The organism is Lapillicoccus sp. (assembly GCF_046595215.1).
Taxonomy (GTDB): Bacteria; Actinomycetota; Actinomycetes; order Actinomycetales; family Dermatophilaceae; genus Lapillicoccus.
Genome location: NZ_JBKJPP010000140.1, coordinates 1 through 56223 on the forward strand (window position 1 = coordinate 1; position 56223 = coordinate 56223).

53 protein-coding genes and 1 pseudogene are annotated in these 56223 nt (G+C 71.3%); 34 read left to right on the top strand and 20 right to left on the bottom strand.

What is annotated here, in order from left to right; all coding sequences use genetic code 11:
- Positions 1–115: 115 nt before the first annotated feature.
- Both ACLL9L_RS12485 and ACLL9L_RS12490 read right to left on the bottom strand, forming a co-directional pair.
- Complete coding sequence (locus ACLL9L_RS12485) at positions 116–280, bottom strand: AbrB/MazE/SpoVT family DNA-binding domain-containing protein (RefSeq protein ID WP_411284983.1); 165 nt, start codon at positions 278–280, stop codon at positions 116–118.
- 160 nt (positions 281–440) lie between these two features.
- Positions 441–1286: an IclR family transcriptional regulator gene (locus tag ACLL9L_RS12490; RefSeq protein ID WP_411284984.1), complete on the bottom strand. Its 846-nt coding sequence runs from the start codon at positions 1284–1286 to the stop codon at positions 441–443.
- Between the two features lie 87 nt (positions 1287–1373).
- On the opposite strand from ACLL9L_RS12490, the gene ACLL9L_RS12495 reads away from it, so the two are divergent.
- The 5 genes from ACLL9L_RS12495 (at position 1374) to ACLL9L_RS12515 (ending at position 7832) form a co-directional block, all read left to right on the top strand.
- The gene (locus ACLL9L_RS12495; protein WP_411284985.1) at positions 1374–2642 is read left to right on the top strand and encodes a DUF6986 family protein; all 1269 of its coding nucleotides are present in this window, start codon (positions 1374–1376) and stop codon (positions 2640–2642) included.
- A 124-nt stretch (positions 2643–2766) separates the two neighbouring features.
- Positions 2767–3906 (top strand): glycerate kinase, encoded by a 1140-nt coding sequence (locus ACLL9L_RS12500; RefSeq protein WP_411284986.1) that lies wholly within the window; start codon positions 2767–2769, stop codon positions 3904–3906.
- Positions 3903–5240 (top strand): allantoinase AllB, encoded by a 1338-nt coding sequence (allB, locus tag ACLL9L_RS12505; RefSeq protein WP_411284987.1) that lies wholly within the window; start codon positions 3903–3905, stop codon positions 5238–5240. The genes ACLL9L_RS12500 and allB overlap by 4 nt, the downstream gene beginning before the upstream one ends.
- Entirely contained in the window at positions 5237–6478 is a 1242-nt protein-coding gene (gene alc / locus ACLL9L_RS12510; protein ID WP_411284988.1) for an allantoicase, read from the top strand. The genes allB and alc overlap by 4 nt, the downstream gene beginning before the upstream one ends.
- A gap of 10 nt (positions 6479–6488) precedes the next feature.
- A complete protein-coding gene (locus ACLL9L_RS12515) occupies positions 6489–7832 on the top strand; it encodes a M20/M25/M40 family metallo-hydrolase (protein ID WP_411284989.1) in 1344 nt (447 codons plus the stop codon).
- 36 nt (positions 7833–7868) lie between these two features.
- Here the strand turns inward: ACLL9L_RS12515 and ACLL9L_RS12520 are convergent, their stop codons facing one another.
- Positions 7869–8054, bottom strand: a complete 186-nt coding sequence (locus ACLL9L_RS12520; protein WP_411284990.1) for a DUF5703 family protein — start codon at positions 8052–8054, stop codon at positions 7869–7871.
- A 40-nt stretch (positions 8055–8094) separates the two neighbouring features.
- Here ACLL9L_RS12520 and ACLL9L_RS12525 point away from each other — a divergent pair, with 40 nt between their 5' ends.
- Positions 8095–8457: a hypothetical protein gene (locus tag ACLL9L_RS12525; RefSeq protein WP_411284991.1), complete on the top strand. Its 363-nt coding sequence runs from the start codon at positions 8095–8097 to the stop codon at positions 8455–8457.
- Positions 8458–8482: 25 nt separating this feature from the next.
- On the opposite strand, the gene ACLL9L_RS12530 is transcribed toward ACLL9L_RS12525, so the two are convergent.
- On the bottom strand, positions 8483–9421 hold the full coding sequence (locus ACLL9L_RS12530; RefSeq protein ID WP_411284992.1) for an aldo/keto reductase: 939 nt from the start codon (positions 9419–9421) through the stop codon (positions 8483–8485).
- A gap of 65 nt (positions 9422–9486) precedes the next feature.
- Here ACLL9L_RS12530 and ACLL9L_RS12535 point away from each other — a divergent pair, with 65 nt between their 5' ends.
- Together ACLL9L_RS12535 and ACLL9L_RS12540 are read left to right on the top strand one after the other, a co-directional pair.
- Positions 9487–10548 carry an LLM class F420-dependent oxidoreductase gene (locus tag ACLL9L_RS12535; RefSeq protein ID WP_411284993.1) on the top strand — a complete coding sequence of 354 codons (1062 nt, stop codon included), beginning with the start codon at positions 9487–9489 and terminating at the stop codon, positions 10546–10548.
- 73 nt (positions 10549–10621) lie between these two features.
- Positions 10622–11476 (top strand): undecaprenyl-diphosphate phosphatase, encoded by an 855-nt coding sequence (locus tag ACLL9L_RS12540; RefSeq protein ID WP_411284994.1) that lies wholly within the window; start codon positions 10622–10624, stop codon positions 11474–11476.
- Positions 11477–11492: 16 nt separating this feature from the next.
- Here ACLL9L_RS12540 and ACLL9L_RS12545 read toward each other — a convergent pair whose 3' ends face one another.
- Positions 11493–12503 carry a magnesium and cobalt transport protein CorA gene (locus ACLL9L_RS12545; protein WP_411284995.1) on the bottom strand — a complete coding sequence of 337 codons (1011 nt, stop codon included), beginning with the start codon at positions 12501–12503 and terminating at the stop codon, positions 11493–11495.
- Between the two features lie 755 nt (positions 12504–13258).
- On the opposite strand from ACLL9L_RS12545, the gene ACLL9L_RS12550 reads away from it, so the two are divergent.
- Positions 13259–13951, top strand: coding sequence for an N-acyl homoserine lactonase family protein (locus ACLL9L_RS12550; RefSeq protein ID WP_411284996.1), 693 nt, complete (start codon positions 13259–13261; stop codon positions 13949–13951).
- 747 nt (positions 13952–14698) lie between these two features.
- Here ACLL9L_RS12550 and ACLL9L_RS12555 read toward each other — a convergent pair.
- A complete protein-coding gene (locus ACLL9L_RS12555) occupies positions 14699–14986 on the bottom strand; it encodes a Dabb family protein (RefSeq protein WP_411284997.1) in 288 nt (95 codons plus the stop codon).
- A 114-nt stretch (positions 14987–15100) separates the two neighbouring features.
- Positions 15101–15796 carry a haloacid dehalogenase type II gene (locus ACLL9L_RS12560; protein ID WP_411284998.1) on the bottom strand — a complete coding sequence of 232 codons (696 nt, stop codon included), beginning with the start codon at positions 15794–15796 and terminating at the stop codon, positions 15101–15103.
- 56 nt (positions 15797–15852) lie between these two features.
- On the opposite strand from ACLL9L_RS12560, the gene ACLL9L_RS12565 reads away from it, so the two are divergent.
- The 4 genes from ACLL9L_RS12565 (at position 15853) to mshC (ending at position 19388) form a co-directional block, all read left to right on the top strand.
- On the top strand, positions 15853–16614 hold the full coding sequence (locus ACLL9L_RS12565) for a histidine phosphatase family protein (protein ID WP_411284999.1): 762 nt from the start codon (positions 15853–15855) through the stop codon (positions 16612–16614).
- 9 nt (positions 16615–16623) lie between these two features.
- Positions 16624–17178 carry a DUF3090 domain-containing protein gene (locus tag ACLL9L_RS12570; protein ID WP_411285000.1) on the top strand — a complete coding sequence of 185 codons (555 nt, stop codon included), beginning with the start codon at positions 16624–16626 and terminating at the stop codon, positions 17176–17178.
- 3 nt (positions 17179–17181) lie between these two features.
- Complete coding sequence (locus tag ACLL9L_RS12575; protein ID WP_411285001.1) at positions 17182–18033, top strand: SCO1664 family protein; 852 nt, start codon at positions 17182–17184, stop codon at positions 18031–18033.
- A 107-nt stretch (positions 18034–18140) separates the two neighbouring features.
- On the top strand, positions 18141–19388 hold the full coding sequence (gene mshC / locus ACLL9L_RS12580; RefSeq protein WP_411285002.1) for a cysteine--1-D-myo-inosityl 2-amino-2-deoxy-alpha-D-glucopyranoside ligase: 1248 nt from the start codon (positions 18141–18143) through the stop codon (positions 19386–19388).
- A gap of 77 nt (positions 19389–19465) precedes the next feature.
- Here mshC and ACLL9L_RS12585 read toward each other — a convergent pair whose 3' ends face one another.
- Entirely contained in the window at positions 19466–20323 is an 858-nt protein-coding gene (locus tag ACLL9L_RS12585) for a PAC2 family protein (RefSeq protein WP_411285003.1), read from the bottom strand.
- A gap of 153 nt (positions 20324–20476) precedes the next feature.
- Between ACLL9L_RS12585 and ACLL9L_RS12590 the strand changes: the two genes are divergently transcribed.
- On the top strand, positions 20477–21157 hold the full coding sequence (locus tag ACLL9L_RS12590) for an HAD family hydrolase (protein ID WP_411285004.1): 681 nt from the start codon (positions 20477–20479) through the stop codon (positions 21155–21157).
- 81 nt (positions 21158–21238) lie between these two features.
- Here the strand turns inward: ACLL9L_RS12590 and ACLL9L_RS12595 are convergent.
- From ACLL9L_RS12595 to metH, 3 genes and pseudogenes are all read right to left on the bottom strand, one after another.
- Positions 21239–22960: pseudogene (locus ACLL9L_RS12595) on the bottom strand (long-chain-fatty-acid--CoA ligase); the annotation flags it as partial.
- A gap of 42 nt (positions 22961–23002) precedes the next feature.
- Entirely contained in the window at positions 23003–23908 is a 906-nt protein-coding gene (locus ACLL9L_RS12600; protein WP_411285005.1) for a RecB family exonuclease, read from the bottom strand.
- A gap of 117 nt (positions 23909–24025) precedes the next feature.
- Positions 24026–27820, bottom strand: a complete 3795-nt coding sequence (metH, locus tag ACLL9L_RS12605) for a methionine synthase (protein ID WP_411285006.1) — start codon at positions 27818–27820, stop codon at positions 24026–24028.
- A gap of 100 nt (positions 27821–27920) precedes the next feature.
- Here metH and ACLL9L_RS12610 point away from each other — a divergent pair, with 100 nt between their 5' ends.
- Positions 27921–29135, top strand: a complete 1215-nt coding sequence (locus ACLL9L_RS12610) for a site-2 protease family protein (protein WP_411285007.1) — start codon at positions 27921–27923, stop codon at positions 29133–29135.
- 184 nt (positions 29136–29319) lie between these two features.
- The gene (locus ACLL9L_RS12615; protein ID WP_411285008.1) at positions 29320–29808 is read left to right on the top strand and encodes a single-stranded DNA-binding protein; all 489 of its coding nucleotides are present in this window, start codon (positions 29320–29322) and stop codon (positions 29806–29808) included.
- On the opposite strand, the gene ACLL9L_RS12620 is transcribed toward ACLL9L_RS12615, so the two are convergent.
- Together ACLL9L_RS12620 and ACLL9L_RS12625 are read right to left on the bottom strand one after the other, a co-directional pair.
- Positions 29786–30730 carry an ABC transporter permease subunit gene (locus tag ACLL9L_RS12620; protein WP_411285009.1) on the bottom strand — a complete coding sequence of 315 codons (945 nt, stop codon included), beginning with the start codon at positions 30728–30730 and terminating at the stop codon, positions 29786–29788. The genes ACLL9L_RS12615 and ACLL9L_RS12620 overlap by 23 nt on opposite strands.
- Positions 30727–31683 carry an ABC transporter ATP-binding protein gene (locus ACLL9L_RS12625; RefSeq protein WP_411285010.1) on the bottom strand — a complete coding sequence of 319 codons (957 nt, stop codon included), beginning with the start codon at positions 31681–31683 and terminating at the stop codon, positions 30727–30729. The genes ACLL9L_RS12620 and ACLL9L_RS12625 overlap by 4 nt, the downstream gene beginning before the upstream one ends.
- A 264-nt stretch (positions 31684–31947) precedes the next feature.
- Between ACLL9L_RS12625 and ACLL9L_RS12630 the strand changes: the two genes are divergently transcribed.
- The 5 genes from ACLL9L_RS12630 (at position 31948) to arc (ending at position 36736) form a co-directional block, all read left to right on the top strand.
- A complete protein-coding gene (locus ACLL9L_RS12630; RefSeq protein WP_411285011.1) occupies positions 31948–32127 on the top strand; it encodes a hypothetical protein in 180 nt (59 codons plus the stop codon).
- Positions 32124–32816: a cytochrome b N-terminal domain-containing protein gene (locus tag ACLL9L_RS12635; RefSeq protein ID WP_411285012.1), complete on the top strand. Its 693-nt coding sequence runs from the start codon at positions 32124–32126 to the stop codon at positions 32814–32816. Before ACLL9L_RS12630 ends, ACLL9L_RS12635 begins: the two co-directional genes overlap by 4 nt.
- 5 nt (positions 32817–32821) lie before the next feature.
- Positions 32822–33796 (top strand): hypothetical protein, encoded by a 975-nt coding sequence (locus tag ACLL9L_RS12640; protein WP_411285013.1) that lies wholly within the window; start codon positions 32822–32824, stop codon positions 33794–33796.
- 56 nt (positions 33797–33852) lie between these two features.
- On the top strand, positions 33853–34881 hold the full coding sequence (locus tag ACLL9L_RS12645; protein WP_411285014.1) for a tRNA (adenine-N1)-methyltransferase: 1029 nt from the start codon (positions 33853–33855) through the stop codon (positions 34879–34881).
- Positions 34882–34951: 70 nt separating this feature from the next.
- Positions 34952–36736 carry a proteasome ATPase gene (arc, locus tag ACLL9L_RS12650; protein WP_411285036.1) on the top strand — a complete coding sequence of 595 codons (1785 nt, stop codon included), beginning with the start codon at positions 34952–34954 and terminating at the stop codon, positions 36734–36736.
- Between the two features lie 265 nt (positions 36737–37001).
- On the opposite strand, the gene ACLL9L_RS12655 is transcribed toward arc, so the two are convergent.
- From ACLL9L_RS12655 to ACLL9L_RS12665, 3 genes are read right to left on the bottom strand one after another with little or no spacing between them, the layout of a single operon-like run.
- On the bottom strand, positions 37002–37385 hold the full coding sequence (locus ACLL9L_RS12655; RefSeq protein ID WP_411285015.1) for a DUF3054 domain-containing protein: 384 nt from the start codon (positions 37383–37385) through the stop codon (positions 37002–37004).
- Positions 37385–38362, bottom strand: coding sequence for a ribose-phosphate diphosphokinase (locus ACLL9L_RS12660; RefSeq protein WP_411285016.1), 978 nt, complete (start codon positions 38360–38362; stop codon positions 37385–37387). The genes ACLL9L_RS12655 and ACLL9L_RS12660 overlap by 1 nt, the downstream gene beginning before the upstream one ends.
- A gap of 58 nt (positions 38363–38420) precedes the next feature.
- Positions 38421–39431 (bottom strand): alpha/beta hydrolase, encoded by a 1011-nt coding sequence (locus tag ACLL9L_RS12665; RefSeq protein WP_411285017.1) that lies wholly within the window; start codon positions 39429–39431, stop codon positions 38421–38423.
- A 50-nt stretch (positions 39432–39481) separates the two neighbouring features.
- Here ACLL9L_RS12665 and dop point away from each other — a divergent pair, with 50 nt between their 5' ends.
- From dop to prcA, 4 genes are all read left to right on the top strand, one after another.
- Positions 39482–41008 (top strand): depupylase/deamidase Dop, encoded by a 1527-nt coding sequence (gene dop, locus ACLL9L_RS12670; RefSeq protein WP_411285018.1) that lies wholly within the window; start codon positions 39482–39484, stop codon positions 41006–41008.
- Between the two features lie 65 nt (positions 41009–41073).
- A complete protein-coding gene (locus tag ACLL9L_RS12675) occupies positions 41074–41280 on the top strand; it encodes a ubiquitin-like protein Pup (RefSeq protein WP_411285037.1) in 207 nt (68 codons plus the stop codon).
- Positions 41277–42104, top strand: a complete 828-nt coding sequence (prcB, locus tag ACLL9L_RS12680; RefSeq protein ID WP_411285019.1) for a proteasome subunit beta — start codon at positions 41277–41279, stop codon at positions 42102–42104. The genes ACLL9L_RS12675 and prcB overlap by 4 nt, the downstream gene beginning before the upstream one ends.
- A complete protein-coding gene (prcA, locus tag ACLL9L_RS12685; RefSeq protein ID WP_411285020.1) occupies positions 42101–42937 on the top strand; it encodes a proteasome subunit alpha in 837 nt (278 codons plus the stop codon). The genes prcB and prcA overlap by 4 nt, the downstream gene beginning before the upstream one ends.
- Positions 42938–42957: 20 nt before the next feature.
- Here the strand turns inward: prcA and ACLL9L_RS12690 are convergent, their stop codons facing one another.
- The 3 genes from ACLL9L_RS12690 to ACLL9L_RS12700 all read right to left on the bottom strand — a co-directional run bounded on the left by ACLL9L_RS12690 (position 42958) and on the right by ACLL9L_RS12700 (position 47079).
- Positions 42958–44064 (bottom strand): DivIVA domain-containing protein, encoded by a 1107-nt coding sequence (locus ACLL9L_RS12690; protein WP_411285021.1) that lies wholly within the window; start codon positions 44062–44064, stop codon positions 42958–42960.
- 37 nt (positions 44065–44101) lie between these two features.
- Positions 44102–45889 carry a hypothetical protein gene (locus ACLL9L_RS12695; protein ID WP_411285022.1) on the bottom strand — a complete coding sequence of 596 codons (1788 nt, stop codon included), beginning with the start codon at positions 45887–45889 and terminating at the stop codon, positions 44102–44104.
- Between the two features lie 146 nt (positions 45890–46035).
- Complete coding sequence (locus tag ACLL9L_RS12700; protein WP_411285023.1) at positions 46036–47079, bottom strand: oxidoreductase; 1044 nt, start codon at positions 47077–47079, stop codon at positions 46036–46038.
- Positions 47080–47182: 103 nt separating this feature from the next.
- Here ACLL9L_RS12700 and pafA point away from each other — a divergent pair, with 103 nt between their 5' ends.
- The 3 genes from pafA (at position 47183) to ACLL9L_RS12715 (ending at position 50106) form a co-directional block, all read left to right on the top strand.
- On the top strand, positions 47183–48544 hold the full coding sequence (gene pafA, locus ACLL9L_RS12705) for a Pup--protein ligase (RefSeq protein ID WP_411285024.1): 1362 nt from the start codon (positions 47183–47185) through the stop codon (positions 48542–48544).
- Between the two features lie 101 nt (positions 48545–48645).
- Complete coding sequence (locus ACLL9L_RS12710) at positions 48646–49680, top strand: FKBP-type peptidyl-prolyl cis-trans isomerase (RefSeq protein ID WP_411285025.1); 1035 nt, start codon at positions 48646–48648, stop codon at positions 49678–49680.
- Positions 49681–49719: 39 nt separating this feature from the next.
- On the top strand, positions 49720–50106 hold the full coding sequence (locus tag ACLL9L_RS12715; protein WP_411285026.1) for an FKBP-type peptidyl-prolyl cis-trans isomerase: 387 nt from the start codon (positions 49720–49722) through the stop codon (positions 50104–50106).
- 45 nt (positions 50107–50151) lie between these two features.
- On the opposite strand, the gene ACLL9L_RS12720 is transcribed toward ACLL9L_RS12715, so the two are convergent.
- On the bottom strand, positions 50152–51246 hold the full coding sequence (locus tag ACLL9L_RS12720; protein ID WP_411285027.1) for a DUF3866 family protein: 1095 nt from the start codon (positions 51244–51246) through the stop codon (positions 50152–50154).
- A 46-nt stretch (positions 51247–51292) separates the two neighbouring features.
- On the opposite strand from ACLL9L_RS12720, the gene ACLL9L_RS12725 reads away from it, so the two are divergent.
- The 6 genes from ACLL9L_RS12725 to ACLL9L_RS12750 are packed head-to-tail and all read left to right on the top strand — an operon-like array spanning position 51293 to position 55794.
- On the top strand, positions 51293–52297 hold the full coding sequence (locus tag ACLL9L_RS12725; RefSeq protein WP_411285028.1) for a helix-turn-helix transcriptional regulator: 1005 nt from the start codon (positions 51293–51295) through the stop codon (positions 52295–52297).
- Positions 52294–53322, top strand: a complete 1029-nt coding sequence (locus ACLL9L_RS12730; protein WP_411285029.1) for a helix-turn-helix transcriptional regulator — start codon at positions 52294–52296, stop codon at positions 53320–53322. Before ACLL9L_RS12725 ends, ACLL9L_RS12730 begins: the two co-directional genes overlap by 4 nt.
- A 12-nt stretch (positions 53323–53334) precedes the next feature.
- On the top strand, positions 53335–53658 hold the full coding sequence (locus ACLL9L_RS12735; protein ID WP_411285030.1) for a hypothetical protein: 324 nt from the start codon (positions 53335–53337) through the stop codon (positions 53656–53658).
- Between the two features lie 27 nt (positions 53659–53685).
- Positions 53686–54018, top strand: coding sequence for a Sec-independent protein translocase subunit TatA (gene tatA / locus ACLL9L_RS12740; protein ID WP_411285031.1), 333 nt, complete (start codon positions 53686–53688; stop codon positions 54016–54018).
- A gap of 26 nt (positions 54019–54044) precedes the next feature.
- Complete coding sequence (gene tatC / locus ACLL9L_RS12745) at positions 54045–54878, top strand: twin-arginine translocase subunit TatC (protein ID WP_411285032.1); 834 nt, start codon at positions 54045–54047, stop codon at positions 54876–54878.
- Between the two features lie 19 nt (positions 54879–54897).
- Positions 54898–55794 (top strand): diacylglycerol kinase family protein, encoded by an 897-nt coding sequence (locus ACLL9L_RS12750; RefSeq protein ID WP_411285033.1) that lies wholly within the window; start codon positions 54898–54900, stop codon positions 55792–55794.
- The last annotated feature ends 429 nt before the right edge of the window (positions 55795–56223 follow it).

The window sequence follows — 56223 nt, forward strand, 5'->3', positions numbered from 1 at the left end:
CGGTGAAATGGCGAAGCACGACGTCGGCGTCCAGGGCTTTGCTCATCAGTCCGATGGATCGTGACGCTCGGCCTACGCCGACCACGCCGCTACGCGAAGGCTCGGCCAGTCTGCGTCAGCCCACTCGTCGGGGACGAAGACCGACCCCCGCCATTGCCATGAAATCGGCCGCCTTGCGGACCTGGGCATGCGAGGCACCCGGACCAGGCTCCATCTCGAAGATCACCGTCTCGCCCATGGCGAGGTCCAACGCCCTGCGGACGGCGGCGGGAATGGTCACCTGGCCCTTGCCGTGATGCTGGCAGCCATTCTCAGGCTTCGTACCTCAAAGGCACATGGGGCGGGCCTCTGAGATAAAGGCAGCTTCTCCTGCTTCGGTCGTGCGCCGGCGATCCCCTGCCAGACGATCTGCACTCCGGCCCGCATCGCACGCCCGCCGCTCACCCGGCATACCCCCTGTTGGGCCTGACGCTCCCGCTCGAGCCGGAGGCGAGGTCCACGGACAACCGGGCGGCGGCCTCGCACAGCAACGGCGCCGCGGTTGCCACGAACTCCGCGGTCATCCGCTCCATCGGCCCGGAGACCGACATACCGATCGGCGTCGGCGCGTGGGGGACCGCGACCGCCACGCAGCGCACGCCGATCTCCTGCTCGCCGTCGTCCACGGCATACCCCTTCTGCCGCACCCGGGCGAGCTGGTCCACGAACGCGTCGGGGTCGGTGATGGTGTGCACGGTGTGCGCCACCAGCCCGGTGCGTGCCAGCAGCTCGCGCACGGCCGCGTCGCTCTCGACGGCGAGAAGGGCCTTGCCGACCGCGGTGCAGTGCGGTGAGACCCGGCGCCCGACCTCGGTGAACATCCGCATCGAGTGGCTCGACGGCACCTGCCCGATGTAGACGATCTGGTCGCTGTCGAGCATGGCGAGGTTGGCCGACTCGCCGAGGTCCCGGACCAGCCCGGCGAGGTAGGGCTGGGCCCAGGTGCGAAGCATCCGTGAGCTGGACTCCCCGAGCCGGATCAGCTTGGGCCCCAGGGTGTACTGGCGGGAGCGCTCCTGACGCACGTAGCCGAGGTCGACGAGGGTGCGCACGAGGCGGTGGATCGTCGGCAGCGGAAGCCCCACCTCGGTGGCCAGCTGCGAGAGGCCGACGGTGCCGCCGAGGTCGGCCATCCTCTCGAGGATCTCAAAGGCCCGCCCGAGCGACTGGACGCCGCCGGTACGGCGGCCGCGGGCATCGCTGCTCGGCGACGGGGACGGCGACTGCGTGCTCTGGTCCGACGTCACGCGCCCGATCATAGGACGGCCAGTCGCACGGAACTCTCGCTCTGCGGAAAGTATCATCCGGTGGACGAAGCGATCAGGAGGTCGGTCATGAGCCGTACGGACGATCTGGCGGCACGACTCGACGCGCAGCTGGCGCAGACCGACGCCGACCTCGTGGCGCACTACCCGGGCGAGGACGGGTCCCGCCAACCCGTGCACACGGTCTACGTCCCGGCGGACCGATTCGGCGCGACCCTCGTCCCCGAGTGGGGTGCGCGGGCGCTCGAGGAGTTCACCACGCACCTGGCAGACCCCGACACGTTGGCGCGCATCCTCGATGTGGCGCCGGCGCTCGCCGCCGAGGTGGCACCCCTGGTGGCCGCCAAGCTCGCGGCCGAGCCGATCGAGGACCTGCGGATCGACTTCGAGGACGGCTACGGCTCGCGCGACGACGCGGTCGAGGACGCCGAGGTGGACGTGGCGGTGGCGTCCTGGCGCGCCAGCAGGGACGGCGGCCGGGCGACCGCGTTCAGTGGGATCCGCTTCAAGTCGTTCGAGGCGCCGACCCGCCGCCGCGGGCTCGAGACGCTCAGCCGGTTCGTCGGTGGCGCGGTCACCGAGGCTCGGCTGCCGGACGGGTTCGTCGTCACCCTCCCCAAGGTCACCGCCGTCGCCCAGGTCGAGGCCATGGTCGACGCGTGCACGCACCTGGAGGACGAGCACCAGCTGGCGCCCGGGGCCCTGCGCTTCGAGATCCAGGTCGAGACGCCGCAGGCGGTCCTGCTGGCCGACGGCACCGCCGGGGTGGCGCGGATGATCGCTGCCGCGGGTGGTCGGTGCACCGGGTTGCACTACGGCACCTACGACTACTCCGCGTCCCTGGGCATCTCCGCGGCGCAGCAGAGCATGGACCACCCGGTCGCCGACCACGCCAAAGCCGTCATGCAGGTGGCCGCCGCCGGCACCGGGGTGCGGCTGTCCGACGGGTCGACGAACATCCTCCCCGTCGGGGACATCGAGGCACGGTATGCCGCGTGGCGGCTGCATGCGCGGCTCGTGCGGCGCTCCCTCGACCGGGGCTTCTACCAGGGCTGGGACCTCCACCCGGCGCAGCTGCCGACGCGTCACGCCGCCACGTTCGCGTTCTACCGGCAGGGGTTCGGGGCGGCAGCGACGAGACTGCGTGCCTACGTCTCACGGACGGGGTCCGGGTTCCTCGACGAGCCGGCCACGGCGCGCGCTCTCGCCTGGTTCATCCTCCGGGGGCTGCACTGCGGCGCGATCACCGACGCCGAGTGCCGGGAGCAGGCCGATCTCGACCGGTCGGCGATCGAGCGGCTGGCCCACCCGGGGCGCGGGGAGCACCACCCCCGCTGACGGTGGGTCCACCCCCATCCCTGGTTCGACAACGGGATATGTTCGCCGGAACACCCCTGCCGTCTGCGCCGCTGACCCAGAACGCCGCTGACCCAGAAGCAGACACCGAGAGGAGCCACCCGCCGTGACCCGTGTGCTCCTCGCCCCCGACAAGTTCAAGGGGACCCTCACGGCGGCCGAGGTGGCCCGGTGGGTGGCGGCCGGCATCACCAGCGTCCGTCCCGACGTCGAGATCGTCAGCGTGCCCGTGGCGGACGGGGGTGACGGCACGCTTGCCGTCGCCATCGAAGCCGGTTTCGTGAGGCACGCCGTCACCGCCGGTGGGCCCACGGGGGAGCCGGTGGACACCGCGTTCGGGCGCCGAGGCACCGAGGCGGTCATCGAGCTGGCGGAGATCTCGGGTCTCGCCCAGCTCCCCGGCGGGGTGCCGGCGGCCCTGACCGCCTCGAGCCGGGGGACCGGCGAGCTGCTGCACGCCGCGCTCGACGCCGGCTGCACCCGTCTCGTCCTCGGCATCGGCGGCAGTGCCTGCACCGATGGGGGAGCCGGCCTGGTGCAGGCCCTCGGCGCCAGGATCCTCGATGCCGACGGCGTCGATATCGGCCCAGGGGGTGGAGCACTGGCGGCCGCGCGGACCCTCGACCTGGCCGGCCTCCACCCCGGCCTGACGACGGCCGACGTCGTCGTCGCCTGCGACGTCGACAACCCCCTGTCGGGACCCCGCGGCGCGGCCGCGGTCTACGGCCCGCAGAAGGGCGCCAGCCTCGGCGACGTCGCGCACCTCGATGCCGCGCTCAGTGGATGGGCCGACCTCGTGGCGATGACGACCGGTGCAGACCACCGCGACGACCCCGGGGCGGGCGCCGCCGGGGGAGTGGGCTTCGGGGCCATCGCCGTGCTCGGTGCCACCCTCGCACCCGGCCTCGACCTCGTCCTCGACCTCACCGGTTTCCATGACGCGCTCGCCGGCACCGACCTCGTCATCACCGGCGAGGGCTCCCTCGACGAGCAGACGCTCCACGGCAAGGCGCCCGCTGGCGTGGCCGCCGCAGCCCGCGCCGCCGGCATCCCCGTCGTCGCCGTTGCCGGGCGGTCCCTGCTCACCGACGGTGAGCTGCGAGCGGCCGGGATCGCCGCGGCATACGCGCTGTCCGACGAGACGGACGACGTCGAGGAGTCGTTCGCTCGGCCCGGACCACTGCTCGAGCGGATCGGCGCCCGGATCGCGGCCGAGCACCTGCCCAGCGTCGGAGGCCCGGCATGAGCACGGACGTCGTCCTGCGGTCGCGACGGGCGGTCACCCCCGACGGCGAACGCGCCTGCAGCATCGGGATCACCAACGGGACGATCACCGCCGTCGAGTCCTACGAGGCGGGCCTGACCGGCGACCGGGTCGTCGAGCTGGGCGAAGACGTCGTCCTCCTGCCCGGGCTCGTGGACACCCACGTCCACATCAACGAGCCGGGCCGGACCGACTGGGAGGGCTTCGCGTCGGCCACCCGCGCCGCCGCTGCCGGAGGCGTCACGACGCTCATCGACATGCCCCTCAACAGCATCCCGCCGACAACGACCGTCGCCGCGCTCGACGCCAAGCGCGCTGCCGCCCGCGACCAGAGCTGGGTCGACGTCGGCTTCTGGGGCGGGGCGGTGCCCGGCAACCTCGCCGACCTGCGCGGCCTGCACGACGAGGGGGTCTTCGGGTTCAAGGCCTTCCTGCTGCCCAGCGGTGTCGAGGAGTTCCCGCGCCTGTCGCCGGGCGAGCTCGAGGGCGCGTTGCGCGAGGTCGCCTCCTTCGACGGGTTGATGATCGTGCACGCCGAGGACGCCGACACCATCGACCACGCGCCGGCGCCCCAGGGGACGTCCTATGCCGCGTTCCTCGCCTCGCGTCCGCGAGGAGCGGAAAACCTCGCCGTCGCCCGCGTCATCGAGCTGGCCCGCTGCGCCGGGGCCCGGGTCCACGTCCTGCACCTGTCGAGCTCGGACGCCCTCCCGATGATCCGCTCGGCGAAGCGCGACGGGGTGCGGCTCAGCGTGGAGACGTGCCCGCACTACCTGACCTTCGCGGCCGAGCAGATCCCTGATGGCGCAACGCCGCTCAAGTGCTGCCCGCCGATCCGCGAAGGGGCCAACCGTGAGCTGCTCTGGCAGGGCCTGGCGCAGGGGGACATCGACCTCGTCGTCTCCGACCACTCGCCGTGCACGCCCGACCTCAAGGCCCTCGACAGCGGCGACCTCGGCCAGGCCTGGGGCGGCATCGCCTCGCTCCAGCTTGGTCTGTCAGTGGTCTGGACAGGGGCGCGGTCACGCGGTCACGACCTCACCCACCTGGTCCGCTGGATGGCCGGGGGTCCTGCGGCGCAGGCGGGTCTCGACCGCAAGGGACGCATCGCCGTGGGCGCCGACGCGGACCTGGCGGTCTTCGCGCCGGACGACGCCATGGTTGTCGACGCCCGCGCGTTGCACCACAAGAACCCGGTGTCCGCCTACGACGGGCAGGTCCTGGCCGGCGTGGTCCGTGAGACGTGGCTGCGTGGGCGCCCGATCGACATCGACGCCCCGCCGCGAGGGCGTCTGCTGAGGAGGGAGCGGGGATGACCAGTGGACGGGCGGTTTCCGGCGGTCACACCGAGGGCGGACATGCCGAGGGCGGGGAGACCGGGTTCAGGGGGTGGCCCGATCTCGCGAGCCGGGCGCTGTCGGGCTCGGTCGTCTGGGCGAGTGACGAGCTCTTTGCCCAGCGAGAGAACCTCATCCGGCCGGGGCCGGCGCTGTTCTCGAGCGTGGACTTCGGCCACAAAGGGAAGATCTACGACGGCTGGGAGACCCGCCGTCGACGCGACGGCGGCGAGTTCGACGCGGCCATCGTCCGGCTCGGGGTGCCGGGGATCATCCACGGCGTGGTCATCGACACGGCGTGGTTTACCGGCAACTACCCGCCCTTCGCGTCCGTCGAGGCGACCGGGCTCGAGGGCTACCCATCGCCGGAGGAGCTCGCCGACGCCGAGTGGGTGAGCGTCGTCGAGCGGTCAGTCCTGCGCGGCGACAGCGAGAACCCGTTAGCCGTGGCCGACGGCCGGCGGTTCACGCATGTGCGCCTCACGATCTATCCCGACGGCGGGGTCGCCCGGTTCCGGGTGCACGGCGAGCCGGTGCCCGATCCGCGGTTCCAGTGCGCCAGCCTCGACCTGGCGGCGCTCGAGAACGGCGGCGACGTCGTCGAGTGCTCCGACATGTTCTACTCCTCGCCCCGCCACCTCCTCGCGCCCGGTGCCGCCGGGTCGATGGCGGACGGCTGGGAGAACGCCCGTCGTCGAGACGACGGTCACGACTTCGTCACCGTCCGGCTCGCAGCCCGCGGCACCGTTGATCTCGTCGAGGTCGACACGTCGTACTTCGTCGGCAACGCCCCGGGTGCCGCGTCGCTCTCCGGCGCCGACCTGTCCGAGGTCCAACGCCCGGGCGAGGCGGGCTGGGTGGAGCTCGTCGGGCTGCAGCGCCTCCAACCGGACACCCGTCACCTGTTCCGCGTCACGGCGCACGCCCCGGTGACCCACGTCCGTCTCGACGTCTTCCCGGACGGGGGGGTGGCGCGGCTCCGGGTCACCGGCTCGATCTCCCCCGAGGCACGCCGCGACGCCCTCCGGCGCTGGCTCGACCTCCTGCCCACGCCGCAGGCCATCGCCGTCCTGTCCGGAGCCCTGGTGGGGGGTGGACAACGCCGCGAGGAGGCGGTGACGCGTGCGCAGGACCTCGCCGCCCTTCGTCCGTTCTCGGGCACGCAGACCCTGCCGGACGAGGTGGCTGGGCGCCTCCTGCCCGACGCCGCGAACTAGGGTGGCGACCATGGCCGACACCACGACCCACGACCCGATCATCCTGCCCGAGGACGAGGTGGCCCGCATCTGCGCCGACCTGATCCGCATCGAGTCGACGAACTTCGGCGACGGGTCCGGGCCGGGGGAGCGCAAGGCTGCGGAATACGTCATGGCCGAGCTGACCGAGGTCGGACTCGACCCGGTGCTCCTCGAGAGCGCGCCCGGCCGGGCCAGCGTGATGGTGCGCATCGAGGGCTCGGACCCATCGCGTCCGGGCCTCGCCGTGCACGGTCACCTCGACGTCGTCCCGGCGAATGCTGCTGACTGGCAGGTCGACCCGTTCTCCGCCGAGGAGCGAGACGGGTGCATCTGGGGTCGCGGAGCGGTGGACATGAAGGACATGGACGCGATGATCCTCGCGAACGTGCGCCACCTTGCGCGTTCCGGCACGAGACCGGCCCGCACCACGACCTTCGCTTTCTTCGCCGACGAGGAGGCCGGTGGCAGCTTCGGTGCGCACTGGGTCGTCGCGAACCACCCCGAGTGGTTCGAGGGCGTGACCGAGGCGATCAGCGAGGTGGGGGGCTACAGCGTCACGGTCCCGTCAGTGGAGACCGGCGAGCCCACCCGCGCCTACCTGCTGCAGACCTCCGAGAAGGGCCTGGCCTGGCTGCGGTTGCACGCCCGGGGCCGCGCCGGCCATGGCTCGGTCCCCAACGACGAGAACGCCGTCGTGCGCCTCGCCGAGGCGATCACCCGCATCGACGCCCACGTCTGGCCGCGGGAGTACATCGCGTCAGTGCGCCAGCTCCTCGACGGCTTGAGCCGGCTGACGGGCACGTCGTATGCCGGGGACGACCTGACCCGCCTGCTGGATCACATCGGCGGGGCGGCAGGGTTCGTCAAGGGATCATTGCAGGACACCGCAAACTTCACGATGCTCGACTCCGGCTACAAGCACAACGTCATCCCGCAGTCCGCGTCCGCCTCCCTCGACTGCCGCTTCCTGCCCGGTCACGAGGACGACCTGATGGCCACGATCCGTGAGCTAGCAGGCGAGTTCGTCGAGGTTGAGGTGCTGCACCGGGACATCGCCCTGGACACGCCGTTCAGCGGTGACCTCGTCGACGCCATGAAGCGGTCGCTGCTCACCGAGGACCCCGGCGCCTGCGTGCTGCCCTACTGCCTGTCCGGCGGAACCGACAACAAGGCGCTCAAGACGCTGGGGATCACCGGCTACGGCTTCGCCCCGCTACGGCTGCCCGCCGACCTCGACTTCGCCCCGATGTTCCATGGCATCGACGAGCGGGTGCCGCTCGAGTCGCTCACGTTCGGGGCACGGGTGCTGGGGACGTTCCTCGACCTCGCCTGAGGTCCGAGGGCGGACAGAGTCAGGAACGGCCGCTCGTCAGGCGGTGCGGCGGACCCGGATGATCCTGCGCCGCAGCCAGGCCCGGCGGATGCCACCCATGTAGACGACGCTGCGGCTCAGCTCCCACTGGCCGTACTCCGCGTGTTCGATGAGTGCACGACGGATGTCCGGCCGGGAGACATCGCGGCCGAAGGTGAGGACTCTGTACTCGTACTCGATCATGGTCTGCCCATTCTCACCCACCAACCGCTACCTTCAGGGTATGACCGCCGATCCGCGTGCCGCGCTGGCCATTCTCGTCTCCGCCCTCGAGCGTCACCTGGAGGTGGCGTCATCGCGCCGCGACCCGGATGACTCGCACGTCATCTCCGCCGCCCAGGACCTGGCCGATGCGTTCGACGACTACGACGAGGCGTTGTTCCGCTCGACGGAGGTGGCGACACCACTGGCCGTCTACGACGGGCCGTTCGACGACGAGGACGACGAAGACGACGAGGATTTTGACGACGACGACGACGAGGACGACGAAGACGATGAGGACGAGGACGACGCCGAGGACGACGCCGACGAGGTCAACGGCGCAGACGCCGCGAAGGGCCGGCCGGTGACGGGCCCCGGCAGCTGAGCGTCCGCCCCGGGTCGACGCGGGCTCAGGCTGAGATCTCGTCGAGCGCCTCGACGAGCTGCGGCGGCAGCTCGAGGTCCTCGCTGGCGAGGGCGGTGCGCAGCTGGGCGGTCGTCCGCGCCCCGACGATGGGGGCAACGACCCCCGGACGGTCCCGCAGCCAGGCCAGCGAGACCTCGGTGGGTGAGACTTGCAGCCCGCGGGCCGCCGTGGCGACCGCCTCGACGATGGTGGTGCTGCGCCCGTCCAGGAACCGCTCGACGAAGTTGGGGAAGTCGCGCGACGCCGCCCTCGAGTCGCTCGGGACCCCGTTGCGGTACTTCCCGGACAGCACCCCCCGGGCCAGTGGCGACCACGGCAAAAGGCCGAAGCCGAGCGACTCCGCGGCCGGGGCCAGCTCGCGTTCCGGGTCGCGATGGATCATGGAGTACTCGACCTCGTTGGCCACCAACGGGACTCGCGCCGACTCCAGCAGCGAGAACGCCCGCGCCGACTGCCAGCCGGAGTAGTTCGAGACGCCGACGTAGCGCGCCTTGCCGGACCCCACGGCATACTCCAGCGCGCTCATCGTCTCGGCCAGCGGAGCCTCGTCGCTCCAGGTGTGCACCAGCCAGAGGTCCACGTGGTCGGTCTGCAGTCGTCGCAGCGACGTGTCGAGCTGTCGCAGGAGGGTGCCCCGGGAGGTGTCGACGACGCGCTCGGTGCCGCGGCGCTCGATGCCCGCCTTGGTGGAGATGACCAGGTCCTCGCGAGCCACGACGTCGCCGAGGAAGGACCCGACGAGGCTCTCCGCGGCCCCACCGCCGTAGCCGAAGGCCGTGTCGAGGAGGTTGCCGCCGGCGTCGAGGTAGGTCCGCAGCTGGTCCCGGCAGGCTTCGCCGTCGAGGACGGTGCCCCAGGTCATGGTGCCGAGGGCCATCCGCGAGACGGAGAGCCCTGAGGTGCCGAGACGTCTGTGGCGCATGTCTGCGTACGCTATCGGCCGCGACCCCCGTCCCCCGCGAGCCCCGCCGGGATAGCCTGCGACCCATGGAACTCGGACTCAACCTCGGTTACTGGGGCACGGGCGTCGACCAGGACAACATCGCGCTGGCTCTCGAGGCCGACCGGCTGGGGTATGCCGTGGCCTGGGTCGCCGAGGCCTACGGCTCGGACGTGCCCAGCGTCCTGTCCTGGGTCGGCGCGCTGACCCAGCACATCGACCTCGGTGCGGCCGTGATGCAGATCCCCGCACGCACCCCGGCGATGACCGCGATGACCGCCGCCACGATCGACACCCTCTCCGGTGGGCGCTTCCGCCTCGGCCTCGGGGTGTCCGGACCGCAGGTGAGCGAGGGCTGGCACGGCGTGCCGTTCGCCGCGCCGCTCGGACGGACCCGCGAGTACGTCGACATCGTCCGGATGGCGCTTCGCCGCGAGACGGTGTCGTACGACGGGAAGCACTGGACCCTGCCCCTTCCGGACGGCCCGGGCAAGGCCCTCAAGCTGACGGTCCACCCGGTCCGCGAGACGGTGCCGGTCTACCTCGCCGCGGTCGGGCCGAAGAACCTCGAGCTGGCGGGGGAGATCGCCGACGGTTGGCTGGCCATCTTCTACAGCCCGGAACACAGCCGGGACATGCACGAGTGCCTGGCGACGGGGGCCCGCAGGGCGGGACGCGGGACGGCAGAGAACCCCCTGGCCGGGTTCGACATCGTGCCGACCGTGCCGGTGGTCCTCACCGACGACCTCGTCAAGGGGGCGGCCATGGTGAGTGCCTACTCGGCGCTCTACATCGGCGGCATGGGCTCGCGTGAGAAGAACTTCTACAACCAGCTCGCCGTCCGGATGGGGTTCGAGGAGGCGGCCAAGAAGGTGCAGGACCTCTATCTCGCCCGCCAGCCCCGCGACGCCGCAGCCGCCGTGCCGCAGGAGTTCATCGACTCCACGGCGCTGATCGGGCCCCGGGCGCGGATCAAGGAGCGCATGAGCCGGTATGCCGACGCGGGCGTCACCACCCTGACCATCACGCCGTTCGCCGCGACACTCGAGGAGCGACTGCAGGTGGTCCGCACCATGGCCGAGCTGATGGGGGAGACTGGGCTGCGCTGACGCCCAGCCACCCTTCAGGTGGGTTGGACAGAATCGTCGGCGGCCTGCCCCCCAATCGAAAGCAGTTTGCACCGTGTCGGACCTGACCTATGTCTCCTCGGTGATCCTCGGCGTCGTCGAGGGACTCACCGAGTTCCTCCCCGTCTCCTCCACCGGACACCTCACGATCACCGAGAAGCTGCTCGGGCTGCGGGTCGACGCACCGGAGGTCACGGCATACACGGCCATCATCCAGCTCGGGGCGATCGCCGCCACGCTCCTCTACTTCTTCAAGGACATCGTCCGGCTGCTCGTCGCCTGGTTCCGCGGCCTGACGAACGCCGAGGCCCGTCAGGACCACGACTACGCACTGGCGTGGGCGGTCATCGTCGGGTCGATCCCGGTGGGTGTCGTCGGCTTTGCGCTCAAGAACGTCATCGAGGGCGCACTGCGCAGCCTCTGGGTCGTCGCCATCGCCCTGATCCTCTGGAGCGCCGTGATGTGGGTCGCGGAGACGCGTCACGCGAAGCTGCTCGCGGAGAGTGGCGAACGCGGCGAGGGGACCGTCACAGTCCGGGACGGTCTCGTCATCGGCCTCGTCCAGTGCTTCGCGCTGATCCCGGGCGTCTCCCGGTCGGGCGCGACCATCTCGGCGGGTCTCTTCCGGGGACTCGACCGGGTCACGGCCACCCGCCTGTCGTTCTTCATGGCGATCCCGGCGCTGACGGCGGCGGGGCTCTACGAGGCCGGCAAGACCGACCTGTCCGGGCTCGGCAAGGGCGAGATGGGCGTCGGCATCGTCGTGGCGTTCATCGTGGCCTATGCCTCGATCGCGTGGCTGCTGAAGTTCGTGGCAAGCAACAGTCTCAAGGCGTTCGTCTACTACCGCGTCGCGCTCGGCCTGGTCCTCATCGCGGTCCTCGCGACGAACGTCCTGTCGGCCACCTGAGCCTGATGTCGTTGTCTCACAGCCACTTCGAGTGTTTGAAGGCTCGAAAGAGCGTCCCGCAGGCAGTCAGCATCACGGCCAGCACGACGAAGTAGCCGTAGTAGACCTCCGAGCCCCCCAGGTCGACGCTGGCCTCGAGCTCGGGGATGTTGTGGAAGTTCATCCCGTAGACGCCCGCGATCATCGTCGGCACGGCGGCGATGGCGACCCACGCGGAGATCTGGCGCATGTCGTCGTTCTGCTGCACCGAGATCTGCGCGAGATGGGCGCTGAGGATGTCGGTGAGCAGCCGGTCGTAGGACTCGACGTGGTCGTTGACCTTGAGCAGGTGGTCCTCGACGTCGCGGAGGTAGTTGTGGATGTTGCTGTCCTGCGCCGCGAGCAGGGCCCGCGGCTGCCCGGTGTGCAGCCGGACCATCGAGTCGGCCAGCGGCACCGACGCGCGACGGACCTCGAGGACCTCTCGCTTGAGCCGGTAGATCGCGGTCGCGTCGACGTCCCGCGCCCCGCTGAAGACCTCCTGCTCGATGCGGTCGAGGTCCTCGAAGATCTCGCGGTCGACGAGCACGTAGTTGTCGACGACCGAGTCCATAACGGCGTGGAGGACTGCGGCGGGTCCGAGGCTGAGGTGCTCGGCGTTGTCCTCCAGCCGCTTGCGCACGCCGGCGAGAGGGTTACCCTCACCGCGGCGCACCGTGACCACGAACCGGTCCCCGAGGAAGACCATCACCTCGCCGGTCTCGACGTCCGAGGTCTCCTCGAGGTAGCGCAGGGTCTTGAGCACGACGAGCAGGCTGCCTTCGTAGTGCTCGATCTTGGCGCGCTGGTTGCCCCGGACGGCGTCCTCGACGGCGAGCGGGTGGAGCCGCAGTTCGGCGTTGACGAGCTCGAACTCGGCCTCGGTCGGGTCCTTGAGCCCGATCCACATGAAGCCGTGACCGTCGGAGCGGAGCCGGTCCAGCTCCTCGCTGAGGTCGCCGCACTGCACTCTGATGCCCTCGCGGTAGATGGCTTGATCAACGATCACAGGGCTACTCCACCACGGACGGGCCTCCTCCACCACGAAACCCGGCGAGGGCGGGACGGCCCGGGCACGTCCGGAGGGCCGAAGGCGTGCGAGGTCGGTGTCATGGGACGCGCGCACAAGGTCCCGGGCGACCAGCGAGCCCGCGACCAGGCCGGTGGAGGCTTGTCGTGGCCCAGGCTTGGTGGGAGCCCAAGGGAGAGAGGCGTTGTCCGCCGGAATGGACCGGTGCACGTATCCCGCCAAGCCCACGATGCTCATTCCACTGGTTGCGCAGGTGGTCGAATCGAGATTCGCCGGCCAAGGCCCCTCGGTCAGGGTGGCGTGGCGGTCGCGAACAGCCGCACAGGGAGTCGAACCTGTCCAGGCTTGGCCCCGCGCCACCCGGGCTTCTCGTCCACCACCTCGACGAAGCCGGGCGCAGGCAGGTCCCGCCGGAGGTTCACCGCACGGATACGCGGAGAAACCCTCTGGTCCGACGGGTCGACCGCCTCCCTGCACCGCGTCCGCGCACATCAGCCCGTCCGCGGCGCTCGCCGGCACACCGGTGGCCAGCAGTGTGCCAACCTGGAACCGGACCGACTGGCGGGCAGCTCCTCGGTGACCTCGGCGATGCCCTGTCAGGTGAGGAGACTGGTCGACTGCAGCCCCGTTGCCAACACCATGGTGCGGGCAACGATCGCGTCGCGCGCCGCCGCCTCAGCCGGCTTCCCTGGTCTCATGGCGACATTGTCCTCGTCTCCTGTCACCATGGACCGATGCTCAATCCGGTCGTCCGTCGGCTCGACTTCGGTTACTTCGTGAGGCCCGCGGAGGAGACCAGCACGAACAGCCCTCGCGTCGAGCCCTGCCTGGGCTACACCGTTGAGCACGCCGAGGGGTTACTGCTGATGGACACCGGCATGGGCAGCGACCCCGAGGTCGATGCGCACTACCGCCCGCACCGCCATTCCCTCGCAGCGGCGCTCGCGCACGTCGGCCATCAGCTCTCCGACGTGCGCCTGGTGGTCAACTGTCACCTGCACTTCGATCACTGCGGCGGCAACCCCGATCTGCCCGACCGACCGATCTTCACCCAACGCCAGGAGCTGGCAGCGGCACGCACCGCCGGATACACCCTGCCGGAGCTCATCGACAGACCCGGGCTGCTCTACCAGGAGCTCGACGGCGAAGCTGAGATCATGCCCGGGGTCCTGGTCGTGCCCACGCCCGGCCACACGCCGGGGCACCAGTCCCTCGTCGTGCGCCGGGAGGACGGCACGGTCATCGTTCTGGCCGGGCAGAGCCACGACACGGCCACCGACTACGGCGCCGACGCCCTCGCCTGGCGCGCCGCCCGTGAACGGCACCCACCGCCCCTGCCCGTGACGACGGGGTGGATCGACCGGCTGCAGCAGTTCGACCCCGCCCGCGTCGTCTTCGCCCACGACAACGCGGTCTGGGAGCCCTGAGGTCCCTGACCTCGTCCCGGGTCAGCAGTTCGCTCATGGATCCGTCGGCGCCGGATGGCCGCGTTGACACTGCGAACGGGGCACGGCAGCTCATTCGGCCCAACAGCTACGAGGCCGTATCGACCGCAACGACGGCGAGGGGAGGCGATCCCGGAGAAGTCGTCGACGTTGTGCGTGAAGACGGGAAGCTCGTTCGCCACCGCGCTGGCCGCGATCAGCGCATCGTCGTCACGGGCACGTGGCCTGCGCCTCCGAGGCCGCACCTGAGCTGCGACCCGGCTAAAGGCTCGGGCGGCTCGAGCAACTGGCAACAGTCCTCAGCCCAACCCGTCTCTTGCGTGCCCATTCTGTCGGGACCTGTATGCCTCAGGCGTTTCCGTTGGATCCGAGTGTTGACGCCGTCAAATTTCCGGAGCGATATCGACGGACTAGGGCTGCACCACGAGGAGCTGGACTGCGCGGCGGAGGTGCGGCCCGGAGTCGCGACACGTGCCGCCTGGCCTCGCCGCGGACCAGCGTGACAGACGACTTTAGCTCTTCCGGGTCTTGCGGCATGAAATGGGTGATGGCGGGAGAGCAGGGTCCCCGGAGACGGTGACGACCGACATGACTCAGACGGTGCCCGGTGACGTCCTGAGCGTGCCGGCCCGCCAGCGTCCCGTCGTTCGTCCCCCGTCGCTGACCTGCGTCGAGGCACCGGCAGCGCCCGGGCCACGCGGATGGCCACCGTGTCGACTCGCGGCCCGGTCATGCCTCGAACTGGACCCGGGCGATCTCCTCGCAGAGAGGGCCGAACAGCTCCTGGCGGACGCGGTTGTGCTCGGGGTCCTCGTCGTAGGAGCGGTAGGCCTGCTCGCTCACGAAGTCGGAGGTGATCGCGAAGTCCCAGGACTCGGCTCGCAGCCGCCGGTCGACGCCCACCCGGGCGTCGATCAGACCCTCCGGGCGCAGCGCCACGATGGCCTGCAGCGCTGGCTCGACGGCGGCCAGAGCCACCCCTGGCCTGAGGCGACCGACGACGACATTCCTGATCACGGGGGTGCCTCTCGTGCGCCGGCTCAAAGGTGGTGATCGTGACGCTGATCCGTCGTCATCCTAGACACCTGCGGCGGGGTGGTGTGAAGCCGTCGCTGTCGCCAGCCCCCGTGGTCAACAGCCAAGGTGGTCGGCCAGCTGCTCCAGGTCCTCGGCGACGAGCAGGCCGGGCAGCCCCGTCGGGGGCTCCCCGCCGCCGCCCGGGCCCCACTCCTGCGGCCGGCGGACGAAGATCGGGCGCAGGCCGACCCGCGCCGCCGCGACCAGGTCGTCGGCGTGGGCGGCCACCATGGCCACCTCTCCCGGCTCGCACCCGAGAAGCTCAACGGCGCGCAGGTAGGCCCGCGGGTCGGGCTTGTAGGTGTCGGCGAGCTGCGCCGAGAGGATCGCGTCGACCCTCAGGTCGGCGAAGCGGAACAGGTCGACCAGCAGCGCCACGTGACCGTTGGACAGGGTCGCGGTGCGATGTCTGGAGCGCAGCCGGACCAGCCCCGCCCTGGTGTCCGGCCAGGGCCGCAGGCGACGCCACGCCTGCACGAGCCTCTCCTCGTCCTCGGCCGGCAGCGCGACGGCGTGGCGGCCGAGGACCTCGGCGAGGGTCCCCCGGTGGAGCACGTCCAGATCACGCCACCCCAGGCCGCCGCGGACCCCGTCCAGCGCCGGCTGGTAGGCACGCCGCCAGTCGTCCACGATCGCAGCCCAGTCCGCGTCGACGCCTGAACCCAGGTCGGCGGCTTCGTCAAGAAGGCTGCCACGCCAGTCGACGAGCGTGCCGAAGACGTCGAAGAGCAGGGCGCGCGTCTGCGGCATCCCGTCATGATGGCACCTCCGACCAAGGGCGCGGAGGAGCGTCCTACAGTGAACCCGTGCCCACCGTCCTGCTCGTCCGCCATGGCCGCACCACCGCCAACGCCTCTGGCGTCCTCGCCGGCTGGACCCCCGGTGTCGGCCTCGACGACACCGGCAGGGGCCAGGTCGAGGGCCTCGGTGCCCGCATCTGCGCCGCCAGCCTGAGCATCGCACGCATCGTCTCCTCCCCGCTGCAGCGCTGCCAGGAGAGTGCCGGCGCCCTCACCGAGAAGGCCGCACCCGGTATACCTGTGGAGTCCGACGACCGACTGGGGGAGTGTCGCTACGGCTCCTGGACCGGGCGCAAGCTCTCCGAGCTGAGCAAGGAGGAGCTGTGGCGGGTCGTCCAGGACCAGCCGTCCGCCGCACGCTTTCCGGACGGTGACGAATTCCCCGGCGAGTCGATGGCCGGCATGCAGGCGAGGGCGCTCGAGGTCATCCGTGAGGTCGACGCCCAGGTCGAGGCGGCCCACGGCGCGCACGCCGTCTGGGTGGCGGTCTCGCACGGCGACGTGATCAAGGCGATCCTCGCCGACGCCGCCGGCGCCCACCTCGACCAGTTCCAGCGCATCCAGGTCGATCCGGCCTCCGTCTCCGTGGTCCGCTATACCGCCCGACGTCCGTTCCTCCTGCGCAGCAACGACACCGGGGGAGACCTCTCCTCCCTCCTGCCGCCGCCGCCCGCGGCCGAGGGCGAGCAGGACACCGACGGCGCGCCGGACGACGGGGACGCAGCCGTCGGCGGCGGCGCCGGAGCCGTCGGGGCAGCGGTCGGTTAAGGTCGACGTATGCCGGTGCATGACTTTGATCCGCCCGACCGGTTTGTCGTCGGGACCGTTGGCCCCCCGGGGCAACGGACCTTCTTCCTGCAGGCCAGCGGTGGCCGCCGCCTCATCAGCGTCTCCTGTGAGAAGGAGCAGATCTCGGTGCTGAGCGACCGGGTCAAGGACCTCATCGACCAGTTCGCCCCCGCCGTCGCCCTGGACACCGTCGCGGGGGACACCGCGCCGCTGAGCACCCCGATCGAGGACGAGTTCCGGGTTGCCACGCTCTCCCTCGCGTGGGATCCGGCGCGCTCCGTCGTCGTCATCGAGGCGTTCGATGCCGACGTGCCCGACGCCGGCGCCGAGGACGATGCTGCCGCCGACGTGCCGGACGCCTTCATCGAGTCGATGGAGGCGCGCACCGCGGTCCGGGTGGTCCTCTCACCGGCCCAGGCCCACGGCTTCGTCACGCGCGCCCACGCGCTGCTCTCCGCAGGACGCCCCCCGTGCCCCTTCTGCGGTGGGCCCCTCGACGCCAACGGGCACGTGTGCCCGAGGGCCAACGGCTACAAGCGCTGAGCCGTGGAGGGGCCCCGCACGGCCGACGACGTCGGCGTGGTCGTCGATGCACTCGTCAACGGTGAGCTGAACCTCATTGGCCAGATCACCGAGGCGTCCAACGTCGCCCTCCTGTGTGAGGTCGTCGACGTCGAGGCTGCCGAGGCTGTCACCGGTGGTCCGGTGCGGGTCATCTACAAACCGGTCCGGGGCGAACGACCCCTCTGGGACTTCCCCGACGGCACCCTCGCCGGGCGTGAGGTGGCCGCCTTCACCGTGTCCCGCGTCGGCGGCTGGGGCGTGGTGCCGCCCACGGTCCTGCGCGACGGACCGTTCGGGGAGGGCTCGGTCCAGCTGTGGATCGGTGACCCGTTCGGTGAGACGGCTGACGAGCACCCCGTCGACGTCGTGCCGCCCAGACGGATCCCGACGGGGTGGCTGTCCGTCGTCGACGGCGAGCTGAGCGACGGCGCGACGGCCACCGTCGTCCACCAGAACCGCGACGACGTGCGCGACGTGGCCGTCCTCGACGCGGTCGTGAACAACGGCGACCGCAAGGGCTCGCACCTCGTCCGGGACGGCGCCGGGGCCCTGTGGGGGTTCGACCACGGGGTGACGTTCAGCGCCGACCCCAAGCTGCGGACGGTGCTGTGGGGATGGGCCGGGAAGCCGCTGCGTGACGTCGACACCGAACGGCTCGAACGGCTCCGGGGACTGCTCGACGACGCCGAGTCGGACCTCTCCACGACGCTCGCCGCCCTGCTGCCCCGCGGGGACGTGCGGGCGCTGCAGCGTCGGGTCGTGGGCCTGCTCCGCGTCGGAGTCCACCCCCAGCCGCGAGGTGGCTGGCCGGCGATCCCGTGGCCGGCCCTCTGACCGGCAGGCGGGGGCACAGTGCCGCGGCGCCGGCGGCGCCGGCGGCGCCGGCGGTGGAGGCGGTGCCCGGGTGAGACGGGTCAGCGCCGACGACTAGGCTTCCTGCCGTGATCTCGTGGCCCTCCCCCTTCATCCCCGCAGTCCCCGGCACCGGTCTGCCCGTGCAGGTCTTCGACACCGCGGCGGGGCGCCTGCGGGCACTGACGCCGGGACCGGTGGCCGGGATCTACGTCTGCGGGATCACCCCCTATGACGCCACCCACATGGGTCACGCGGCCACCTACGTCACCTTCGACCTCGTCGGCCGGGTGCTGCGGGACGCCGGCCACGACGTCACCTACGTCCAGAACGTCACCGACGTCGACGAGCCCCTCTTCGAGCGGGCCGAACGGGAGGGCATCGACTGGACCCACCTCGCGCGCGCCCAGACGGCCCTCTTCCGCGAGGACATGACGGCCCTTCAGGTCATCGCCCCGGACCACTTCGTCGGCGCCGTCGAGAGCATCCCGTGGGCCGTCGAGGCGATCGAGAAGCTCGTGGCCGGCGGCACGGCATACCTCGTCGACGTCCCGGACGGTGACGGACAGGACATCTACTTCGACACGGCCTCGCAGCCCCGCTTCGGTCACGTGTCGTCCCTGCCGCGAGACGAGATGCTCGCGCTCTTCGCCGAACGCGGCGGCGACCTCGATCGCGAGGGCAAGCGTGACGCACTCGACCCCCTCCTGTGGCGGGCCCCCCGCCTCGGCGAGCCGTCGTGGCCGGGCGGGTCGCTGGGCCCTGGCCGGCCCGGGTGGCACATCGAGTGCACGACGATCGCCCTCCGACACCTCGGTATGCCGTTCGACCTCCAGGGCGGGGGCACCGACCTGATCTTCCCGCACCACGAGATGAGCGCCGCCCACGCCGAGGCGATCACCGGGACGGCGCCCTTCGCCCGGAACTACGTGCACCAGGCGATGGTGGGACTCGACGGCGCGAAGATGAGCAAGTCCAAGGGCAACCTCGTCCTCGTCTCCTCGCTTCGAGCCGCAGGCGTCGACCCGATGGCGATCAGGCTCGCGCTGCTGGACCACCACTATCGCACCCCTTGGGAGTGGACCGACGAGGTGCTCGCCGCGGCGCAGTCCCGACTGGACACCTGGCGAGAAGGCCTGTCCGGCAACGGTGGTCCGGCGGCGGAGTCGACGGTGGCCCGGGTCCGCGAGTGCCTCGCCAACGACCTCGACTCACCGGGCGCCCTCGACGCCATCGACGCGTGGGCCGCAGACTCCATCGCCCACGGCGGCCCCGAGATCGGCGCCCCGGGCGTTGTCGCGCGGGTGGCTGACGCCCTGCTCGGCGTCCGCGTCTGAGGACGCGGCGTCGTCGGGTCCTGCGCCGGATCCTGTCCCGGGTCCTGCTCGGGCGCCCGGGGGCGATCGACGTCGTCTCAGCCCGTCGGGGGCCTCTCGTCACCCCGGCGGCGCAGATAGCGCTCGAACTCCCGGGCGATGGCGTCGCCGCTGGCCTCCGGGAGGTCGGCGGTGTCCGTCGCCTCCTCGAGGTCGTGGACGTACTCCCGCACCTCGTCGTCGGAGTCGGCGAGCTCGTTGACGCCCCGCTCCCAGGCCCGGGCCGTCTCGGGCAGGTCGGCGAGCGGAATGCTGATGTTGAAGAGCGACTCGAGCTTGCCGAGCAGCCCGAGGGTCGCCTTGGGTGAGGGCGTCCCGCCGGCGTAGTGCGGCACGGCGGCCCAGCAGGACAAGGAGGTGAGCCCCGTGCGGGTGGCGGCGTCGGCGAGGACACCGACGATGCCGGTCGGCCCCTCGTACTTGCTGGCCTCCGCATCGAAGCGGTGCACCACGTCGTCGTCGTCCGACGTCGCGGTCACCGGGATCGGTCGGGTGTGCGGGACGTCGGCGAGCAGGGCGCCGAGGGTGACGAAGGTGGTGACGCCGAGCTGCTCCGCATACTCCAGCAGCTCGATGGTGAACGAGCGCCAGCGGGTGGACGGCTCGATGCCCTCGATGAGGACGACGTCACGATCGAAGGCGGTGTTGCGGGCGAGCAGGATCCGGGTGGTGGGCCAGATGATCCGACGTTGCGAGTCCTCGGTCACGACGCGGGGCCGGTTGACCTGGAAGTCGTAGTACTCCTCCGGGTCGAGCGCCGCGATCGGCTCGGCGTTCCACACGTCGACGAGGTGGGCAATGACCGCGGTGGCCGCCTCGCCGGCGTCGTTCCACCCCTCGAACGCGGCGATGAGGATCGGGTCGCGCAGCTCGGGGACGTCCTCGAGTTCGATCACGAAGCCTCCCGACGGCTGATGGTGGTTGGCGTGGTGCTCTGGCATGGGGCTCGGGGCGTGGTGCCCGCGTCGGGACCGGGAGGACCCGACGGCTCCCACCCTATGTCGTGCCCGGGGGATCTCCCGCGCGGGCCACGCCTACACTTGCCCGTCGTGACAACCATTGCCGCCGGGCTCCCCGCCGCAGTCCTGTGGGACATGGACGGCACCCTGATCGACAGCGAGCCCTACTGGATCGAGGAGGAGCACGCACTCGTCGAGTCGTTCGGTGGCGTCTGGAGCGAGGCGCACGCCCACGCCCTCGTCGGGAACCCGCTCGAGGTCTCGGCGCAGTACATCATCGACCACTCACCCGTCGACCTGGGCGTCACCGAGGTGGTCGAGCGCCTCATGCACGGCGTGATGCGCCGCGTCGAAGCCGAGGTCCCGTGGCGACCGGGGGCCCTGGAGCTGCTCACCGCCCTGCGTGGGGCGGGCGTCAAGAACGCGCTGGTCACGATGTCCTGGCGCCCCTTCACCGACCTGCTCGTGCGACTGCTCCCCGCGGGGTCCTTCGACATCATCGTCCCCGGCGACTCGGTGCAGCACGGCAAACCGCACCCCGAGCCCTATCTCAAGGCCGCCGCTCTGCTCGGGGTCGACGTCGCGGACTGCGTGGCCATCGAGGACTCGCCGTCAGGCGTGAGGTCGGCCGTCGCGGCGGGGGTCCCGACGATCGCAGTGCCCCACGTCGTGGCGGTGCCGAGACTGGCCGGCGCCGTGCAGGTCCCGACGCTGCGCGGGGTCACGCCCGCCGACCTGTTGACCCTGGTCGGCTCCGTCATGGTCCGCTGACGCTGACGCTGACGCTGACGCTGACGCCGACTCCGTGCCCCGGGAGGTCACGGGCACCCGGGCGCTGGCGATGGGGCGTGCTCAGGGGCCGCCGGAGAGGAGGTCGGCGCGCACCTGTCTGCGCAGGACCTTGCCGATCATCGTGCGGGGCAGCTCCTCGACCACGACGACGCGACGCGGCACCTTGTAGGCCGTCAGCCTCTCCTTGCAGGCGGCCCGCACGGCCTGCTCGTCTAACTCCGCACCCGGCTCGAGGACGACGGCCGCGGTCACGTCCTCGCCACCGTGGGCCGACGGCACTCCGACGACGGCGGCGTCGGCGATGCCCGGGACCTGACGCAGGCAGTCCTCGACCTCCGAGGGGTAGACGTTGAACCCGCCGGTGATGATCAGCTCCTTGATGCGGTCGACGATGGTGAAGAACCCGTCGTCGTCCATCACGACGACGTCGCCGGTCCGGATCCACCCGTCCGGGAGGACGACCGCCGCCGACTCCTCGGGGCGTTCCCAGTAGCCACCGAACACCTGCGGGCCGCGCAGCAACAGCTCTCCCGGTGCGCCGTGGGGCACCTCCTGGGTGTGGTCGTCCCGGTCGACCACCCGGACCTGCGTGGAGGGGAAGGGGACTCCCACGGCCCCGAGTCGGCGAGTCGGACCGGCCGGGTTGCCGAGGGCGATCGGTGAGGTCTCGGTCATCCCGTAGCCCTCCACGAGCAGGCCGCCCGTGACCGACTCCCACAGCTGCGCGGTGCTCTCCGGGAGCGACATGGCACCGGAGATCGCGTAGCGCACCGAGGTGAGGTCGATGCCACGGTCCCGGGCGGCGGTGGCGAGCCGCTCGTAGATCGGCGGCACGGCGGGCAGGAACGTCGCCGGGCGTCGGCGGTGTGCCTCAAGCACCATCTCGAGGTCGAATCGGGGGAAGAGGACGAGGGTGGCCCCGACGGTCACGGCGAACGTCAGGCAGAGGGTCAGGCCGTAGGCGTGGAACAGCGGCAGGACGGCGTAGATGACCTCCTCCCCGTCGACGAGGCCCGGCAGCCAGGCCCGGCCCTGCTGGGCGTTGGCAACGAGGTTGCGATGGGTGAGCACGGCAGCCTTCGGCCTGCCTGTCGTGCCGCCGGTGTACTGCAGCACCGCGACGTCCCCGACGTCGGGGCGGGGATGGGTGTCGGCCAGGGCGGGGCTCCGGGCGACCAGTCGCTCCCAGCTCGGCACCTCGCCAGCGGGTCCGGCCATCGCGGATCGGGACGCCCTGGCCTTCGCCAGGGGCAACCGCAGCGCGAGGCGCTTCAGCGGCGGCAGCGCTGCCGGCAGGTTAACGGCCAGGACTGCCTCGACGCCGAGCGGTCCGGCGATCCGCTGCACCAGCGGGGCAACCTTGTCCCAGGTGATGACGACGCGGGGGCGGTGGTCCTCCAGTTGGTGAGACATCTCGTCCTCGGTGTAGAGCGGGTTGTGCTCCACCACGACGGCCCCGAGGCGCAGCACCGCGTAGAAGGCCACGACGTGCTGCGGGCAGTTGGGCAGCACGAGTGCCACCCGGTCACCCGCTCGGACCCCCAGGCGGCGCAGGCCCTCGGCGGCCCGGGCGACCGAGGCGCCCAGCTGCTCGTAGGTGGTCGTCCCGCCGAAGAAGTCCAGGGCCACGCGGGAGCCGAACCTGCCCACCGAGCGTTCGAGGAGTGCAACGAGCGAGTCCGTGGGGACCGGGATGTCGAGCGGCACCCCGGGCGCGTAGCTCTTGGCCCAGGGTCGTGGGTCGTCACCGTGCATGCTCTGCCTGTCGTCGGTGGGTCGTTGGTCACGCCACCCGTGCTGAGGGAGCGCCGTCCGCCCATCCTGTCAGTCGTCGGCAGGGTCGACCTCGCCGGTGACCACCGGGTCGAGCGCGAGCAGCGGGGCGTTCTCGGGCAGCGGGGGAGGCGTCCCGCCCCATGCCGGGCACAAGGCCTTGTGGTCGCACCAGTCGCACAGTCGTGACGTGCGTGGTCGCCAGTCGCCCGTCGTCGCGGCCCGCTCGATGGCCGTCCACAGGGCCTTGATCTTGCGTTCGGTGGCGAGCAGGTCGGCCTCGTCGGGGGAGTAGCGCATCAACTCGCTGTTGCCGAGGTAGACCAGCTGCAGCATCTGCGGGATGACGCCGCGCAGGCGCCACAGGACCAGCGCGTAGAACTTCATCTGGAAGAGCGCCTTGGCCTCGAACAGCTCCGACGGCGAGCGACCGGTCTTGTAGTCGACCACCCGCAGCGCACCGTCAGGGGCGATGTCGAGCCGGTCGACGTAGCCGCGCAGCGTCAACCCGTCGAAGTCGGCCTCGACGTAGAGCTCCCGCTCGGCCGGCTCGAGCCGGGTGGGGTCCTCGAGGGTGAACCACGCGGTGATGAGCTTACCGGCCTCGGCGAACCAGCTCTCCTGCGTGCGGGCCTCGTCGCTCTCGAGCATCGCGGCCAGCTCCGGCTCGGCCTCGACGAGCTGGCGCCACTGCGGCCCCACCAGCGCCGCGGCCGCCTCCGGTGTGCGCTCCGCGGCCGGCAGGTCGAAGAGGCGTTCGAGCACCGAGTGGACGAGTGTGCCCCGTGCGGCGGCCGGGGACGGCGGCGACGGGAGCCGGTCGATGACCCGGAAGCGGTAGAGCAGCGGGCACTGCATGAAGTCGGACGCCCGGCTCGGGGACAGTGCGGCGGACCGCCCGGGCAGCGGGCCCGGTGCGGTGCCGATCGAGGGGGCGGTGGCCGAGGTAGGGCTCATGTCCGGCACTGTATGCGGGACTCCTGACACGGCATACCCGTCCGTCGTGCTACCCCGTCGTCGCATCCGGCAACCCGGTGCCCAGGGACACCGACGTGCCGGACGCAAGGGGCTGGGTCAGTCCTCGGGCTGGTAGGCGAGGTTCGGGCCAAGCCAGCGCTCGGCCTCGGCGAGGCTCCAGCCCTTGCGCCCGGCGTAGTCCTGCACCTGGTCGCGGCCGACCCGGCCGACGACGAAGTACTGCGACTGGGGGTGCGAGAAGTAGAACCCGCTGACCGCGGCGCCGGGCCACATGGCCATGCTCTCGGTCAGCTCGATCCCGGTCCGGTCGGTCACGTCGAGCAGCGACCAGAGGGCCTGCTTCTCGGTGTGGTCGGGACAGGCGGGGTATCCCGGGGCGGGGCGGATGCCGGAGTATCGCTCCTCGATGAGGGCGGCGCTGTCGAGGCTCTCGTCCGGCGCGTAGGCCCAGAACTCCTTGCGGACCCGCTCGTGCATGCGCTCGGCGAAGGCCTCGGCCAGGCGGTCGGCGAGCGACTCGAGCAGGATCGCGCTGTAGTCGTCGTTGTCGGCCTTGAACTCGCTGATCTTCTCGCCGATCCCGAGGCCGGCCGTCACCGCGAAGCCGCCGACGTAGTCGTGCTGACCGCTGTCCCGGGGCGCGACGAAGTCGCCCATCGACCGGTTGGGGATGCCGGCGCGGTGGGCGCCCTGCTGGCGCAGGTTGCGCAGGGTGGTGATGACCTCGGACCGGGACTCGTCGGCATACACCTCGATGTCGTCGCCGTCGGCGTTCGCGGGGAACAGCCCCACCACGCCCTTGGCCTGCATCCACTGGCCCTCGATGGCCCGGTCCAGCAGCTGCTGGGCGTCGTCCCACAGCTTGCGGGCGGTCTCACCGGAGGCGGGGTTGTTGAGGATGTCGGGGTAGCGCCCCTTCATCTCCCACGCGCCGAAGAACGGCGTCCAGTCGATGTAGCGACGCAGCTCCTCGAGGGGGTAGTCGTGGAAGGTCTTGACGAACTGGGTCGCGACGCCGTGCCGGTGGTCGCAGCTCGGGCCCTGGCACACGTCCTTGGCCTGCTGGGTCAGCAGCCGGGGGCGCGGCGGCCGGTAGGAGCTCCAGTCGATCGGTGTGCGGTTGTCGCGGGCCAGCTCGAGGCCGAGCAGCGGCCGCTCGCTGAGCTTGGCGGCGTGCCGGGCCCGGACGGAGTCGTAGTCGGCCAGGGTGTCCGCGAGCAGCGCCGGCCGCAGCTCGTCCGACAGCAGCGCGGCGGCGACGGGGACCGACCGGGAGGCGTCCTTCACCCAGACGATGGGGCCGTGGTACTTCGGGGTGACCTTGACGGCCGTGTGCGCCTTGGACGTGGTCGCGCCGCCGATGATCAGCGGGATCTCGAAGCCCTGACGCTCCATCTCGGCGGCGAAGTTGACCATCTCGTCGAGCGAGGGCGTGATCAGCCCCGACAGGCCGATGATGTCGGCCTGCTCCTCCCGGGCGGCGTCGAGGATCTTCTGGGCCGGCACCATGACGCCGAGGTCGACGACGTCGTAGTTGTTGCACTGCAGCACCACGCCGACGATGTTCTTGCCGATGTCGTGGACGTCGCCCTTGACCGTCGCCATGACGATCTTGCCCTTGGCCTTCTGGACGTCGCCGGGCTTCTTCTCGGCCTCGATGAAGGGGATGAGGTAGGCGACCGCCTTCTTCATGACCCGGGCGCTCTTGACCACCTGGGGGAGGAACATCTTGCCCTGGCCGAAGAGGTCACCGACGACGTTCATCCCGTCCATGAGCGGGCCCTCGATGACCTCGATCGGCCGGCCGCCGCGCGCCGAGATCTCCTGGCGCAGCTCCTCGGTGTCGCTCTCGGCGTGCAGGTCGATGCCCTTGACGAGGGCGTAGGTGATCCGCTCGCCCACGGGCAGTGAGCGCCACTCCTCGGCGATCGCCTCCTGCTTGGTGTCGCCGGTGTTGAAGCGGTCGGCCACTTCGAGCAGCCGGTCGGCGGAGTCGGGACGGCGGTTGAGGATGACGTCCTCGATCCGCTCGCGAAGGTCGGGGTCGACCTGGTCGTAGATGACGAGCGCGCCGGCGTTGACGATGCCCATGTCCATGCCGGCCGCGATCGCGTGGTAGAGGAACACCGCGTGGATCGCCTCGCGCACGGCGTTGTTGCCACGGAACGAGAACGAGACGTTGGAGACCCCGCCGGAGACCAGGGCGTGGGGCAGGTTGGCCTTGATCCAGCGGGTCGCCTCGATGAAGTCGAGCCCGTATGCCGCGTGCTCCTCGATACCGGTCGCGACGGCGAAGACGTTCGGGTCGAAGATGATGTCCTCGGGCGCGAAGCCCACCTCGTCGACGAGGATGTCGTAGGCGCGCCGGCAGATCTCCTGGCGCCGCTCGAGGTTGTCGGCCTGGCCCTGCTCGTCGAAGGCCATGACGACGATCGCGGCGCCGTACTTGCGGCAGAGGCGGGCGTTCGCGATGAACGGCTCGACGCCCTCCTTCATCGAGATCGAGTTGACGATCGGCTTGCCCTGCACGCACTTGAGGCCGGCCTCGATCACCTCCCACTTGGAGGAGTCGATCATCAGCGGCACCCGGGAGATGTCCGGCTCGCTGGCGATGAGCTTGACGAAGCGGTCCATCGCGGCGACACCGTCGATCATCCCCTCGTCCATGTTGATGTCGATGACCTGGGCACCGGCCTCGACCTGCTGGCGGGCGACGTTGAGCGCGGTGGGGTAGTCCTCTTCCTTGATCAGCTTGCGGAAGCGGGCCGACCCGGTGATGTTGGTGCGCTCGCCGATGTTGACGAAGAGCGACTCGGCGGTGACGGTCAGCGGCTCGAGGCCCGAGAGGCGCAGCGCTGGCGGGACGACAGCCGGCACGCGGGGGCTCTTGCCCTCGGCCGACTTCGCGATCGCCGAGATGTGCTCGGGAGTCGTGCCGCAGCAGCCCCCGAGGAGGTTGACCAGGCCGCTGGCGGCGAACTCCTCGATGACCGCGGACATCTGCTCGGGCGACTCGTCGTACTCGCCGAACGCGTTGGGCAGGCCGGCGTTGGGATAGCAGGAGACGTAGCAGCCGGCGATCCGCGACAGCTCGGCGAGGTAGGGCCGGATCTCGGCCGCCCCCAGGGCACAGTTCAGGCCGACGGCCAGCGGTCGGGCGTGGCTGATGGAGGTGAAGAACGCCTCGGTCACCTGCCCTGACAGGGTGCGCCCCGAGGCGTCGGTGATGGTGCCGGAGATGATCACCGGCCAGCGGCGGCCGTGCTCCTCGAAGAGGGTCTCGCAGGCGAAGATCGCGGCCTTGGCGTTGAGGGTGTCGAAGACGGTCTCGATGATGAGCAGGTCCGACCCGCCGTCGACCAGGCCGCGGGCCTGCTCCAGGTAGGCCTCGACGAGCTCGTCATAGGTGACGTTGCGCTTGCCGGGGTCGTTGACGTCGGGGGAGATCGACGCGGTCCGGTTGGTCGGCCCGAGGGCCCCGGCGACGTAGCGCGGCCGGTCGGGGGTCCGGGCGGTCATGGCGTCGCACTCGACCCGCGCCAGCCGGGCCGCGGCGAGGTTCATCTCGTAGCCGAGGTCCTGCATCCCGTAGTCGGCCAGGGAGATCCGCTGCGCGTTGAAGGTGTTGGTCTCGACGAGGTCGGCGCCGGCCTTGAGGTACTCGCGGTGGATGCCGCTGATGATCTCCGGCTGGGTGAGGCTGAGCAGGTCGTTGTTGCCCTTCAGGTCGCTGTCCCAGTCGGCGAAACGCCCGCCGCGGTAGTCGGCCTCGCCGAGCTCGTGCCGCTGGATCATCGTGCCCATGGCGCCGTCGAGGATGAGGATGCGCTCGCGAAGGAGGGCCGACAGGGCGTCGGTGGCGTCGGGCTGCAGGGCTGGGGAGTGGGGCACAGAATCCTTGGGGTCGGGCCGGGTGCGACATCCAAGTATGGCCCGGTCCCCACAGGCGACGCACGGTGGGACCGCAGGGACGATGACATAGGGTCGCGTCATGTCCGCCGGCAGCCCCACCCCGACGTCGGCGCACGGCTGGCGCATCGCGAGCGTGCACGGCATACCGGTCTATCTGGGCCGCAGCTGGCCCATCATCGCGCTGATCATCGTCGTGACCTTCGGCCCGCAGGTGCGCCACCCGGCCACCCTCTCGACGGGCGGCACCTTCGGGTATGCCGTGGCGCTGGCCTATGCGCTGCTCCTGCTCGTCTCGGTGCTCGCCCACGAAGGCGCCCACGCCGTGCTGGCCCGGCGCTTCGGCTACCGGGTCGACCGGGTGGTCGCTGATCTGTGGGGCGGGCACACGGTCTACGACAGCTCGCAGTCCCGGCCGGGCGCGAGCGCGGCGATCGCCGTGGCCGGACCCCTGGCCAACCTGGCCCTCGCGGGCGTTGCCTATCTCCTGGTGCAGGTCGTCGATGGGGGGGTCGTGGGGCTGTTGCTGGGCGCCGTCATGCTGACGAACGCCTTCGTCGGGGCCTTCAACCTGCTGCCGGGCCTCCCGCTCGACGGCGGGTTCATCGTCGACGCCCTGGTCTGGAAGGCCACCGGAGACCGCAACCGGGGACTCATCGTGGCCGGCTGGCTCGGTCGCGTGGTAACCGTGGCGGTCATCCTTTGGCTGGTCGGGTGGCCCCTGCTGCAGGGAGACCCGCCGTCGCTCTTCACCATCGTCTGGAGCGGGCTCATCGGCGCGTTCCTGTGGGCCGGGGCGACGAACGCCATCCGGGCAGGCACGAGCCGGCGCGTCATCGAGCGGGTGTCACTCGCCCAGGTGCTGCGTCCGGTGGTCCTGGTCGCGGCGACGGACTCCGCCGAGCAGGTCCTCGGCGGGCTGAGCTCGTCAGGCGGGCTCACGGACGGCTCCGGGCGAGGAGCCGACGCGGGGGTGGGCGTCCGGGCGGCGACCCCGACAGTCGTGGCCCTCGATCCGTCGGGCCGGGCAACCGGGATCGTCGACGTCGCGACGCTGCACGGGGTGGATCCGTCGCGGCGGGCCGACGTGCCGGTCTCGGCAGTCGCCGCGCGTCAGCCCGACGGCTGGGTCGTCGCCGCGGAGTCCGGCGACGACGTGTCAGGCGTCATCTCGGCGATCGTCGCCCGACAGCAGGCCGTGGGGGGCGAGGCCCTGCGTCTCGTCCTGGTGGTCAACGCCGCCGGCGACGTCCTCGGCACGGTGTCGGTGGACGACCTCAACGACGCGTTCGGCTGACCGGGACCTCGACCGAACTGGGTCCGGCGCACGGCCCACGGCCCGGGGCCGACTCCGGCGCTCATCCACAGGCTGTCCGACTGTCGTCCCATCGTCCACAGGCTGGCGTCGGCTCCTCGCGCTCCGCTGGTCCGCTCGGCTTTGATCGGGACAGTCATCGAGGTCACCCCAGACAGGAGGACGCGTGCAACCGAGGGGATCGTCATCATCATCATTATCGGCCGACGACGAGGCCGGGCCCGTCAACTCGGTGCGCCTCGTGGGCCGGGTCAGTGCCGAACCGGAGCACCGTGAGCTGCCCAGCGGCGACAAGCTGGTCCTGCTGCGGGTGATCGTGTCGAGACCGGTCCGACGGGGCAGATCCGGGCCGGGGCCTCGGGGAGCAGCCACCACGGCGGCGACCACGAAGGCGTCCACGCCGGGCGGCGCACCCGCCCGGCAGCAGGTCGACACCATCGACGTGACCTGCTGGACAGCGGTCGTGCGGCGGGCCGCCGCCGGGCTGCAACCGGGTCAGGTCGTCGAGGTGCACGGCGCGCTGCGGCGGCGCTTCTACCGGGCCGGGGCGAGCACCCAGAGCCGCTACGAGGTCGAGGCGTCGCTGCTGCGCAAGGTGGGCGGGCCGCCGGGTGGGGTGGGTGGGATGGGGGTCAGGACACGTCGCGTCGGGTGAACACCCAGGCACCCAGGGCGACAAAGACGGTGACGAGGACGCTGAGATAGATGCTGGCATGGCCGAAGGTGAGGATCCGCTCCACGTTCTGGCACGACAGTCCCTGATCGGTGTTCGTGCATGAGTCGACCAGGTAGGTGAGGTCATGACCGACCCAGGCCTGGAAGTTGGGCTGGACCACCCACGGTCTCGGATCCGGCACGAGGCTCGAGATGAGCGCGAAGAACACCTCGACCAGGACCGCGTAGCCGAGCAGAACGCCGAGGGCGGCCGCCGTGTTGCGCAGCAGTCCGCCGAGCACGGCGCCGCCAACCGCGGCGGCAGCCGAGACGACGACGACCCGCACGACGAGCCACGCGAGGTCGACCACCTGAGCCCCGGACACCGCACCTGCCACGCCATAGGAGGTGGTGAGCCAGTAGATGCCCACAGCGAGGGTCAGGACGCCCGGCGCCGTGACCGGGATCGAGCCGAGGCCGGCCGCGATGAGCTTGCTCGCATAGACCCGGGTCCGGCGCGGTTCGAAGGTCAACCACGTGGCGAGGTTGCCGGTGGTGAACTCGGCGGCGACGAAGCCGGCGCCGACGAGGAACCCGATCACGGCCATGACGACCGCCAGGCCCGAGAGCAGGTCCGTGGTGAGGCCGACGAACGCGACGGGGGCTCCCTGCATGGAGGCGGCCATCTCGTCGCAGTGGAAGTTGGCGGTCGGGTCGCTCCGGCGGGTCTCGGCCTGGGCGTCGCGGCACTGTTGGAGCTGCAGCCCGACGCGTTCCTGGATCCGCTCCGGTGTGGAATCCCTCGCCTTCTGCTGGGCGGCGAAGAGCGCGATGGCCATGACCGCGAGGACACCGGCGCCGGCAATCCGCGTCAGCCGGCGGGCGAAGAAGCGCCGCAGCTCGACCCGGACGAGCAGGATCATGTCTCCTCCCCGCCGGAGCCCAGACCCTTGTGGGCGGTCAGCTCGAGGAAGACCGACTCGAGGTCGGCCCGCACTGGAACCAGCTCGTTGACCCAGAGGTCGTTCGCCGCCAGCCGGTGGGTGATCTCAGCCCCGTCGGTCACTCCGTCGACGCGCAAGAGGTGCCCGTCGGGCGTGACGCTGAACCCGGAGTCGACCAGGACTCGGGTCGCGCCAGCCGGGTCGGACACGCCCACCCGCAGGCCGCTCACGGTGCCCCGACCGATGACGTCCTGCACCGAGCCGGACGCGAGCAGCCGTCCGCGGCCGATGATCGAGACGGTGTCGGCGACGTGCTCGACCTCGCCGAGGATGTGGCTGCTCACCAGCACCGTGCGCCCCTCGGCGCCGAGGGCACGCATCGTCGTGCGGATCTCGTGGATGCCTGCGGGATCGAGGCCGTTGGTGGGCTCGTCGAAGATCAGCAGGTCGGGGGACTTCAGCAACGTGGCCGCGATTGCCAGACGCTGCTTCATCCCCAGTGAGTAGCTCGAGAACCGGTCCCTCCCGCGCTCGCCGAGGCCGGTCTGCTCCAGCACCCGGTCGACGGTCGTCGGCGGTGCTCCGATGGCGTCGGCGAGCAGGGCGAGGTTGGTGCGCCCGGTGAAGGACGGGAAGAACCTTGGGGACTCCACGATCGCGCCGACGCGTCCGATGATCTCGGGCAGCCGCCGGGGCACTTCGTGGTCGAAGATCCGCATCGTCCCGGCGTCGGCGCGGATCAGCCCCAGCAGCATCCGGATCGATGTCGTCTTGCCGGAGCCGTTGGGTCCGAGGAACCCGTGCACGCCGCCGGCCGGCACCTCGAGGTCGAGTCCCTGGACCGCCACCTGGCGACCCCGACGGGTGCGGTACGTCTTGCGCAAGCCCCGCGTCGCGATGGCGAGGTCCCCCCGCTCGGCTTTCGTGCTCATCCCCGCACCCCCATCGGTCGGACGCGTGGATGTCGTCGGACCGCAACAGCCCGACGCGTTCCCTGCGTCCCACCCGACGCTAGCGGCGCGGTTGCGGTCGACCGACCTCCGACACCCCGGCATGACGCCGCAGTCCTGTCTGCTCAGCCACCCCCGCGAGGGAGGACCTTCGACCCTGCTGGGGTGCGGGCGGTCAACGTACGTTCGAGGTGTGTCACAGACGTGGGCGCCACCTCGCGCCGACGCGGAACTCCAGGAGCTCAGATGTTTGTGAAACTGATCATGGGTGACGACAGCGGCGCTGGCACGTTCGTGGACTGGGGTTTCCTCCACGTGTCGGTCGCCAACATCGCCGTCATCGGCGCCATGCTGGCCCTCTTCGTGCTCGCCCTCGTGGTCCCGTTCCCGGGCCACCACCGCACCGGTCGGGGAGACCCGAGATGAGCGCCCTCAACCCTCCGGCCGGGCGCGTCTCCGGGGGAGTCCCACCAGCCTCCGGCGGACGTGCCGCGTTCCAGGCACCGGAGGTCTCGTCGGGCAGTTGGACCGAGTCCCTGCGCACCCGGCTCGTGCACGTCGTCCCCGAGGGTGAGGCCCTCCCGGACCGCCAGCCGGTCTACGTCTCCTCGTGGATCTACGTCTTCGGAGTGCTCACCATGGCCGCGCTCGCGGTCGTCATCGCGACCGGCGGCGTCCTCGCCGTTGGTGGCGCGGCGTGGTGGCACACCTCGGGCCTCGGGCACTTCGTCAACTCGCTGCACCTCTGGAGCGTCGAGCTCTTCTTCGCCTTCATGGTGATCCATCTCTGGGGCAAGTTCTGGATGGCGGCCTGGCGCGGGGGTCGCGCGATGACCTGGGTCACCGGGGTCGTGGCGTTCCTCGGCTCGATCGGGACCGCCTTCACCGGCTATCTCTCCCAGTCGAACTTCGACTCGCAGTGGATCAGCGTCGAGGCCAAGGACGGCCTCAACTCCGTCGGCATCGGGGCCTGGTTCAACGTCCTCAACCCGGGACAGATGCTCCTGTGGCACGTGGTCCTGCTCCCGGCCGTGATCGGCGTCCTCGTCGTCCTGCACGTCATCCTCGTCCGGCGCCACGGCGTCGTCCCGCCCCTCGACGCCGAAAGGGCGTGAGCACCATGAGCGCGTCCACCACCTCCCGCCGGACCGTCCGCCGTCACGGCCAACCACCGACGCCCGACTCCCACAGTTTTCCCACCCGCCCCTACGACCTCGTCAAGGAGTTCGTCATCGCGCTGCTCGCCGTGGCGCTGCTCACGACCGGGCTCGCGGTGGCGTTCTCCTCACCGGACGAGCAGGCCATCACCCTCAGCGGGTGGGCCGCTGCGGCCCCCAACGACGTCGTGGCGACCGCCACGGGCGAGCTGGCGGGGACCACCACGAGCGCGGGCTACGGCCCGCCCTACAACACCGCCGCCGACGGACAGGTGCTCGGCCCGCTGTCCCTGCAGAAGTGGGCCGGCCCCCGGCTGTCCCTCGACTCCGCCCAGGACCTCGTCCTCGGTCCGCTCGGTGGGGTGGCCGGCGACCCCACGCTGACCTCGGCTCTCGCGGCCTGGCGGGGCGCCCCCGCGGAGCAGCAGACCGCCTGGGCCACGGCATACGGCGACGGACTCAAGACGGCTCCAGACGGCGACCCCACGCAGGTCACACCCGGCGACTACGGCCCGGTGCCGATGATCGCGACCTCCTTCCTCGGCCTGGCCCGGGGAGGTGGCCTCGAGGGGAGCCTGACCTCGTCGGGGACCTTCTACGGGGGTGACCAGACGCGGTCACTGCTCCTGCTCTCCGACGGCGCCTACCTCGAGGACCAGGCCCGCGCCCTCAGCCTCGGCGGCGACCAGTGGGGGATGATGAACGAGACGGGCAACTACCCCGGACAGCCGTGGATGTGGCTCTACACCTTCTGGTACCAGGTGCCCCCGTTCTCCACGTCGGACAACGCCGACGCCCAGGTGTGGGCCCTGATGATGCTGCTCAGCCTCGCGCTGCTGCTCGTCCCGTTCATCCCGGGCCTGCGCTCGCTGCCCCGGCTCGTCCCCGTCCACCGGCTGGTGTGGAGGGACTACTACCGGGACCACCCCCGGACCTGACGGCGAAGGGCGGCCCCACCCGGACCGGGGTGGGCCCGCCCCTAGACTCTCTCCTCGTGACCGCGCCGCAGGAGAGCCCCGAGACCCCCACCGTGACCGCCCGGCGCGGCCCGTTCGCGGTGGGCGACCGGGTCCAGCTGACGGACAACAAGGGTCGCCTGCACACGATCACCCTCGAGGTGGGCCGCGAGTTCCACACCCACCACGGCCGCCTCGCGCACGACGACGTCATCGGCCGCCCCGACGGGTCGGTCGTGGCAAACAGCTCGGGCATCGAGTACCTCGTGCTTCGGCCCCTGCTGGCCGACTACGTGATGTCGATGCCGCGGGGCGCCGCGGTCGTCTACCCCAAGGACGCCGGCCAGATCGTCACGATGGCCGACATCTTCCCCGGGGCCCGCGTCGTCGAGGCCGGCGTCGGATCCGGCGCCCTGAGCATGTCCCTGCTCCGGGCCATCGGCGAGCACGGCGAGCTGATCTCCTTCGAGCGACGCGAGGACTTCGCGGACATCGCCCGCGGCAACGCCCGCGTCTTCTTCGGCCGGGAGCACCCGGCCTGGCGGATCGAGGTCGGTGACCTCGTCGAATCCCTGCCGACCGCCGTCGAGGACGGCAGCGTGGACCGGGTCGTCCTGGACATGCTCGCCCCCTGGGAGTGCCTCGACGCGGTGGGGGAGGCGATGCTGCCCGGCGGCGTGCTCATCTGTTATGTCGCCACCGCCACCCAGCTGTCCCGGGTCGCCGAGGCGATGCGCGACCACGGCGGCTGGACCGAGCCGTCGGCCTGGGAGTCGCTCGTGCGCGGCTGGCATCTCGAGGGCCTCGCCGTCCGGCCGCAGCACCGGATGCACGGCCACACCGGGTTCCTCATCACGACCCGACGGCTCGCGCCCGGAGTGGCCCCGCCCAAGCGGACCCGACGCCCCGCGAAGGGGGTGCCCGACGATGGCGAGCACCCCGGCATACCCTCTGGCGACGACGCCGGGCACGCGCAGTGGAGCCCGGAGGAGCTGGGGGAGCGGCCCGTTTCCGAGAAGAAGATCCGACGCGTTCGCCGGAGTGTGACCGAAACCTCCGACGAGTGACGAGCGAACCGGGTTAGGGTCGAGTGGATCGCTGACCCCGCGTCGTCTGGAGGTGCCGATGTCCGAGCACATGCCCCCTGAGAACGAGCCCGAGAACGAGCCCGGGAACGCGTCTGCGAGCGATCCCCGTGGGAACGACGACGCCGTGGAGCTGACCCGTCAGCGCGACCTGCTCAGCCGGGAGGTCTCGGAGCTGCGCGACCGGGTGCGGGAGAGCCCCTCTCGCTCACGCGACCTCGAGAACCGCGTCCTGCAGCTGCAGACGTCGCTGAACACGCTGTCGAACCAGAACGAACGCCTCGTGCGCACCCTCAAGGAGGCGCGCGAGCAGATCATCACGCTCAAGTCCGAGGTCGACCGGCTGGCCCAGCCGCCGAGCGCCTACGGCCTCATTGTCGAGTCCTACGACGACGCGACGGTCGACATCCTCACCTCGGGTCGCAAGATGCGCGTTGCGGTGAGCCCCAACGTCGACCCCGCCACGCTCAGCGCCGGCCGGGAGGTCATGCTCAACGAGGCCCTCAACGTCGTGGCCACGTGCGGCTACGAGCGGGTCGGCGAGGTGGTGATGGTCAAGGAGCTGCTCGACGACGACCGCATCCTTGTCGTGGCCCACGCCGACGAGGAGCGGGTGTGCCGTCGTGCCGAGTCCCTCACGGGCGAGCCGATCCGGGTCGGTGACGCGCTGCTGCTCGACCCGCGGTCCGGGTTCGTCTACGAGCGCATCCCCAAGGCCGAGGTCCAGGACCTCGTGCTCGAGGAGGTGCCCGACATCGCCTACGAGGACATCGGTGGCCTCGCCCGTCAGATCGAGCAGATCCGGGACGCGGTCGAGCTGCCCTACCTGCACCCGGACCTGTTCAAGGAGCACCAGCTCAGGCCGCCGAAGGGCGTCCTGCTCTACGGCCCCCCGGGGTGCGGGAAGACGCTCATCGCGAAGGCCGTCGCGGCGTCGCTGGCCAAGAAGGTGGCCGAGCGCACCGGGAAGTCGACGGAGAAGAGCTACTTCCTCAACATCAAGGGCCCCGAGCTGCTGAACAAGTACGTCGGGGAGACCGAGCGGCACATCCGGCTGATCTTCCAGCGCGCGCGCGAGAAGGCCTCTGACGGAACGCCGGTCGTCGTCTTCTTCGACGAGATGGACTCGCTGTTCCGCACCCGCGGCTCGGGGGTGTCCAGCGACGTCGAGACGACGATCGTGCCGCAGCTGCTGTCGGAGATCGACGGGGTGGAGCGCCTCGAGAACGTCATCGTCATCGGCGCCTCGAACCGCGAGGACATGATCGACCCCGCGATCCTGCGCCCGGGGCGCCTCGACGTGAAGATCAAGATCGAGCGTCCCGACGCCGAGAGCGCCCGGGACATCTTCACGAAGTACCTCGTGCCCAGCCTGCCGCTGCACGAGCACGACCTGGCCGAGAACAGCGGCAACCGGGAGGCGACGCTCGAGGGGATGATCCAGGCCACCGTCGAGAGGATGTACTCCGAGATCGACGAGAACCGCTTCCTCGAGGTGACCTATGCCGGCGGCGACAAGGAGATCCTCTACTTCAAGGACTTCAACTCGGGCGCGATGATCCAGAACATCGTCGACCGGGCCAAGAAGATGGCGATCAAGGACTTCCTCACCATCGGCCAGAAGGGCATCCGGGTCGAGCACCTCCTCGCCTCGTGCGTCGACGAGTTCAAGGAGAACGAGGACCTGCCGAACACGACCAACCCCGACGACTGGGCCCGGATCTCCGGCAAGAAGGGTGAGCGCATCGTCTACATCCGCACCCTCATCAACACCAAGGACGGCACCGAGCCCGGACGCTCGATCGCCAACGTCGCCAACACCGGTCAGTACCTCTGACGCTGCGCGGCCGGTGGAGGAGGTCGCGGGGGACCACGCCCGTTCTGCTGGAACGGGGGATGAAGAGGAACGACAGGGGAGGGCCCGGGTCCCAGATCCGCAGCGACCCTGACGTCGTCGCCGGCTTCAGCAGCTTCAGCACCTGGTCCGTCGGCACGGGCCGGGTGCAGGGCTACCCGACGGCCGACGACCGCTTGACCGAGACCGGGTCGGGCACGAGGCTGCTGACCGGTCGGCTGGAAACCGGGTGCGGGGCGGGCGTTGCTCAGCGCCGGGGAAGCACCCGCGGGAGCAGCGCCCGCCAGCCCAGGAGGCCCAGCGCGAGGAAGAGCGCGGCGACGACCACGAACGAGAAGGCGGTGCCCGCCCCGGTCACGACGCGCAGGAGCATGCCCCCGACGAGGGTCCCCGCCCAGACCACCAGCCCCGGCCGCACGTCGACCGGCCACCGACCCGAGCGCCAGCGCCAGAGCGCCCATCCCGCCGCAGCGCCGACGAGGAAGGGCCACGCGACGACCAGCACCCCCACCGCCGCACTGCCCTCGTCGTGGCTGGCCCGGCCGACGGCGGCGAAGACGAGGACGATCACCGCGTCGAGGGCGGCAGCCGCGACGGGGGTGACGCTGCGGCCGGTGGAGACCATGGACATCAGAAGGGCAACCTCGGCTGGGGTGGGGCGTGGGTGGGGTCGACGCCCTCGAAGAGCGACGAGACCGACTTGCCCAGGTGGATGCGCTGGATGGCCTCGGCGAAGAGCTCGGCCGTGGAGCGGATGCGCAGCTGAGGCCAGCCGGTCGGTGGAGGCACGGTGTCGGTCGTCACGACCTCGGTGATCATCGGGTGGTCTCGCAGTCGCTCCACCGCCTTGCCGGCGAACAGGCCGTGGGTGCAGGCGACCGACGCCTCGGTGCACCCCTCGTCCTTGAGTCGCTCGAGCAGCTCGATGATCGAGCCGCCGGTGGCGATCTCGTCGTCGAGCACGATGGCCCGCTTGCCCGAGACGTCACCGACGATCGCGTCGATCACGACCTTGTCGTCGGCCAGCCGCTGCTTGCTGCCGGCAGCGACCGGGAGCCCCAGCAGGCGAGCGAACTGCGTTGCCGTCTTGGCGTTGCCGAGGTCGGGGGAGACGACGACCGTGTCGCTGAGGTCGGCGCCCCGGTAGTGGTCGGCGAGCACGCCGATGGCCGTGAGGTGGTCGACCGGCACCGAGAAGAAGCCGTGCACCTGAGGTGCGTGCAGCGCCATCGTGAGCACCCGGTCGACGCCAGCGGTCACGAGCAGGTCGGCCACCAGCCGACCACCGATCGAGATGCGGGGGGCGTCCTTCTTGTCGGATCGAGCGTAGGCGTAGTGCGGCATCACGACGGTGATCTGGGCCGCCGACGCACCGCGGGCGGCGTCGATCATCAGCAGGAGCTCCATGAGGTGCTCCTGCGTAGGCGGCACCAGGGGCTGCACGATGTAGACGTCCTGCTGGCGACAGTTCTCGAGCAGCTGCGCCTGCAGGCAGTCGTTGCTGAAGCGCTTGATGTCGACCGGGGACCGGGTCACCCCCAGGTGCTCGCAGATCCGGTCTGCGAGGGCCGGGTGGGCGTTTCCGGAGAAGACGACGACCTCGTGCACGGTCCACCTTCCGTGGGGCGCGGCAAGTTCCTGCAGGATATCGCGGTTCGGGGCCCGGTCAGTGCCCGGTGGTCGCCCGGTCTCCCACCAGGAGGCAGGCCCGGAGCTCGGCGGCGAGCTCGGAGCGGGCCTGAGGCCCCACGAGCGTCGCCCCGGGGAAGCTGTGGAACCCGTGCGGCGCCCCGACATAGGTGGTGGCCCGCACCGGGACCCCCGCCGCGGTCAGCGCCGCGGCATACGCGATGCCCTCGTCGCGCAGCGGGTCGAGCTGAGCCGTCTGCACCAGGGCAGGGGGCAGGCCGGTGAGGTCCTCGGCCCACAGGGGGGAGATCAGCGGGTGGTCGAGTGGCAGCTCGCTCGTGGCGGTGTAGGTCGCGAGGAAGGAGTCGACCTGGCGCTTGGTGAGGATGGGGGCCTGGGCGTTCTCCAGCATCGAGGGGAAGCTCTGGGTGCCGTCGACGCCGGGGTAGAGCAGCGCCTGGTGCGAGATGGCGGGGCCGCCCTCGTCACGCACGACCTGGCAGACGATGGCCGCGAGGTTGCCCCCGGCGGAGTCGCCGCTGACGGCGATCCGGCTGGGATCACCGCCGAGGGCGGCGACCCCCGACGCGGTCCAGCGCACGGCGTCGACGCAGTCGTAGGCGGCCTGCGGCGCGACGAACTCCGGCGCCATGCGGTAGTCGACGCTGACGACGAGGGCCTCGACGGAGTCGGCGAGGAAGCCACAGAGTGCGTCGTACCCGCGCACGTTGCCCAGCACCCAGCCGCCTCCGTGGAAGAAGACGATGACGGGCAGCGGACCGGCGCCGTGACCCGGACGGTAGACCCGCAGCGGGATGCTCTGCCCGTCTCGGGCGGCCAGCTGCGAGGACGTGACCCGCACCCCCTTGGGCATCGCCCCGGTCACCCAGGTGGCCGGCGGCACCATCGGGGCCACCCGGCCCCGGGCGGCCCGGATCTGGTCGAGGTCCATGCCGTCGACGTCGAGCGCTCCGGTGCGGTCGTAGAGGGCGGCGAAGAGGCGGGTGCGCCAGGGGAGGCCGCTGAGGTGGCTGGTCGACGATGACATGCGCCCATCCTCTCCAACGGGCTGCGCCCACCGCACGTAGGGTGACGCGCATGACGGTGCGTCGAGTGATGGGGATCGAGACGGAGTACGGCATCTCGGTGGCGGGAGACCCGACAGCCAACGCGATGATCGCGTCGGGGCAGGTCGTCAACGCCTACGCCAGCTCGCACGGCGTGCGCTCCGGGCGGGCCGGCTGGGACTACGCCGACGAGGCCCCGCTGCGCGACGCCCGCGGCTTCGAGATGGGGCGCGGGGAGGCCGACCCGAGCCAGCTGACGGACATCGAGGACCCGACGCTCGCCAACGTGGTGCTCACCAACGGCGCACGGCTCTATGTCGACCACGCGCACCCGGAGTACTCCTCGCCCGAGGTCACCACCCCCCGCGGGATCGTCACGTGGGACCGCGCCGGCGAGATGGTCATGCTCGAGTCCGTACGACGCCTCGCGGCGACCCCGGGGCTGGCGGCGGTCAACCTCTACAAGAACAACACCGACGGCAAGGGCGCGTCCTACGGCACCCACGAGAACTACCTCATGCGTCGCGAGACCCCGTTCGCCGAGGTGGTCAAGCACCTGATCCCCTTCTTCGTCGCGCGGCAGGCGGTCTGCGGGTCGGGCCGGGTCGGCATCGGCCAGGACTCCCGCACGGCCGGCTTCCAGCTGAGCCAGCGGGCCGACTTCTTCGAGGTCGAGGTGGGGCTCGAGACGACGCTCAAGCGGCCCATCATCAACACGCGCGACGAGCCCCACGCCGTGGCCGAGCTCTATCGGCGGCTGCACGTGATCATCGGCGACGCCAACCACTGCGACGTCGCCAACGTCCTGAAGACAGGGATGACCTCGCTCGTGCTGGCCATGGTCGAGGACGGCTGCGTCGGGCTCGACCTCACGATGGTCAAGCCGGTCGCGACCCTGCACGCGATCTCCCACGACCCCACCCTGCGCGCGACCGCGACCCTGCGTGACGGCCGCACGCTGACGGCGGTGCAGGTCCTCTGGGAGTACTTCGGGGCGGCCCAGTCCTACCTGCGCGACCGAGGCCACGACCCGCTCGAGGATCCCGACACCGAGGAGGTCATGACGCTGTGGGAGCAGGTCCTGACCAAGCTCGAGACCGACCCGTCGTCCTGCGGGGCAGAGCTCGACTGGGTGGCCAAGCTCAACCTGCTCGAGAGCTACCGGGACCGCGACGGGCTGGCGTGGACGGATCCGCGGCTGCGGGCCATCGACATCCAGTGGAGCGACGTGCGCCCCGAGAAGGGGCTGTTCCACCGGCTCCGGGAGCGGGGGCGGGTGACCACCCTGGTCGACGCGGCTGCCGTGGCCCGAGCGGTGACCGAGCCACCGGAGGACACCCGAGCCTGGTTCCGCGGCAAGTGCCTCGAGAAGTTCGCCCCCCAGATCGCCGCCGCCTCGTGGGACTCCGTCATCTTCGACGTGCCCGGTCGTCATGCCCTGCAACGGGTGCCCATGCTGGAGCCCTTGCGCGGGACCAAGGCCCACGTGGGAGAGATCATGGACCGCTCCCCGGACGTGACCACGTTGTTGCGTGAGTTGGACGCCGCCGCCGGTTAGGGTCGGAGCAGGACGACGACCTCCCGCCGTTCGGCGGGGGGAGCCGAGACGTGACGGAGGACGCCATGCCCAGCCAGGAGCAGAGCCGGCCACAGCGGCGCGAGGACGGGACCGACGACGGCCCGGAGCCCACCGCCGCCTCGCCCGAGGTCTCCGCCCGCAAGGAGGCACTCGACGACGACATCGACAGCCTGCTCGACGAGATCGACGGGGTGCTCGAGTCCAACGCCGAGGAGTTCGTGAAGGGCTTCGTGCAGAAGGGCGGCCAGTGAGCGACGGACTGACCTCGGGCCGCCTGCACCACGCCTTCACGACGCCGGGGTCGTCGTCCTTCACCGAGTTCGTCGGCCGGATGTCGCCGCAGCTGCTGCCCGGTGGGCGCCCGCTTCCGGTCGGTGCGTCCATCGACGCTCCGCACGGCACGACCATCGTGTCGGTGGAGTTCGCCGGCGGGGTGCTGATGGCCGGTGACCGCCGCGCGACGATGGGCAACCTCATCGCCAACCGCGACATGGAGAAGGTCTTCGCCGCCGACGAGTACTCCGTCGTCGGCATCGCCGGCACGGCCGGGCTCGCCATCGAGCTGGTCAAGCTCTACCAGGTCGAGCTCGAGCACTACGAGAAGATCGAGGGCACCCTGATGTCCGTCGAGGGCAAGGCCAACCGTCTGGCCACGATGATCAGGGGCAACCTCGCGATGGCGATGCAGGGGCTGGCGGTGGTGCCGCTCTTTGCGGGCTACGACGACCGCGACCGGGCGGGCCGCATCTACTCCTACGACGTCACCGGCGGCTGCTACCGCGAGCACGACCACCACAGCGTCGGATCCGGCTCGCTCTTCGCTCGCGGCGCCCTCAAGAAGCTGTGGCGCCCGGGTATGGCCCAGGCCGACGCCGTGCGCATCGCCATCGAGGCGCTCTACGACGCTGCCGACGACGACTCGGCGACCGGAGGCCCCGACCTCGGGCGGCGAATCTGGCCGACCCTGGCCGTGGTCGACGTCGACGGAGCCCGGTTCCTCGACGACGGGACCCTGGGTCAGGTGGCGCAGCAGATCGTGACCGACCGCCGTGACAACCCGGGAGGTGCGCGATGAGCATGCCGTTCTACGTCTCACCCGAGCAGCTGATGAAGGACAAGGCCGACTATGCCCGCAAGGGCATCTCGCGCGGCCGCTCGGTCGTGGTGCTGGCCTACGACAAGGGGATCGCCTTCGTCGCGGAGAACCCTCAGAGCCTGCGCAAGATCTCCGAGATCTACGACCGGATCGCCTTCGCCGCCGTGGGCATGTACTACGAGTTCGAGAACCTCCGGGTGGCCGGCATCCGCTACGCGGACCTGCGCGGCTACTCCTACGACCGCTCGGACGTGAGTGCTCGTGGTCTGGCCAACGCGTACGCCCAGACCCTCGGCACGGTCTTCACCCAGGAGCCGAAGCCCTACGAGATCGAGATCGTCGTCGCCGAGGTGGGCAAGGACGAGGACCACGACCAGATGTACCGCCTCACCTACGACGGGTCGGTCGCCGACCAGCACGGGTTCGTCGTCATGGGTGGCACCATCGCCCAGTCCGAGCAGCTGCTCAAGGACCGCTGGACCAAGGGCCTGACCCTCGGGGGTGCGCTGTCGCTGGCCGTCGACGCGCTGGCGCTCGACCCGGCCGGAGGTCCGGCCCGCACCCTGCCCGCCGACCAGCTCGAGGTGGCCGTGCTCGACCGTGAGCGCCCTCGTCGCACGTTCCGTCGCCTCGGCGGTCAGCTGCTGAACGACCTGCTCAACAGTGACAGCCCGGTGCACGACGCCCCGTCCGTCGACGGCCCTCCCGGGCACCACGGCCTTCTCACCGGGGAGGGCGGTCCGTCACCCGAGACCCCCGGCACAGACCAGCCGTCGAACCCGCAGGGACGCGAGGACGACGGCCGGGTCTGACTCCACCTGGGTGGGGCCGGTCAGCGAGCTGCAGCCGGCTGCCCCAGCTCGTCGGACTGCTCGATCGAGGTGGTCTGATCCATCGAGGTGGTCTGCTCGACCTCGACCGGTGCACCGGTCGAAGCGGGCTCCGGCTGGAGCTCGGGCTCGACCTGCGGCTGGGCCTCGGAGGCTGGGACAGCAGCGGCGACCGGTGCGGCGGGGGCGGCCTGCGAGGCCAGGGCGGCCCCGCCGAGAGTGGCCAGCATCTGGCGCACGTTGGCCAGCTGGCTGTTGATGCTGTCCCGACGGGTGGTGGCTGCCGCGAGCTCCCGCTCCGACTCGGTGCGGACCCGCTCGGCCTGGTCACGGGCAGCCTTGACGAGCTGGGTCGCCTCGGCCCGAGCCGACTCGAGCAGCGAGTCGGCCTGGGTGCGCGCCTGGGAGTGCGCCTGCTCCGACTCCGACGTGAGCGTCTCCACCCGCCCCTTGGCCTCGGTCAGGTGCTGGTCGTGCATCGCGAGCTGCGCCGAGAACTCGGCCGCCGCCTTGTCTCGGCGCTCGGCCAGCGTGGTCTCGAAGTCGGCGGCAGCGGCCGAGACCTTGGCCCGCTGGCTCTCGTAGAGTGCCTCCGCCTCCCCGCGCCGAGTCTGAGCACCCCGCTCGGCATCATCGATGATCTCGTCCGCGCGGCGGTTGGCGTATTCCAGCAGACTGGCCGCATCGGCCTCGGCCTTGCTGCGGACCTCCTCCGTGTAGCGCGTCGTCTCCGCCCGGAGGGACTCGACGGCCGCCATCGCCGAGGCGCGGTGGTTGTCCGCGTCAGCAGCGGCCATCGCCCGCAGGTCAGCGGCTTCGGCGTCAGCGAGCTCGAGGATCTTGCCGATCCGCTCGCCGAGGTTCTGATAGCTGGGCTGGCCGGCGGAGCGCTGTGCCGCCTCGAGCGTCTGGGCGTGCCGACGCAGGCCGTCCAGCTCGGCGTTGAGGTCGGCGTGAGCCGTCTGGGTCTTGCTGAGCTCGACGGTGCGGTCAGCTGCCTCACGTCTGGCCTCCTCCAGCGCCGCGAAGAGCTGGCCCAGGTGAGAGTCGACCTGGGCCGGGTCGTAGCCGCGCATCACGGAGCGGAACGGGGGAGCTTTCTCGGTCATCGGGGTGCCATCGTTTCTGCAGGGTCGAGCCTGCGCATCAGTGGGTCGGGTCGGTGGGCTGGAGGGCTGGGGCGACGGGGGCGTCCTCGTAGGAACCCCAGTAGAACTCGGGCTCGGCAGGCTCGGCCAGCTCGGCACGCGCTGCGGGGTGGGGGTCGACCGCGTCCGGCTCGACCACCTCCGGCTCGATCACGCCGGGCTCGACGGCAGCAAGGTCGACCGCCGCCGCACGCGACGCAGCGAGCTCGGCTTCGAGCCCTTCCATCGTGCCGTCCGGCCGCTCGGTCACCGCGAGTGCCTCGATGACCCCGGAGAGGTGCCCCAGCTGGCTGGCGATGTCGTCGCGCTGTGAGGCCAGCATGGTGGCCTCGTGGCGTGCGTCCTCGAGGATCTTGCGGGCCTGGGCCCGCAGCTCGTCCGCCTCGGTCCGCGCCGACGTGATGGTCGCCACCAGCTCGGCGCGGGTCGCGCGGCGCTGCTCGTGGGAGTCCCGCTGCAGCTTCTCCACCTCGGCCCCGGTGCGCTCCCGGATGAGCCGGGCTCCGTGCTCGGCCTCGGTGAGGCGACGTTCGGCCCGTTCGACGGCCGCCTGGGCGTTGAGCTCGGCGTCGGCGACGGCTCGGGCCGAGTCCTGCTGGGCCCGGTCCGAGGTGCGCTGGGCGTCGGCACGGGCCGACTCCAGCACGGCCTGGGCCTGTGACCGCAGGCGCTCGGCCTCGGCGAGGGCCTCGGCGACGGTGGTCTCGGCCTTGTGAGCCGCCTGGGCGAGCACCTCCTGCACCCTGGTGCGGTGCTCGCGGGTGGTCTCGAGCCGCTCGTGGTGGCTGACGGCGCCCTGACGGGCCACTTCCTCGCGGGTGCCGTCGAGCATCTCCTGCATCGTGGCCCGGGCCCACTCCATGTGGCCGTCCGCCGCGGCCAGGGTCTCGTCGGCCTCAGCCTTGGCGACGGCGGTCAGCTCGGCCACGCGCTGCTGCGCGTCGCTCAGGACCTGGTCGGCCTGTCGTTGGTGGGCGTCGAGGGTGACCCGGGCGTCGTCGCGCCACCCCTGCGCCTCGGACCGGGCCTCCTCGCGCAGGCGTGCCACCTCCGCCTCGGCCTGCTCACGCAGTGTCGAGACGTGGGCCCCGGTCTGCGAGGTCAGCAGCTCGCGCTCGGCGTCAGCCGCCTGGATGCGCTCCTCGAGTGCGGCGACCTGCGCCCGTTGGTGCTCGACCAAGGCCGCCCTGGCCGTCTCGTCGTCGGAGCGGGCCGCCTCGACCAGCTGCCGACGCTCGTCGTCGGCGCAGGACAGCAGCTGGGCCGCCTCCTCGCGGGCCTGCGAGATCGCTGCCTCGCTCGTGCGGGCGGCGGCGGCCGTGACCAGCGCCGACTGCTCGGCCGCATCGGCGTGCAGCCGGTCCGCGTCCTCCTGGGCCTCCGCGAGCCGGCTCTTCGCCTGGTCGAGGGCGGCGACGGCGTCGGCGTGCAGCGCGGCTGCCTCCTCGCGCAGCGCGTCGGCCTCGAGCCGCAGCCGGGCGCACTCGGCCGCGGTCGTCTCGGCCTGCGCCTGCATCTGGGCCCGGAGAGTGTCTGCGTGCGTCTGCGCGCTCGTGAGGATGGCAAGAGTCTGAGCGGTCACGTCACCGAAGGACATCCGCGGGCCGAAGGTCGACGGCGGACCGACCGCTTCCGTCACCACGGTGTCAGGGGTAGCGGTGTCAGGGCTGTCGGTCTCGTCGAGCCGTGCGTCAGGCTCCTCCTCACCCCACGGGTCGGAGGTGTCGTCCGTTGCCCCGGCCCACGCGTAGGGGGCCGGCTCGCGGGGGACGAACGGCTCGTACATGGGCGCAATGATCCCATGCCCTCGGTCGCGCTGCGCGGGCAACGGCAACGGCTCGTTCGCGGGGTGCGGCTGCATGATCTTCCAGACGGGCGGTGGCACGGGCCGTCCGGTTGGTCAAACCATCACCACACTGAGCACAGCTCGCATCACGGCAATCCGGCGGAGCGGCGGCGGCCCCGGATCCGGGCCGCCAGATCGAGCTCGTCGTCGCGGTCGAGACCGGCCCTGCGGCCGGTGCGCCCCAGCCCGAGCTCCCGCTCCCAGAGCAGAGTGGCCGCCGTCGTCTCCGCCAGGGGCCGGGTCACGAGTCCGGCGGCGACCGCAGAGTGGTCGTCGTGGGTGGCGAACCCCTGCCACGCCTCGTCCGCCATCCACAGCGCCAGGGACCGGGGCCCCATGAACTCCGTGACTCCGTGGGCCCTCAGGTCCTCGTCCGTCGCCTCGACCCGAGGCCCCGCGAAGCCGGTCAGCCACTCTGCGGCGGCGATCACCTCCTCGAGCGTGCGACGAGGTCCGTAGGCGTCGACCGTGCCGGTTCGTCCGGCCAGCCCCGCGTGCACCAGCCAGGCGGCCAGGTCCTCGACGTCGACCACCTGCGCACCTCGATCGGTGCGCTCGGGCACGAGGAGGGGCCCACCGTCCTCGGCAGCCAGCGCGCAGCGGCCCACCCAGTAGCCGAAGCGGTCGCTCGGGTCGCCGTAGCCGGCGATCAGACCCGACCTGGCGACCAGCGCATCGGCCCCCCGGGCGACCGCCACTGCCTGCTCGCACGCCACCTTCGCCTCGCCGTAGACCTCACCGTCCGCCATCGGGGACGACAGGGCTCCCAGCAGCGGCAGGTCCTGCCCTCCACCGACGACGCTCTGGTCGGCGTAGACCGACCCGGAGGAGACGTAGACCCAGTGCCGCGCGCGGTCCGACAGGGCCGTGAGCGCCCGCACGGCGAAGCCGGGCTGCCAGGTCAGCTCGACGACGAGGTCCCAGTCCTGGTCGGGCAGGGCGGCATACGGGTCGGGGGTGCTGTCGCGCGACCGGTCGGCCGCGACGAGCCGGGCGCCGGGGGGAGCCGAGCCGCTCCGGCCACGGGCGAGGCAGGTGACCTCGTGCCCGGCGGCGGCGGCGTGGCGGGCGACGGCTCCGCCGAGCCACGCGGTGCCTCCGAGGACGAGGACGGTCTTCGAGCCGGTCATCGAGCCAATGTCGCACGGGCAGCGAAGGCGGCCCAGGGCTTACGCGCTCGGCGCAGCGGCGAGCCCGGGGGCAACCCGAGCACCGTCGGCCTAGAGTGAGGAGATGGAGCGGCGGATCTTCGGGATCGAGAACGAGTACGGCGTCACGTGCACGTTCGACGGACAGCGCCGGCTGACGCCCGACGAGGTCGCGCGCTACCTCTTCCGCAAGGTCGTCTCGTGGGGGCGGTCGAGCAACGTCTTCCTCGCCAACGGGTCCCGGCTGTATCTCGACGTGGGGTCCCACCCGGAGTACGCCACGCCCGAGTGCGACGACCTGCGCGAGATCGTCATCCACGACAAGGCCGGCGAGCGCATCGTCGAGGGCCTCGTCGAGGACGCCCAGCAGCGGCTGGCCGAAGAGGGCATCGCGGGCGAGATCTACGTCTTCAAGAACAACACCGACTCCGCCGGCAACTCCTACGGCTGCCACGAGAACTACCTCGTGGGCCGGGCGGGCGAGTTCCAGAAGATCTCCGACGTGCTCATCCCCTTCCTGGTCAGCCGCCAGATCACCTGTGGCGCAGGGAAGGTCGTCACCAGCACCTCGGGGGCGCGATTCTGTGTGAGCCAGCGCGCCGACCACATCTGGGAGGGAGTGTCGTCGGCCACGACGCGCAGCCGTCCCATCATCAACACCCGTGACGAGCCCCATGCCGACGCGGAGAAGTACCGCCGTCTGCACGTCATCGTCGGCGACTCCAACATGTCCGAGACCACGACCCTGCTCAAGGTCGGCTCGGCCGACCTCGTGCTGCGGATGATCGAGGCAGGGGTCGTGATGCGCGACATGGCCCTCGAGAACCCCATCCGGGCGATCCGCGAGATCAGTCACGACGTGAGCGGGCGCAAAACCGTCAGGCTGGCCAACGGGCGTGACCTCTCCGCGCTGCAGATCCAGCAGGAGTACTACGAGCGGGCGATGGGGTTCGTCGAGCGGGAGGGCCTGACGGCACCGGTGCAGAAGCAGGTCCTCGACCTGTGGGGCCGCACGTTGACCGCCGTCGAGACCGGTGACCTCTCCCTGGTCGACACCGAGATCGACTGGGTGATCAAGAAGCGGCTCATCGACCGCTACATGGCCAAGCACGACCTCGAGCTGTCGGACCCACGGATCCTGCAGATCGACCTCGCCTACCACGACATCAACCGTCGGCGCGGGCTGTTCTATCTGCTGCAGAAGCGGGGCCTGGCCGCGCGGGTGTGCACCGATCTCGAGACCTTCGAGGCCAAGGGTCGGCCCCCACAGACCACCCGGGCCAAGCTGCGCGGTGACTTCATCCGCGCCGCGCAGGAGCACCGCCGAGACTTCACCGTCGACTGGGTGCACCTCAAGCTCAACGACCAGGCCCAGCGCACCGTCCTGTGCAAGGACCCCTTCGCGTCGACCGACGTGCGGGTGGCCCGCCTCGTCGAGAGCATGTGACGCGGTCGGGGCACCCCTCCACCACCGGCGGTGTCTCGCGGCACAGGCGATCCCGTTACCGTGTCGTGCGGTTACCACTCCCGACCCGAAGGCCTTCTCGCGTGCACGCTCTCCCCGTATCCATCGCAGCCGGTGCTGTGCTCGTCCTCGGCCTGACGGCCTGCGGCGCGTCCACGACCAGCACCGGGGCGACGTCGTCGCCCGGCTCCACCCCGACGGGATCGGCCACCCCCGGGGCCAGCCCCGCTGCTAACGCCAACCACCCACCGCTCAACAAGCCACAGGACGTCGCCACGCTCGACGGCATCACCGTGGCCGGCGACGGCACCGCCAAGACGCCGACGGTCACCATCGCCAAGAAGCCGGTGAGCGTCTCCGCCACCGCGGTGAAGGTCCTCACGCAGGGCACGGGCGAGGTGAGCACGGGGGCGAGCCGCGTCTCGATCATCGAGGCGCTCTTCCAGGGCACGACCGGCAAGCAGCTCGACAGCACCTACGGCAAGCCCGCCCAGTCCTTCGTGCTCAGCAGCGGCAACACCATCCCCGGGCTCAACATCGCCCTCACCGGTGTGAGGGCGGGCTCGCGCATCCTCTTCGCGATCCCCCCGGCCGAGGCCTTCGGCGCCCAGGGCAACACGGCGGCGGGCGTCGGACCCACCGACAACCTCGTCGTCGTGGCGGACATCGTCTCGGTCGGCACGCCCCTGACCGAGGCGAAGGGGGCGCCCGTCGCACCCAAGGCGGGACTCCCCACGGTGGCCTTCGACTCCACCAAGGGCCCGACCATCACCGTGCCCAAGACCGCAGCCTCCACGAGCCTCGTCATCCAGCCCCTCGTGCAGGGCACCGGCGCCACCGTCGCCAAGGGACAGTCGGTGACGGTCCACTACACGGGCGTCACCTACAGCACCGGCGAGGTCTTCGACTCGTCGTGGACCAAGAAGGCGCCCTTCACCTTCACCATCGGTGCCGGCCGGGTCATCCCCGGCTGGGACAAGGGCCTGATCGGCCAGAAGGTCGGCTCGCGCATCCTGCTCGTCATCCCGCCGGCCGACGGTTACGGCGCCAACGCGCAGGGCAGCATCCCCGCGAACTCCACCCTCGTCTTCGCGATCGACATCCTCGACGCCAGCTGACCCCAGCCACCCACACCACCACTCCCAGAAGGAGCCTCCATGGCCATCCCCGCTGACCGCACCAAGCCCGAGCTCGACTTCCCCGGCGACGAAGCCCCCACCGACCTCGTGATCGAGGAGATCATCGAGGGCACCGGCGACGAGGCCGCCGCCGGCCAGACGGTGAGCACCCACTACGTCGGGTGGGCCTTCTCCTCGGGCGAGGAGTTCGACTCGTCGTGGGGCCGCGGCGCCCCCCTCGACTTCCCCGTCGGCGTCGGCCGGGTCATCAAGGGCTGGGACGAGGGCCTGCTCGGGATGAAGGTCGGCGGCCGCCGCAAGCTCACCATCCCGGCCCACCTGGCCTACGGCGACCGCGGTGCCGGTGCCGTCATCAAGCCGGGCGAGACCCTGATCTTCGTCGTCGACCTGGTCGACGTGCGCTGACACCCGGAGACACACCAGCACCACCCCACTCGTTGCTTCGTCGGGTCAGAGCAACGACGCGGCGTGGCGGCCGGCGGCGGCCGCGGCGAGGAAGCTCGCCGGGTCGTCGTCGTAGCCGCGGCCCATGGTGCGCAACGTCACCGGTGACGCCCGCAGCGCCGGCTCGAGGTCGTCGACCTTGACGTCGTGCCGCACCAGGCGGCCGCCGCTCTGCTCCACCAGCGCGTCGGCCTGCGCCGACACCAGCTCACCGATCTGACCGGTCAACCGGGGGACCGGCACGTCGGCCGGCACCAGAGCCACCCGCCCGTAGGCCGTGCGGCTGTGGTGCGACACCCCGCGGTGACGCTCTCGCGGGTCGGCCTGCGAGACACGCAACGACGCCACCGCTCGTCCACCGAGGGTGACTGCGGCATTGACGGCCTCGCCGGCGACGACGCCCGAGAACCCCCAGCGGGTGCCGGTCCCGAGGTTGCCGGGTCCCTGCGCGACGACCACGAGGTCGGCCCCGACCACGAGCCGGGCCGCCAGCAGTGCCGAGTGCACCGTGACCGCCTCGAGGTCGCCCCCATAGGCCTGGCCGACCGTCAGGCAGCACGCGAGGGCGCCCCGCTCGCGGAGCACGGCGACGGTGGTCGAGAAGGCGGCCGGCAGGGCGCCCCCGTCGGTCATGACGTAGGCGACCCTCGTCCCCGGGCGCTCGCGCTCCACACCCACCACGATCGCCGGCAGGGCCGAGTGCAGGTCGGCGACGACCACCGGCATCCCCGCGAGGTCGTCTGCCTCGGCGAGCAGCGCGTGGTGCGGGCTCTCCTGCTCGTCGACACCGAGCACCATGGTCTGCAGGGGGGTGTAGCGGGCCTTGACCACGTGCCCGGGCCGCCCGGAGGGGCCTGCGGGCAGATCGTCGTCGGTGCGGTCGGGGAGCGCGACCACCAGCGCGAGCCCGCCCGTGCCGAGCCCCCGCTCGAGCGCCGTGGTGTTGACCAGCACCGTCTCACCCGTGCGGGGCTCACCGGTGAGCTCGGCATACGCCAGAGCCTGCACGAGCTGCCCGTCGGCCAGGCGCACCCTCAGCTCGAGCGCGCCCGGACGCGCGGCACCGAGCCCTTCGACGACACCCCTGCGCAGCCTGACCACGGTCGCGAGCCTAGCCACCCCCGCCCCGTCGGGTAGCGTCGGTGGGGTGACCGTCAGCACCCACGTCGCCGCGAAGACGGAGCGTCTCCTCAACCTCGTCATCGCGCTCCTGGCGACCCGGATGCCGTTGACGAAGGCGCGCATCCGCGCCGCCGTCCCGCAGTATCAGCAGACCGCGTCGCTCGAGGCCTTCGACCGGATGTTCGAGCGCGACAAGGACGAGCTGCGTGAGCTCGGCATCCCGCTCGAGACCCAGGTCGTCGACGTGCTCTTCGACGACGAGCTCGGCTACCGCATCGACAAGCGCGAGTACGCCCTACCGGAGATCTCCTTCGCGCCCGACGAGGTCGCGGCCCTCGCCCTCGCTGCCCGCGCCTGGCAGCAGGCCAGCCTCGCGGGACCGGCCGCCGCGGCCATGCGCAAGCTGCGGTCGGCCGGGGTCGAGCTCGACGACACCTCGCTCGTGGGTATCGAGCCGATCGTGCGCACGACGGAGGAGGCCTTCGAGCCCCTGCGCCGTGCCGTCGTCGACCGCTGCGCCGTCACCTTCGGCTACCGCAAGGCCGGGGGCACGAGTGCCGTCCGCCGGCTCCAGCCGTGGGGGCTGGCCCAGTGGCACGGGCGGTGGTACGTCAGCGGTCTCGACCTCGACCGCGAGGGCCCGCGGGTCTTCCGCCTCAGCCGGATCGACACCGCGGTCACGCGCAAGGGCCGTCCCCGCGCCTACGACGTGCCGCCCGACCACGACCCCGGTGCCATGGTCGCGTCGACCCAGGAGGCCCGTCCGGCGACCGCGACCGCGCTCCTGCGGGTACGGGCCGGCGCCGGCAACCTGCTGCGACGGCGAGCCCGCACGGCCGTGGACCGCCCGGAGCAGCCGGGCTGGTCGGTGCTCACCGTCGACCACGACGACGTCGACCGGCTCGCCGACGAGGTGGCAGGCTACGGGCCCGACGTCGTCGCCCTCGAGCCGCTCGAGCTGCGTGACGCCGTGGTCCGCCGGCTGACCGGCGCGCGCGACCGGCACGACGACAGGGGGGCCACGCCGTGACCCCGCCCACGAGCCGTCCCTCGCCGTCGGGCGAGTCGGCGACGGCCCGACTGTCCCGACTGCTGACGATGGTCCCGTGGCTGCTGGCGAACCAGGGGGTCGACCTCGGCGTCGCCGCGGCCGAGTTCGGCGTCTCGTCGACCCAGCTGGTCGCCGACCTCGAGCTCCTCTTCCTGTGCGGTCTGCCGGGGGGGATGCCCGACGACCTCATCGAGGCCTCGTGGGAGGACGGGAGGGTGGTGCTCGGGAACGCCGACCACCTGGCCCGGCCGCTGCGGCTCACGGTCGACGAGGCGCTCACCCTCATGGTCGGGCTGCGGGCGTTGGCGACGACACCAGGAATCACCGAGCACGAGTCCGTCGCCCGGGCGCTCGCTCGCCTCGAGGAGGCGACGGGGGCCGTGGGGGAGGCGAGCGCTCGCGTCCAGGTCTCCATCGACGACGGGGCCCGCGAGTCGACGCTCGCCGACGCCCGCCGCGCCGTGTCGGCGCACCGGAGGGTGCACGTGCGCTACCTCGTGCCCGGCCGCGACGAGGTGAGCGAGCGCGACGTCGACCCGATGCGCGTCGTCAGCCTCGACGCGAAGTGGTACCTCGAGGGGTGGTGCCACCTCGCCGACGACGTGCGCCTGTTCCGCCTCGACCGCGTCGAGCACCTCACCGTCCTCGACACCGACGGCACCCCACCACCTCAGGCGCAGCCGCGCGACCTCGCGGCGTCCGTCTTCGTCGCCCACCCCGACGACCTCGAGGTCGTCGTCGAGACCGACCGGTCCGCCGCGTGGATCGCCGACTACTACCCCACCGAGTCGGTGCTCGAGCTGGGGGAGGGGCGCCGCCGCATCACGCTGCGGGTGGGCGATCCCGCCTGGGTGCGGCGCCTGGTCTGGCGTACCGGCGGGCACGTCACCGTCCTCTCCCCATCCAGCCTGCGGGCCTCCGTGGCCGACGGCGCCGACGAGGCGCTCACGGCGTATGCCGTGTCGTCACCGCCCGGCCCCGTGCCGGACACCGACGCGGGTTAGGCTCACGACCTCATGCGAACCCTCGTCTGGATCCTTGTCTGGATCGCCCTCGTCGTCGTGGCCGGTCTCTACCTCTGGCGTGCCGTCAGGGTCGCGTGGGGGCAGACCACCGCGCTGGGGTCCGAGCTCGCCACCGCGTCCGACCGGCTCGCGCAGGTGCAGACCCAGGTCGATCGGCTCGGGGAGGCGAACGACCGTCTCGACGAGCTCGCGGTCTTCGGTGACCCCGTCGTCCTGCGGCGGGAACGCGCGCAGGGGCGTGAGACGTTGAGACGTCAGGGCCGCGACAATCGGCGTCGCGCCCTCCCGACGTGGGCCCGGCACGTAGACTCGTGAGCACCCGACCGAAAGGCCAGCAGGACCATGTTGAAAGACCTCGCCCAGCCCAGTCACCTCCTCATCCTGGCGGTCCTCATCGTCGTGCTCTTCGGGTGGAAGAAGCTCCCCGACGCTGCGCGCAGCGTGGGCCGCTCGATGCGTATCTTCAAGTCCGAGATGGGCGAGATGAAGAACGACGGCAAGGACTCGAAGCCGAGCCCGGCTGCCTCCGAGACGGTCTCCGGTCAGGTGACCCCCGCGGCCACGACGCCCCCCGCCGCCCAGGCCCCGCCGGTGGCGACGCCCGTCGCGACCCCGGCCGACGCTCCGGTCGACGCGGGCGTGACGCCTCAGCCGCACGACACGACCGCGCGCTGAGCGCGCTCCAGGGACAGCGCTGACCCATGGCCAAGGACGGCATCCGTAGGCGCCTGCGCCGTGAGCGCGACCCGGAGGGCCGGATGGCCCTCGGTGACCACCTGCGCGAGCTGCGTCGGCGTTTCCTGATCGCTGCCGTGGCGATCCTCGTCGGCGCCTGCATCGGGTGGTGGAAGTACAACCTGCTCTTCACCGCGATCCAGCAGCCGATCACCGACCTGGTCCACAAGCGCGGGCAGGCCATCGCCTCGCTGAACTTCACCGACATGACCGGCTCGTTCTCGCTCCTGATCACCGTCGGCCTGTTCGCCGGCCTGATCATGGCCTCACCGGTCTGGCTCTACCAGATCTGGGCCTTCGTGGTCCCCGGCCTGAAGCGGCGTGAGAAGGTCACCGCCCTCCTGTTCATCGGTGCTGCCGTACCGCTCTTCCTCGGCGGCTGCGTGCTGGGCTTCTTCATCCTGCCTCGTGCCGCCGAAGCACTGCTGTCGTTCACTCCCGACTCGGCGTCCAACATCCTCCCGGCGAACGAGTACCTCGACTTCGTCCTGCGCTTCATCCTCGCCTTCGGGCTGGCCTTCCTGCTGCCGGTCTTCCTCGTCGGTCTCAACGCCGTCGGCATCCTGCCCGCGCGGATCCTGATCAGGGCCTGGCGCCCTGCGGTCTTCCTGATCTTCCTGTTCGCCGCCGTGATGACCCCCACCCCCGACGCGTGGACGATGCTCGCCCTCGCGGCTCCGATGATCGCGCTCTTCTACCTCGCGATCGGCATCTGCTTCCTGCTCGACCGCCGCAGGGCGCGGCGCAGCCCGCAGTCCGAGTGGGTCGACGTGCCCGACGACCAGGCATCGACGCTCTAAGTCACGGGGGCTGACCGGGGTGACCCTCACCGTCGGGCTGCTCGTCAACCCGGTCGCCGGCAGGGGCCGTGGCGCCTCCTACGGTGAGCGGGCCCGGCGGCAGCTGCTGGCCGACGGGCACGTCGTGGTGGAGCTGAGCGCTCCCGACGCGGCCACCGCGCGGGCGCGGACCGTGGCGGCCCTCTCGGCCGGCGAGATCGACGTGCTGGTCGTCGTCGGGGGAGACGGGATGGCCCATCTCGGCGTCGACCTGCTCGCGGGCACCGACGTGCCCCTCGCGATCGTGGCCGCCGGCACGGGTAACGACAACGCGCGCGAGCTCGGGCTGCCGGTGCGAGAACCCGAGGCCGCTGCGGCCCTGGTGGCCACGGGCTGGCGGCGCCAGGTCGACCTGGGTCGGGCGAGGACCACGGCAGGTGATGAGACCCACCACTTCCTCGGGGTGCTCGGCGGAGGGTTCGACTCGGTGGTGACCCAGCGGGCGCAGACGCTGCGGTGGCCGTCCGGACCACGTCGCTACGACCTCGCGGTCCTCCTCGAGCTGCCACGCTTCCGCGCCATCCCCTACGTCGTGACGGTGGACGGGCACCGCATCGAGACCGAGGCGATGCTGGTGGCCGTCGGCAACGGCCCGTCGTTCGGCGGCGGGATGCACATCTGCCCGGACGCCCGCTACGACGACGGGCTGCTCGACGTCTGCCTCGTGCACGCAGTGTCGATCCCGCGCTTCCTGCGCATCTACCCGTCGGTCTTCCGCGGCACGCACACCCACCACCCGGAGGTGGAGGTGCTGCGCGGGCGCTCCATCCGACTCGAGGCGGCCGGGGTCGTCAGCCAGGCCGACGGGGAGGCCTTCCTGCCGCTGCCGATCGACGTGGATGTCGCTCCCTCGGGCCTCACCCTCCTGACCCCGTGACCACAGGTCGACGGACTGACCGACCAACCGTGAAGAATGGCTGAGAACCTCGTGTGCTCTAGCCATACCGGTTCGCATCGGGCGTGATCCCGTCTGACGGGTCTGCCGCCACACACCAGGGTCGGCCCGTCCACGATCGAAGTACGCCCGATGCATGCACGGCGGCTCCTGGCCCCGTTCCCTGGCCGTCTCGCTCACGGCCCTGGTCGGAGGTCTGACCCCGGCGCGGTCGAGGCCCGGGCCGCGGTTGCTCACGACGACGCCTGGCCTGCGGATCCCTGCGGGAGCGCAGGCGCAGGTGCACCTCCGGGTCCAGATCTCGCCCTCGCTCCCACAAATGGTCACGACCATCGTCGACGACCGGGTCGTGGTGCGGTCGTCCGATGGTGTCGACAACCGGCAGCCCGCACGGGACGGCGATCGCTCCGG

Bases quoted from the DNA above. Each gene is read 5' to 3' on its own strand.
- ACLL9L_RS12515 (WP_411284989.1), top strand. From the start codon at position 6,489: ATGGCCGACACCACGACCCACGACCCGATCATCCTGCCCGAGGACGAG.
- dop (WP_411285018.1), top strand. From the start codon at position 39,482: ATGACGGTGCGTCGAGTGATGGGGATCGAGACGGAGTACGGCATCTCG.
- ACLL9L_RS12560 (WP_411284998.1), bottom strand. From the start codon at position 15,796: ATGCCGCAGACGCGCGCCCTGCTCTTCGACGTCTTCGGCACGCTCGTC.
- tatC (WP_411285032.1), top strand. From the start codon at position 54,045: ATGGCCAAGGACGGCATCCGTAGGCGCCTGCGCCGTGAGCGCGACCCG.
- alc (WP_411284988.1), top strand. From the start codon at position 5,237: ATGACCAGTGGACGGGCGGTTTCCGGCGGTCACACCGAGGGCGGACAT.
- ACLL9L_RS12695 (WP_411285022.1), bottom strand. From the start codon at position 45,889: ATGTACGAGCCGTTCGTCCCCCGCGAGCCGGCCCCCTACGCGTGGGCC.
- pafA (WP_411285024.1), top strand. From the start codon at position 47,183: ATGGAGCGGCGGATCTTCGGGATCGAGAACGAGTACGGCGTCACGTGC.
- arc (WP_411285036.1), top strand. From the start codon at position 34,952: ATGCCCCCTGAGAACGAGCCCGAGAACGAGCCCGGGAACGCGTCTGCG.
- ACLL9L_RS12570 (WP_411285000.1), top strand. From the start codon at position 16,624: ATGCCGGTGCATGACTTTGATCCGCCCGACCGGTTTGTCGTCGGGACC.
- ACLL9L_RS12495 (WP_411284985.1), top strand. From the start codon at position 1,374: ATGAGCCGTACGGACGATCTGGCGGCACGACTCGACGCGCAGCTGGCG.
- ACLL9L_RS12620 (WP_411285009.1), bottom strand. From the start codon at position 30,730: ATGATCCTGCTCGTCCGGGTCGAGCTGCGGCGCTTCTTCGCCCGCCGG.
- ACLL9L_RS12635 (WP_411285012.1), top strand. From the start codon at position 32,124: ATGAGCGCCCTCAACCCTCCGGCCGGGCGCGTCTCCGGGGGAGTCCCA.
- ACLL9L_RS12735 (WP_411285030.1), top strand. From the start codon at position 53,335: ATGCGAACCCTCGTCTGGATCCTTGTCTGGATCGCCCTCGTCGTCGTG.
- ACLL9L_RS12690 (WP_411285021.1), bottom strand. From the start codon at position 44,064: ATGACCGAGAAAGCTCCCCCGTTCCGCTCCGTGATGCGCGGCTACGAC.
- ACLL9L_RS12700 (WP_411285023.1), bottom strand. From the start codon at position 47,079: ATGACCGGCTCGAAGACCGTCCTCGTCCTCGGAGGCACCGCGTGGCTC.
- ACLL9L_RS12655 (WP_411285015.1), bottom strand. From the start codon at position 37,385: ATGTCCATGGTCTCCACCGGCCGCAGCGTCACCCCCGTCGCGGCTGCC.
- ACLL9L_RS12530 (WP_411284992.1), bottom strand. From the start codon at position 9,421: ATGCGCCACAGACGTCTCGGCACCTCAGGGCTCTCCGTCTCGCGGATG.
- ACLL9L_RS12525 (WP_411284991.1), top strand. From the start codon at position 8,095: ATGACCGCCGATCCGCGTGCCGCGCTGGCCATTCTCGTCTCCGCCCTC.
- ACLL9L_RS12630 (WP_411285011.1), top strand. From the start codon at position 31,948: ATGTTTGTGAAACTGATCATGGGTGACGACAGCGGCGCTGGCACGTTC.
- ACLL9L_RS12535 (WP_411284993.1), top strand. From the start codon at position 9,487: ATGGAACTCGGACTCAACCTCGGTTACTGGGGCACGGGCGTCGACCAG.
- ACLL9L_RS12550 (WP_411284996.1), top strand. From the start codon at position 13,259: ATGCTCAATCCGGTCGTCCGTCGGCTCGACTTCGGTTACTTCGTGAGG.
- ACLL9L_RS12625 (WP_411285010.1), bottom strand. From the start codon at position 31,683: ATGAGCACGAAAGCCGAGCGGGGGGACCTCGCCATCGCGACGCGGGGC.
- ACLL9L_RS12520 (WP_411284990.1), bottom strand. From the start codon at position 8,054: ATGATCGAGTACGAGTACAGAGTCCTCACCTTCGGCCGCGATGTCTCC.
- ACLL9L_RS12610 (WP_411285007.1), top strand. From the start codon at position 27,921: ATGTCCGCCGGCAGCCCCACCCCGACGTCGGCGCACGGCTGGCGCATC.
- tatA (WP_411285031.1), top strand. From the start codon at position 53,686: ATGTTGAAAGACCTCGCCCAGCCCAGTCACCTCCTCATCCTGGCGGTC.
- ACLL9L_RS12600 (WP_411285005.1), bottom strand. From the start codon at position 23,908: ATGAGCCCTACCTCGGCCACCGCCCCCTCGATCGGCACCGCACCGGGC.
- ACLL9L_RS12675 (WP_411285037.1), top strand. From the start codon at position 41,074: ATGCCCAGCCAGGAGCAGAGCCGGCCACAGCGGCGCGAGGACGGGACC.
- prcA (WP_411285020.1), top strand. From the start codon at position 42,101: ATGAGCATGCCGTTCTACGTCTCACCCGAGCAGCTGATGAAGGACAAG.
- allB (WP_411284987.1), top strand. From the start codon at position 3,903: ATGAGCACGGACGTCGTCCTGCGGTCGCGACGGGCGGTCACCCCCGAC.
- ACLL9L_RS12665 (WP_411285017.1), bottom strand. From the start codon at position 39,431: ATGTCATCGTCGACCAGCCACCTCAGCGGCCTCCCCTGGCGCACCCGC.
- ACLL9L_RS12640 (WP_411285013.1), top strand. From the start codon at position 32,822: ATGAGCGCGTCCACCACCTCCCGCCGGACCGTCCGCCGTCACGGCCAA.
- ACLL9L_RS12715 (WP_411285026.1), top strand. From the start codon at position 49,720: ATGGCCATCCCCGCTGACCGCACCAAGCCCGAGCTCGACTTCCCCGGC.